This is a genomic window from Arcanobacterium haemolyticum DSM 20595 (assembly GCF_000092365.1).
Lineage (GTDB): Bacteria > Actinomycetota > Actinomycetes > Actinomycetales > Actinomycetaceae > Arcanobacterium > Arcanobacterium haemolyticum.
This window is the reverse complement of record NC_014218.1, coordinates 865,072-922,742: the sequence shown is the minus strand read 5'-3', so window position 1 is coordinate 922,742 and position 57,671 is coordinate 865,072. Positions and strand designations below refer to the sequence as shown.

The following is a 57,671-nucleotide window of genomic DNA, read 5'->3' as shown; positions in this document are numbered from 1 at the left end:
CTGCGCCCTGCTTGGTGATGTTACCGTCTGCGTCACGTTCTTCATCCATGTGCATCGGAGGATACATACCATCCGCATAGAAATCGAGATGTCCAGAGACCTCAAACAAGTTCCCCTTGGTGATGTGTGGAGTGTTTACAAAGGAGTAGTTACCTTCGATGTGCTTCTGGCGGGAGTAGTTTTCCATCTCCATGCGGATGATGCCGCCCTTTGGATGGAACACGGCCAGGCCAGAGCCGATTTCATCTGGGAAAGAGAACAGGTCAAGTTCAGAACCGAGCTTGCGATGATCACGGCGTTCAGCTTCCGCAATGCGCTCCTGGTAAGCACGCAATTCATCCTTACTTGGCCATGCAGTGCCGTAGATACGCTGGAGGGAATCGTTAGCCTGATCGCCGCGCCAGTAGGCTGCGGAAGACCGGGTAAGAGCAAAGCCGTTGCCGATCAGCTTGGTTGATGGGAGATGTGGGCCACGGCAAAGATCGGTCCAGACAACATCACCGTTGCGGCGCACGTTGTCATACATTGTCAGTTCACCGCCGCCAACTTCAATGGAAGCGCCATCTGCCGCCTGATCACGATCGGCGTCAGATCCTCCCTTGAGGGAAATAAGTTCAAGCTTGTAGGGCTGCGATGCGAGTTCTTCACGCGCGTCATCATCAGAAATTGGACGGCGCACGAAACGCTGACCTTCCTTGACGATGCGCATCATGTCTTTTTCAAGCTGCTTAAGTAGTTCTGGCGTTACCGATTCGATGTTGCCAAAATCGTAGTAGAAGCCGTCCGTAATAAAAGGACCAATGCCGAGGTTAACATCTGGGAAACGGTTCTGGACTGCTTGTGCAAGAACGTGCGTTGCAGAGTGACGGAGAATGTTCAGGCCGTCTGGTTCACTGATATCCACGCCTTCAACAGTTGCACCATCGGCCAAAGTTGCAAGATCAGTATCAAGATCTTTCAACACACCATCCACGCGTAGCGCAACGATTGTGCGCTGATCAGCATAGAATTCACTGCCGCTAAGCGGGGAATCACATTCGTGAACATTACCGTCAATTAAGAGCTTCACATGAGCCTCCTGGATCATCCGTTCGCCATACGAGGGCGCGCGGCATTGTTAAAACATTGTTAGTTTACGCTAATCGTTCGCCCGCTTCATGTAAGAGCAACGCCATACTCGTCACTTACCTCGCGCGTGGGTGCGTTCTCGATTACTCTAGTGGCATGGCTTTGAGTGTATTTGACCTGTTTTCTATCGGTATTGGCCCGTCGTCGTCTCACACGGTGGGGCCGATGCGCGCTGCGGCAGAGTTTTTGTCCGATCTGAGCGATCGCTTGCCAGACGTGGCTCAGGTCAAGTGCACATTACACGGTTCTTTGGGTGCTACTGGCGTTGGGCATGGTACTGATCGTGCAGTGATAGTCGGTTTGATGGGCGAAGTTCCTGAAACGGTTAATCCAAAGATTGTGGCGCCAGCAGTTGCGGACGTCCAGGTGACTGGCCGGATGAAGTTAGCGGGCACGCATGAGATCGCGTTTTCGCCTGGGGTGGATATCGTTCTTGATGGATTGAATGAGCTTCCAGGGCATCCGAACGGTATGCGTCTTGAAGCTTGGAATGCCGAAGGGGAATCGATCGCGAACCAGGTTTATTACTCGGTGGGTGGCGGTTTTATTGTTTCTGGCGACGTCTCCCCTACGGATCCTGTAGTAAGCGAAACCGCCGATGTTCCGTATCCATACGAAACCGCCGCTGATCTTATGGAGCACTGCCAACGCGAAGGCATGTCTATCGCCGAAGTCGCGTATGCGAATGAGCTATCGATGCATTCGGCAGAAGAAATTGATCGCGATTTGCGTACCGTGTGGGATGTGATGCAGGAGTGCGTTCAAAATGGTTCGACGTCGGAGGGTCGCCTTCCCGGGGAGCTGCAGGTTTTGCGGCGTGCACCTGCCCTCTACCGGAAACTAACGAACGAAGATTCTTCCGATCCGCTACGCGCATTGGATTGGGTAGGCTTCTACGCGATGGCAGTGAATGAGGAAAACGCAGCTGGTGGCCGTGTTGTGACTGCTCCGACGAATGGTGCCGCAGGCATTATTCCTGCCGTATTGCACTACTACCGTGATTTTATCGAAGGCGCTGATTGGGAAGGTGTGAAGACTTTCCTTCTCACCTCTGCCGCTATCGGCATGATTTTTAAGAATACGGCATCTATTTCTGGCGCTGAAGTCGGATGCCAAGGCGAAGTTGGTTCAGCATGTTCGATGGCTGCGGCTGGGTGTGCTGCGATTATGGGCGGTACTCCTGCTCAGGTTGAAAACGCTGCCGAAATCGCCATGGAGCACAACCTTGGCCTCACGTGCGATCCAATTGGCGGACTCGTACAGATTCCATGTATTGAACGCAATGCTATTGCTGCCGTGAAGGCGATCACGGCAGCACGAACGGCTATGAGCGGAGATGGATCCCACGTCGTCTCTCTTGATGACGTCATCGTAACCATGCGTGAAACCGGCCTTGATATGCAAGCGAAATATAAGGAAACTGCGCTAGGCGGCTTGGCTGTTCACGTGCGCGTTCCAGTTAACGTCGTTGAATGCTAGCGATGGCGCGGCGCTTCATCAGCGCCCGCCATCCCGCGGCTAACAACATTCCTACCACTGCAATGACAACGATTGATCCACCTGGGCGAATGTCGAAGGTGAACGATACGTAGAGTCCGCTCATGGTGTAAATAATGGACATAAAGATGGATAGCCACCATGTTTGGGCATAACTACGTGCCACGATCAAGGCGGTAGCAACAGGCAACACCATCAGAGACACCACTAAAAGGGCGCCGATCACTTTCACGGCCAATGCCACGGTGAGCGCCGCCAGCCCAGTGAACAGCGTATTAACCAGATCTACTCGCGTTCCAGAAAGTTTAGCAAGCACAGGATCTACCACCATATCCAACAGGGCTCCATAGAAGATCACCGATGTGACCACCACACCAAGGAACACGATGGCGGTTAACCAAACATCACGGGTCGTAACCGCAGAAATACTGCCGAAAAGATACGATTCAAACGATCGCCCAGACGGCGCCAGATCCGATAAGATCACGGCGCTTCCCAAGCCAGCGGAGAGCGTAACAGCAGTTGCCATATCTCCATAGTGCGGCATCTTCTTCCGGATCACTTCGATGATGAATGCGCCCAGAACCGCTACCACGATCGCGCCAATCACCGGATCGAATCCAGCGATGAGCCCCAATGCCACGCCTGCCAATGAGGTGTGCGATAGCGCATCCCCCATCATCGATGTTCGCCGGTTCACCATCACAATTCCAATCAGCGGAATAGCCACAGATAGCATCAGGCCAACGGCCATCGTCCGGCGAACAAACGCGAATTCAATAATGAGATCAAGCATGGCACATCTTTCCGTTGTCAATCGTGTGGGTGGCATCTACATGTAAATGCTGTTCAACAAGGTCGCGTTCATGAGTCACGATAAGAATAGTGAGGTTGCGTTCGATCCGAATATCGTCCAACAGCGTGAGCAACACAGAGATATGACGAGCATCGATGCCAACCGTAGGTTCGTCAAGCACCAGAAGATCAGGATTGTTAATCAGTGATCTGCAAATCAGCGCGCGTTGTTGTAGCCCGCCTGACAGTTCGTTAAATGGGGTATCGCCGTAGTCGTGTAGTCCGAGCCGATCAAGCATCGTATCGACGCGATCGTAGTGCCGCTTACGCGGGATTTTGACAAAGCCAAACGACGACGACAGGCCTTGAACAACCAGTTCGCGCACAGTAATAGGAAACGACACTCGGTTGACCACATGTGTTTGCGGCACATATCCAATCGATTCACCTGCTTTTGCCGATCCTGCCGGAGAATCAAACACAGAGATTGTGCCTGCATTGGGTTTCAACTGGCCAATAATCAGTTTTAACAAGGTCGATTTTCCACTGCCGTTATTCCCGGTCAAACACACCACATCACCAGCATCAATCCTTAATGAAACGCCGGTTAGAACATCATGATGACCATAAGAAAACGCCACATTATCAACAGTTATTGCACACGTCACGGTTACACTCTTCTCACGATTTTTGTAAAGATTCATAGATATTAGAAAGATTCATCCGCATGAGTTCCACATAGCCACGTGTCGCATCCGCAGCAGTGATGTGTTCCATCGATATCAACGGTCTGCTTGAGCCTTGCACTTCCTGGGCCACAACATCAGCAATCTTCGATTCAGTACCGTGCTCATAGAAAATCGTGTGAAGGCCCGTTTGGCGAACATAACGAATGATGTTAACAAGCGAACGCAAACTTGGCGCCTCGTTGGCAGTAAAACCTTGAATCGGGAACTGCGTGAGCCCAAAATCGCGAGCAATATACGCAAACGCCTGGTGTGCAACCACAAAATCCTTACGCGTAGTTTCACCAAACTTCTTCTGGTATTCCCCTTCTAATGCAGAAACATCAGTAACAAAATCACGTTTGCGATTCTTCAACCCAATCTCATCATCGGGTGCTAATTTAACAAGTTCTGTCACAATCGCATTCGCATACCGCTTCGCATTTGACGTAGACAACCACGAATGCGGATCAAACGTGACCTTATCGGTATGAGCCGAACCGCCGTCGATTACAGGAACGAGCGCCAATTCGTCGTCGCCATCAAAAATCGTATAACTCAAAATCTCTTGCGAAACGCGATCGGATACAAACGCCCACCGCCCCGAAAACGGAACCGAAAACGTTACCTCCCCAGATTCGTGCCCCATAGCAACCGAATAAGCCTGATTCGGCTTCACCACAACGTGAGCTTCCTGCTCAACGTCGGTGCCAAACTCAGCCAAGGCATCACGTCCGGCACGAACCAATTCAGCTTCGGATTGATCACCATGCACCGGAACCAATGCCATACGCATATTCGGTTCGTGAGTATGCCCAAACTCAATCGTATACGTCTTATCCGCATCCAAATCCGCCGTAGCCATAAACTGAAACTCGCCCAACGCGGCCGCACCACGATACGTAATCAAATCAACATAATCACCCAAATTAAGAATCGGAACCCGCGGAACAGCCTCCCGAACCTGATCCACCCACGGTTCCATATTTGCCCCGTTGATAATCAGCAAATCGGCCTGAGATAACTTCTTAATGTCATTCGCGGTAGGTTCCCACAAATGTGGATCCTGCCCAAGGGGCATAAACGATCGAACCTCCGCGCTCTCCCCCGCAATCTGCTGTGCTATCGACTCGATCGGGAAAAACGACGTATATACAAGGGGACGGCCCGAATCGATCCGCTCATCGTCTGGCATCACTGCGCAACCTGCAAACAACGCAACTAACGCCACAACAACGATACTCAAACGGCGAATCAACACGGGCCTCTCCCTTATGAAAATGTATGTAAACGCAGATCAGTGCTTCTTCTTGCGCGTGATTGCCTTCGCAACCTGATCCAAGGTCACCTTTTGCGGATCAACAAAGGTTGGGAACCAACGCTTGTTCTCAGGCTCAAGAATCGCCTTCATATCCTTGCCGTAACGCATGTGGTAGTGCGCCATAACTTCTTCGCCGTGAATCGGCATCAACGCAACGTAGGTGTAATCGCCAGCATCTTCCTTCGATTTGAAGATGAACCAGGTGTATTCCTTCTTGTCAGTCTTAACATCCAACGCCTTATCGAACGTGTATTCGATCGGCTTTTCCGTTGGCGCTGCGAGATTTGCAAGGTCCTTCACGAACGTGATGTTCTTATCTGTGATAACCATGCCGGAGAACGCCGTTGCACGAGCTTTGATGGCATCCTTGACCTGCTCAACCGTTTCACCTGATTCTGCAGCCTTCTGTTCGAAAGCTGGGGCAAGCTCTGGTTCATCAACGTAGGTTGAATAGCTGCGGTGGGTACCTGCCCAATCATCCAGGCTGGCTTTCTTTGTGGATTCCGTGACGCCTTCTGGGTACTTTTCATTACCGTGGGCGTGATCCGCATGTTCATCAGCCTTGTGCGAATGCGATGTAGCAGTTTCTGCCTTCTTTGGTGTAGAGCCTGCATCCGAGCACGCACCAAGTGCGAGTGTAGATGCTGCTAGCAGGGCGATCAGGGATGTGGTAACCTTCTTAGCCTTCACAATATCCTCCAGTGTGGTGGTCGGAAATTATCATAATTATTCAGGTGAGGCTAACCTTACTCCAAAGTGAGACTGAATCCCATTATCGAAATATCGCGGTGCCACAATTGCCGAAATGAGAAACTGAAGGAATTTTGACACTATCGGTTGCTAAGTTAAGGTTCTGCGATAACTCACGAGACTTTTACACGTTCCCAAAAGGAGATAAAAGGCACGTTTTTGCGATACGTCCACTACAGGTAAAAAATTCGATGAAACGTATTAGAAAGAGTCTTTTACCAAAGTCTAAACGCGCCTATCGAAAACTTACCCCTCCTTTCACCGCCATAACAGCAGAGAGAGATTTCTAGCTCCACTCCCCACCCTTACTAACCTTTCGAAAATTAATTCCCCTTAGGACTTATTTCCGCCAATTCACAACGAAAACACGCTACTTTTATACAGTCCTTTAGGTAAGGCTTACCTGCAAATTGAACGAACGGACTACACGTGATTCTCAAAGAATGCCCCCTGCTAGTGCCAATTCGACTCACTAACATCCCGTTCGCCAGGAGCCAACTACGTATCCGTGAAATGGGATTGCGCGTTGGCGCCGAAGGGGTTGTCTCACAGCACGCCGGATACGGTGGCCTCATTTTAACCATCGCAGGCGCACGCATCGCAATCGATCACCGCAGCGCACAACTCATCGAAGCAGAGGTATTGAACTAATGGCACGCACAGCCACATACCAACCAACCATTTTGCTCGTTGGCAATACAAACGTTGGAAAATCCACGCTCTTCAACGGCGTCACTGGAGCACACCAAGCCATGGTTAACGCGCCCGGCACCACGGTTGAAATGCTCGCTGGCACATGGAAAAAACTAGGCGCGCGCATCATCGATCTTCCCGGCACCTATTCACTTATCCCCCAAAGTCCAGACGAGGAGGTGGTGGCTCGCATCGTTGCCGCCACACACGGCGAACACATCGATCTGATCCTCGCAGTATTAGATGGTTCATCACTTACCCGTTCTCTCTATCTGTTGGGCCAGCTTGGGCAAACAGGGCATCCGGTGGCTGCGTTGATTTCGATGGCCGACGTTGCAAAGAACAACGGTGTAGACATCGACGCCGGTGCGCTGGCTTCCACACTTGGCATTCCGGTGATGACGTTCGATGCTCGTAAGTCAAAGCAATACGAAACGTTGGACACCTTCGTCGCCAATGCTTTGGAGAGCTCCCCTTACCTACGAGGAATTGAACCAGACCCGTCGGCTCCGGGCTTTTGCGAAGCAGCGGCCCGGCGTCGTGCAGAAAAACAACACTGCGCACCAGGAGACTCGCGGAACCTTCTGGAACAAACTACCTGCGGTTGCGAGCGTGACCTGGGGAAAGATAACTGCTGCCAAGTTGAACCTGAACTGGATTCTTCATGCAAATGCGGCGGCCAGCGCGCTTCATCACTCGATCTGGACTCACTCAACAGCACAACGGAGGACTACGATCCGCACTCGGAAGCCGAACTCAAGCGAGCTACGGCGCTCTTCTCATGGGTAGAATGCGTGGAAGCCGGCGTTTCCACGTCCACGGTAGAACCAGGAACCCTATCTCGCTCAGACAAAATCGATCGCATTCTCCTCAACCCATTCGCGGGGCCAATCGTATTCTTCGCAGTGATGTGGGTACTCTTCAAACTTGCTGCAGACTGGATCGGCCCTGCCCAAGACTTCTTTGATCAGTTAATGAGCTCTACCGACGACGGCGCGATCTCGTTGGCTCGTGGAATCGAATGGGCGCTGGGGCTCGTGGGACTTCACGAAACCTGGGTGAACTCTTTGCTGGTGAACGGGTTGGCTACAGGCTTGGGCGTTGTGGCATCGTTCGTTCCGCTCATGTTCGTCATCTTTGCCGCGATTTCCACGCTGGAAGACTGCGGATATTTGGCACGTGCAGCATTCTTGGCGGACCGGCTTATGCGAAAGATCGGCTTGGACGGGCGCGTTGTTTTGCCGCTGATCATGGGCTTCGGATGTAACTTGCCATCGCTGGCCGCGGCGCGCGCACTACCGTCTGCCGCTCAACGGTTGGTCACTGCAATCATTACGCCATACACGTCCTGCGCCGCGCGCCTCACGATCTACCTAATGATCGCCAAGATCTTCTTCCCTGGTTCTGCAGGCACCGTGGTATTCGGCTTGTACGTTGTGTCTATCGTCATGATTATTCTGGCTGCTTGGGTACTTAAATTCTTCTTCACAAAGAATGAAGCGGAAGCACCATTGATGCTCATCTTGCCGGCGTACCAGACTCCGCGCATTCTTGTTCTTCTGAAACTGGCAGCACAACGCTCCTGGACATTCGTTAAGGGAGCCGGGCGCATCATCGTAACGATGACCATGGTGGTGTGGCTATTGGGTGCTATCCCTGTTGGAGCCGGAACAGATGAAGGCTTTGCCAGCCCAGATCTGGCCATGGAAGATTCGGCCTATGGGCAAGTTGCCAAGGTACTTGAGCCAGTGTTCACTCCAGCGGGCTTCGGTGATTGGCACATGACCGGCGCATTGATGACTGGCTTTGTTGCCAAAGAAACAGTTGTTTCCTCCATCGTCGTGTCCTACAATATGGATCCCGAAGCTGCCGGTGACGCCGAAGAAAACGGCGACGATCTGGGTGTTCTTCCAGAACTCCTCTCCGAAACGTTTACCACTACTGCAGGAGCTCAATACGCTGGCTTGGCTGCACTCGCTTTCCTCGTTTTCGTACTCACGTACACTCCATGCCTGGCTACTGTTGGCGAACAGGTGCGGCTTATCGGAGGTAAGATCACCGCAATCGCTGTTGCCGCCCAATTAGTTATTGCCTGGATCTTGGCTGTGGGCGTTTTCCAAATTGGAAAGCTGTTCTTCTGATGGATCCCCGGTATTCAATCACCGACCACGTACTTCGAGGCCTGAAAGCTGGGCTTTCACCTGCCGCAGTGGCACAGAAATGTGGCACGTCAGAGACTTTCGTTTCGGTTATGCGCGAGCATTTTGAACGGCTCGGGCTCACAACTGTGGTTTCTTCTCTGTGCTCTTCCGGGCTCGGCCTGTGCCACAGCGAATCAGAGTCATCTGCGGAAGCCCGGATCGCCTGCTCTGGCTGTCCGTTGGGCAAAGCGTAGATTGCCGAATCTGGCAGATACGCCCCCGAGGGGGTGAACGCGGATTGCTCCGCGTTCACCCCTTCCTATACATCAACTAGGCCCATAGAGATGTTGCGAAGCCCCCGATCGCATCTTTAGTGTGGAGATGTGAGTAAACATCGATCAATTAATTTTGCACGCATCCTTACCATCGTAGTGATAGGGGGTTGCGCCGGTTTCTTATCTGGGCTCTTTGGCGTAGGCGGAGGTATGATTATCGTTCCTGCGTTGATGATCATTCTAGATATGCCCCAGCGCCAAGCTGCAGCCACTTCTCTTTGTGCCATTATCATTACGGCGGCCACGGGATCGATCATGTATGCGACCCAGGGGAACGTTTCTATTAACGCCATGCTTCTCGTATCACTGGGAGCACTTATAGGTGCTCAGATCGGAGTATGGCTTCTGCGCATTCTTCCTGAATGGCTCCTTCCCTGGATCTTCGTGACGTTTATTCTTAGCATCATTGTTATCCAACAGTTCCATGAACCACTTCGCGCATCGCGTATCCATGTCACTGCACTTTCTGCGTTCGGAATGATTGCTGTAGGAGTTGTGTCTGGGATCTTCGCTGGGCTTGTTGGCGTTGGAGGCGGCGGGATCATCGTTCCGGGCCTCGAACTTGTTGTTGGTGCAGGAGATCTGATTGCGCGTGGCACTTCGTTACTTGCTATGATTCCCACCGCCCTATCAGGCACATTCACAAGTTTCCGCTACGGTTTAGTAGATCTCCGGGTGGGATTATTCGTTGGCGCGATCGCATCCGCAATTACTCCAGTTGGAATGTGGGTAGCCCAATCGATCAGCCCCGAAACAGGCAACATCTTGTTTAGTGTGTTCCTTGTGTTTGTATGTGTAAGCACGGTGATGAAGGCTCGCCGGCGGATGCGCAAGCACTCTCAAGAAGCGAATTAATGCGTAGCCGAATTAACTACGGATACGGCCAAACTTCGGCTTAAAAACCTGAGGGCCGAACTTGCTACAACCACGCGTGCTACAGCCACGCTCGAAACGCACGCGAGCAATATCAAGGAGAGGAACCACAACCGGTTCCTCTCCTTATTATTGTGGGCGATACTGGGTTCGAACCAGTGACCTCTTCCGTGTCAAGGAAGCGCGCTACCACTGCGCCAATCGCCCTATTCAATTAAAATGGGCTCAGCTTCCTGAGCCCACCGATTTTCAAGAATAAACTTGACATATCTGAGCGGATGACGAGACTCGAACTCGCGACCCTCACCTTGGCAAGGTGATGCTCTACCAACTGAGCTACATCCGCATTAAGAAGATCTTCATCTTCTCCGTGGGCGATACTGGGTTCGAACCAGTGACCTCTTCCGTGTCAAGGAAGCGCGCTACCACTGCGCCAATCGCCCTAGTTTATGAGGTGGGTACGGGATTCGAACCCGTGTATACGGCTTTGCAGGCCGCTGCCTCGCCTCTCGGCCAACCCACCTTGTGGTAAGCAGTTACCTGCTAGGCCATCGAGCGGATGACGAGACTCGAACTCGCGACCCTCACCTTGGCAAGGTGATGCTCTACCAACTGAGCTACATCCGCTTGCGGCCGTTAACTCGTTGTTTCCAACTCGTCATTTCCGGCGCTCAATAAATATAGCCACCCCAGCCCCCCAAAGTCCAATTCACAGAACATGACCTGCGCCACGTCCCGTACGCTGGCTTTTTCTTCTCCCGCGTCGTATCCTCTTTAGGTGAGTCATTCACAACGGGCGGTTAGCTCAGTGGTAGAGCGCTTCGTTCACACCGAAGAGGTCGCTGGTTCGAACCCAGTACCGCCCACAGATAAAGAAGACGCCTTGGATTTCCAAGGCGTCTTCTTTTCATTATCTGCGCAAAAACTAGAACCAGTACCAATACAGAACTAGAATGAGACAAATAGAGTTCATACATGTTTGGAGGCGGTGCTTTATTCGTTCGTTTGTGCAGCGCCTTGGCGTTATCGTTTTGTTTTCTTTGCCTTTCGGCTTGGCTTCTCCTCTGGATTTGCCGTTGTCTCCCTTCTCAGCCGGTCCTGCAATTCACGCAGTAGATAGTGTCCAGTTTGATGGCGATAAGGATCGAGATACGTCGGTTATTGGCCCACGGATGCCGCGAATGTTGGAACGTGCAAACGAAATCTTCGACAATACGGGCGATGTTAATGGGGTGATTCAGGTTCCGTCGTCGAATCTGGAGCATCGTCCATCGTCAGAACAGTCGTTTTCTGTCCCGTCTGCTTTTGTTCTTATTGGCGTCACGCTTGGCATATTGCTTGTGTTGATGTTTGCGTCGATTATTAAGACTTTCCAAGCTCATCACGATGCTCCTCGCATCGTTACACCACCTGAGGATTCACTCTTGCGATAGAGTGAGCTCATTTTATTCCGTTAGGAGTCACCATGGAGATTTGGCCCGGAAAACCCTACCCGTTAGGCGCTACGTACGATGGTACGGGAACGAATTTTGCGCTTTTTTCGTCAGTTGCGTCTGGGGTTGAGTTGTGTTTGATCGACGACGATTTGGCGGAAACTCGGATCCCTCTTGAGGAAGTTGATGCGTACGTGTGGCATTGTTATGTGCCTGGCATCCGGCCCGGCCAACGGTATGGCTACCGGGTTCATGGGCCATACGATCCGGAAAATGGGCATCGTTGCGATCCGTCGAAGATCTTACTTGATCCGTATGCGAAGGCGATCGATGGCCAAGTGAATAACCATCAGGCTAATTTTTCATACGATTTTTCTGATCATTCGAAACGCGCGGAAGAAGATTCATTGGGCCACACGATGTTGTCTGTGGTTATCAATCCATATTTTGATTGGGGTCATGATCGCCCACCGAATCATGAGTACCACGATTCGGTGATTTACGAAGCCCATTTGAAGGGTATGACGAAGTCTCATCCTGATATTCCTGAGCATTTGCGTGGCACATATATGGGTATGGCTCATCCTGCGATGGTCTCTTATTTGAAGGATTTGGGCATTACTGCGGTGGAGCTGATGCCGATCCATCAGTTTGTGAATGATACGTCGCTGATCGATAAAGGCCTGTCGAATTATTGGGGTTACAACACGATCGGTTTCTTTGCGCCTCAAAATACGTATGCGGCTGCAGGTACACGTGGCGAACAGGTGGATGAATTTAAATCGTTGGTGAAGGCCTATCATGAGGCCGGTATCGAAGTTATCCTCGATGTGGTCTATAACCACACCGCGGAAGGCAATCATATGGGCCCAACGTTATCGTTCCGCGGTATCGATAACGCATCGTATTATCGCTTGGTTCCAGATGACAAGGCATCTTACTTCGACACCACGGGCACGGGAAATTCGCTGAATATGCGCTCTCCTCACTCCCTGCAACTGATTATGGATTCGCTACGGTATTGGATTGTGGATATGCATGTGGATGGGTTCCGATTTGATTTGGCATCCACGCTAGCCCGTGAACTCCACGAAGTCGATAAGCTTTCGTCGTTCTTCGATATTATTCAGCAGGATCCAATTATTTCACAGGTTAAATTGATTGCCGAACCGTGGGATATTGGCGAAAACGGCTACAACGTGGGCGAATTCCCTCCGTTGTGGACTGAATGGAATGGCAAGTATCGCGATACGATTCGTGATTTCTGGCGCGGGGAGCCCTCTACCCTATCTGAGTTTGCTTCGCGTATTTCCGGTTCTTCTGATCTATATGAGCATTCGGGCCGCCGCCCGTTCGCCTCGATTAATTTTGTGACAGCCCATGATGGTTTCACGATGCGCGATCTGGTGTCATATAACGAAAAACATAATGATGCCAACGGGGAAAACTCGATGGATGGCGAATCGCATAACCGTTCATGGAACAGCGGCGCGGAAGGCCCAACAGACGACGAATCGATCCGCGAACTCCGTATCCGTCAGATCAAGAACTTCTTCGCCACCCTCCTTGTATCACAGGGCGTTCCGATGATCAGCCACGGCGATGAAATCGGCCGCACTCAGAGCGGAAACAACAACACGTATGCTCAGGACAATGAGATTTCGTGGATGAATTGGGACTTGGATAACGAAAGTCTACGCATCCTGGAATTTGCCCGGTCCATGATTCATTTCCGAAAGTCGCATCCAACGTTACGCCGGCGTCGTTTCTTCCAAGGCTCGGCATTCCACGGCGGCACGTCGGACCGTGGCGATATTTTATGGTTGCGTAACGATGGCGAACGTATGCAGGACGGCGATTGGGATACGTGGTTCGCGCGTTCGGTAATGATGTGGTTGAACGGTTCAGGCATTCAGGAACCAGGCGTGCGTGGGGAAAAGGTTATCGACGACGATCTGCTGATCGCCTTCAACGCTTCAGATGAAGACCTGACGTTTACAATCCCGCAGACCCCAATAGATGAACCGTGGTATTTGATGCGTTCCACGTTCGAAGATCCGGTTTCTACAGATGGGTTTGTTCCTGGCGATACGTTTACGGTTCAAAGCCGCAGCGTACAGATCTTTGTTCGGGCAGCTCGCACGGATGAACATGCGGAAGCAGCATCGGTTGCAGCGAAAACGTCTACCCTACCATCAGCCGCGGTAACGCAACCGGATGCGGGCCCATCAACAGGCGTGAGTGACGCTCAAGCGGTTCGCATCGCCACGCAAACCGCGCTCGCGGACTAAATCTAAAAAGGATAGGGAAATCAGGGAGAGAAGAAGATGTTAGGCACAACGAATCAACGGTCCCATTCACACGTCCCAGCAGAAGGAAAACATCAACCGGTATCTACATACCGAATCCAGCTTGGACCAGATGTTACCTTCGATTCGGTGATCGATCAGATCCCGTACCTGAGCGATCTTGGTGTCACGGACATCTTCCTCTCTCCCATCCTCCAGGCAGCGCCAGGTTCTACGCATGGATATGACGTGGTAGATCACGAATCAATTTCCGAAGAACTTGGTGGTTTGGCTGGGTTCGAACGGGCATCTCGCGCGATCCACGATGCTGGAATGCACGTGGTGGTAGATATTGTTCCGAACCACATGGCGGTTCCTACCCCCTTGTATCACAACCGCGCGTTGTGGTCTGTGTTGCGTGATGGTGAGGATTCGCCGTATGCGCACTGGTTTGATGTTGATGTAGCGGACGGCGGCGATGGCCTGTTACTCCCTGTCCTGGGTAAGCGAATTGGCGATGTGCTCGCAGCTGGTGAGCTTGTGCTGGACTCGATGGTGGTTCCCGGGTTTGTGGCGGATGGCCCTGTTCCTGTGTTGCGCTATTACGATCACGTGTTTCCGGTGCGCGCGGGTACGGAGTCACTTCCGTTGGTAGATTTGTTGGATCGGCAGTTCTACCGGATTGCGTATTGGCGGGTTGCGAATGAAGAGTTGAATTACCGCCGTTTCTTCGATGTTGATACGTTGGCTGCGATTCGTGTTGAGCAGCCGGACGTTTTTAATCATTCGCATGCGTTATTAATCGATTTAATGAAACGTGGTTTGATTGATTCGTTCCGCGTGGATCATCCAGATGGGTTGGCAGATCCACGTGAGTATTTCCGCCACTTGCACGCAGCTACCGGTGGAGCATGGCTAGTTGCAGAGAAGATTTTGGAGGCGGATGAGGAGCTTCCAAACGATTGGCAGTGTGCCGGGACAACGGGTTACGATGCGTTGCGCCGGATCCAGGGTGTGTTGACTGAACCGGCCGGAGTGCCTTCCGTGAGCCAGTTGTACAGCGAAATTTCGGGCTCCACGGCAAGCGTTGATACTACCGAAATTGAGGCGAAGCGCCAGATTGTTTCTACGTCGCTTTACGCAGAAGTTCATCGCCTGGCCACGTTGCTTGCGGACGTGTGCCATAGTGATGTACGGTTGCGTGATCACACGTTCCGCCGGATTTTGGACGTGGTAAGCGAGCTTGTGGTTCACATGTCGCGTTATCGCGCCTACATTGTTCCGGGCGAACGCGCAGGTGGTAGCGAAGAAAAGTTGGTTCGCGATGCCGCATTGAAAGCTGCAGAGTTTCTCGACGACGATTCCCGCGAAACGTTAGAGATCGTCGTCGATCTTCTTCTTGGGAACGAAAGTGGTTCTGCCGGGCGTACGCAAGAAGATCGCCGGCGCGAAGCCATTGTGCGGTTCCAGCAAGTCTGTGGCGCGGTGATGGCGAAGGGGGTGGAAGACACCACGTTCTACCGTTACACGGCGCTGCTCTCAGCGAATGAAGTTGGCGGCGGGCCTCATTCTGTGGTCACCAGTTTGGATGAGTTTCATAATTGGCAAACGTACATGCACCAAGCGTGGCCGGTCAGTGGTGTTGTCACCTCCACTCACGATACGAAACGGTGTGAAGATGTTCGGGCACGGATCAGTGTGCTCACCCAATTCTCTGCTGAATGGGTTGCACTCGTTCAGCATCTGCGCAGAGTCTTGGCGGAACAGCGCCCGGTAGCACTCGACGGTCAGTTTGAGAATCTGATCTGGCAAACGATCATTGGCACATGGACTCCCGATGGCCCTATTTCTACAGAACGCTTAGACGCGTACTTGCTCAAGGCAGCACGTGAACAGAAACTATGGACAACGTGGACTGAACAAGATTCAGTAGCCGAAGAAGGAATGCTGGAGTACGCTCACGCAATTATCTCTACACCAGAAAGCGCTGACGCCCTCAGTGCTTTCGCGGCGACGATCTACGATGCCGTACGTGCGAACGTTCTGGCTACATGCGCGCTCCACTACACAATGGTAGGCGTTCCAGATCTGTACCAAGGCGAAGAAATCACTCAAACCTCGCTTGTTGATCCCGATAACCGCAGGCCAGTGGACTATCAACAGCTACATTCGATGTTGACTAGCATGGATGAACAGGGCCTTCCTGCTCACGCCAGCTTGGATGAAGAAAAACTGTGGGTCACGTTGAAGCTTCTTCGCTTTAGGCGTTCGCATCCACAGATCGCTTCTGCCGCGGCAGGATATTCGGCTCTTCCGGTGTCTACCGGGCACGCGATCGCTTTTGCTCGCACAGTAGAAGATTCCCCTTTCCTCGTGACAATCGCCCAACGTTCAGTTGGGCTCCTCCAGCAGGCCTCACACACTGTTGTTCTTCCAGATGGACATTGGGAGGATCTGCTCACAGGTACCCAAATTTCAGGTGGTTCCCAGCTGTTAAGCACCCTCACCGAACGGTTCCCGGTGGCTATCTTGGTAAGGAACGACTCATGAAAATATCAGTGTGGGCTCCAAATGCAGAACGCGTCACCGGGGTAATTGATGACGAATCATTCTCACTCGTTCAAGAAGAACCCGGCTACTGGAATGCCGAACTCGAACCAGGCACACGCTACCAGTTACGCCTCGATTCGAACGATCTCCTGCTCCCTGATCCACGCTCCATGTGCCAGCCAGAAGGTGCGCACGGCCCCAGCATGGTGATTGACCCGGCCCAGTTCGAGTTCCAGGCAACCAACTGGGAATGCCCGGATTTGCGTGGAAAAGTCCTGTACGAACTTCACATTGGAACTTTCACCAGCGAAGGGACTTTCCGCGCAGCGATTGCCAAACTCGATCACTTGGTTGATTTAGGCGTGGATGCGATCGAACTCCTCCCGATCAACCCGATTCCTGGTACCAGAGGATGGGGCTACGATTCGGTGTCGATTTTTGCGCTCAATCACCATTATGGAACGCCAGAAGATCTGGTGGCATTCATCGATGCTGCTCACCAGCGCGGCATCGCAGTCTGCTTGGATATCGTCTATAACCATTTCGGACCTGATGGAAACTATTTGGCACAGTTTGGCCCGTATTTCACCGGACGCCACCATACGCCGTGGGGCGAAGCCGTAAATTTCGATGGTCCTGTTTCTGGACCAGTTCGCCAGTATGTTATTGATAACGCACTGATGTGGGTTCGTGACTATCTTTTCGATGCGTTGCGCTTGGACGCCACCGATTTCTTCATCGATGATTCTCCGCGCCACATCCTTGCCGATCTTTCTGACGCCGTCCACGATTTCGCACGGGGCGCAGGCAGGAACATCACACTCATCGCTGAAAGCAACGCCAATTCGCCGCTCACGATTACTCCAGTTTCACAGGGCGGTTGGGGTATGGATATGCAGTGGGCCGACGACGTTCACCATGCTCTTCACGTATGGTTAACTGGCGAAACCAATGCGTTTTATGTTGATCATGCGGCGGACGATACACTTCCGCGTGCACTCACTGAAGGGTTCACGCGCATTGGTCAATATTCCGTGTTTGAAGGTCATGCTTTCGGGCATCCGTTACCTGAGAGCGTCCCTGGGCACGCACTAGTGGTGTCCGACGAAAATCACGATCAGGTTGGCAATAGACTGGTGGGCGATCGGCCGTCACATTCTCTACCGATTCCAGACGTGGCTATTTCGCGCGCGCTCACACTGCTATCTCCATACACTCCTATGCTTTTTATGGGAGAAGAATGGGCCGCTTCTACTCCGTTCATGTTCTTCACTGATCACGGGCCAGATATCGGACAACATATTAAGGCAGGCCGTGAAAAAGAGTTCGAATCCTGGGATCTGGCCTCCGTCTACACCCATGGCGAAACAATGATTGATCCGCAAGATATCCGAGCGTTTACGCGTTCTAAGCTTCGGTGGGATGAAAAAGATTCTGGATATCATCAGCGCCTCAATAAATTTGTGGCTGAGTTGATTCGGCTTCGTAAAGCTATCGCGGATCTTGGATCTTCCGATCGCAGCGCAACATCGGTTGCTCTCAGCCCAGATAGGAATTCAGGTTGGATGCGCCGAGGTGATACCACAGTGGTCTTTGCTCGCCATGCAGATACCGATGTTTTTGCTCCGGTATGCGCATCAGAGCCCTATCTTTCATGGGATAAGGTAGAAGTATCGGATTCGAGTGTCCATTTTGTTCGACCTGGTGTGATAGTAGTACGTGCAAACTAGACAGAACGGCGTGCCCACCCCAGAAACCTGAGAACGGCTACTAAAGTCAGTCATGTGGATAATCTAGAACCGACCCCGCAGTTCCTTACTGCCCTTGATTCATTAAAAGGGCAGTGTTTCAGGAACGATTTTCATGTAGTTCAGATTCCTCCTCTATCACAGATTGCTCCATGGTCAGTGGCACTCCAAGCGGAAATCAACGATTCTCCCACGCTGGACCCGGATTACCACCGGGGCTTTGCCAAATTTGTTGTGCTCCACGATCCTGCAGGCCAGACCACGTGGAACGGCACATTCCGGATTGTCATGCATGCTCAGGCACCAATCGATCCACAAATGGCGGACGATCCGCTACTTGGTGAAGTCGCGTGGTCATGGTTGCCTGAATCGTTGGTTGATTCTGGGGCCAGCTATCATTCACTTAATGGCACGGTTACTCGCGTATATAATGAAACATTTGGTGGGTTGTATATCGATAGGTCTCGTATCGAACTGGAAGTCCGTGCCTCTTGGAGCCCCTCTACCGAATATCTGACTGAACACCTGCGAGCCTGGGAAAAGTTCTGCGTTTCCATGGCTGGACTTCCGCCTGAACCTTCCGTTGCTACTCTCCCCCGCCGAATTGAAAGAGTCTAATGATTCTCGATACTGATACTCGTACTCCACTTAACGAACCCCGGGATGGCCTGCCAGAGATCACCCATGATGATTACGAATCGGCGGTGGAACGCTTGCGTAACGGGCATGGTCCCTTCGCAGTAGATACCGAACGTGCCATGGGAATCCGGTATTCGAACCGGGCCTACCTTGTTCAGATTAAACGCGCAGGGTCAGGTATCGTCTTGCTCGATCCAATCGGTATCGAAGATCGCCTCGGGGACCTTGCCACGATCATGCATGACGAATGGATCCTCCATGCTGCAGATCAAGATCTCCCCTGCCTGCGCGAACTTGGCTTAGAACCAAGCAACGTGTTCGATACCGAACTAGCTGGCTTAATCCTTGGATACGATCGCGTTTCCTTGCAGAGTATGATCGCGGAAGAACTCGGTTTTGTATTAGCAAAAGAACATTCCGACGCCGATTGGTCGGCACGCCCACTCGGCCCAGAGCTTAGAGCATACGCAGCACTCGACGTCGATCTCCTCATCGAACTGCGTGAATCGTTGACGGGCAAACTAAAAGAAGCCGGCCGCTACGAATGGTTCCTGAGCGAATGCGAGGAAGTCCGTCGTCGCCCCCTTCCCCCGGCTCATCCACAACCGTGGCGCAAGGCAGTAAAGCACGCCAAATTCCCGGATCAACGTTCACTCGCGATGCTCAAAGCGCTCTGGGAAGCACGCGAAAAACTCGCTGAAGATCGCGATCTCGCCCCAGGAAAAGTGTTGCCAAACAACGTTCTTGCAAACCTCGCAGCGCGCAAGCCACGATCGCGATCGGATGTGGCACAATCGTCATTACTTCGTTCACGCGAACGCAAACGTGACGCACTCACCTGGTGGAACGCTATCCACACCGCATGGAATCTACCGCAAAGCGAACTTCCTGAACGGCGCTTCTTCTATAATAAAGATCCGTTCCCGCCCGTGCAACGCTGGGACAAGCTGCGCCCAGAAGCCGCGGAACGGTGGAATATCGTACGCACTACTGTGCTAGAAACTGCAGAAAAACTCGGCATCCGCCAAGAAGTTCTGCTCAAACCGCGGGTACAAAAACAACTTGCGTGGGACGGCTGGGAATCGCCCCAAGACATCCCGCGCGTGCTCGAAACCCACGGAGCGCGCCCCTGGCAAATCGCTCACGTGGTAGAAGCGCTACAGCCGAACCTTTAATCAGATGCGGGCACGAACCGCTGACACCACGTCCGATGCCTGCATTCCCTGATAACCCAACACTGCCTGACGCGACGCGTGATGCAAGAACTCCTTGCCAATACCAAGCGACTTAACTGGAACATCAATCAACTGATCGTTCAACGCCTTCTGCAACGCAACCCCAACGCCACCATCAACCAGGCCATCTTCTAACGTGACAACGCAACGCGCGTCCCGGCACAAATCGATCAACGATTCAGACGTAGGAATCGCCCACCGAGGATCCACCACGATCACAGGAAGATCAGACAGTTCACGGGCTGCGGCAACCATCGTATAAGCTAACGGGCCGTAACCCACCAAAACAACTGGCGATTCACCTGGGGTTTCGTACACAACGTCCAACCCGCCAATCTGACGAACCGTTGGTAGATCATCCGGTACTGATCCCTTCGGATAACGCACGATCGTTGGTGACTCCTTAGCAGTAGCCTCCCGAAGCAATTCCCGAAGACGCGTTTCATCGCGTGGCACGGCAACACTGATCCCCGGAACCATTCCGGCAATCACCATGTCCCACATGCCGTTATGGGAGGCGCCATCATCACCTGTAACGCCTGAACGATCAAGGCAAATCGTCACGGCTTCCCCATGCAACGCCACGTCCATTAACAACTGATCATAGGCGCGGTTCATGAACGTAGCGTAGAGGGCAATCACGGGATGCTTACCTGCACGGGATAGGCCTGCGGCCATAGTCATCGCCTGTTGTTCTGCGATGCCAACATCAATCACGCGCTCTGGGAATTCGTTCTTGAACAGGCCCAGGCCCACAGGCAACAACATCGCGGCTGTGATGCCAACGATATCCGTATTTTCGCGGGCAATATCAACGATTTCTTCTGCAAAAACGGAGGTCCAGCCAAAACGAGACGGTTCAACGGGTAGGCCAGTTTCTGGATGGATCACGCCCACAGCATGGAAACGATCGGCTTCGTGTTCTTCTGCTGGCTTGTAGCCGCGGCCTTTTTCAGTGATGCAGTGAACCACGGCTGGACCGCCATAGTTGCGGGCCATTGTGAAGGCTTCTTCAAGTTGGCTGATATCGTGACCATCAACTGGGCCAAGATACTTGATGCTCAACGAATCAAAAATACCCGCATCCACGAACACGTCTTTCATCCCACGCTTGAGGCCGTGGAGAGCATCGTACGTTAGTTGTCCCGCGATTCCAGAGTTCTGGAGCGTGCGTTTGCCCCAATCGAGAGCACGTTCATACGAACGATTCACACGTACAGCATCCATCTTGCGTACAGCATCGATTCGCCGTACGATGCCGCCCACGGTTGGTGCGTAGGATCGCCCATTATCATTCAGTACGATCACAACAGGCCGATCTGGATCCTCTGCAATGTTATTCAGCGCTTCCCAGGCCATACCGCCGGTCATAGCACCATCCCCAATAATGGCAACTGCGTGGTTATTCCGGCCAGACAGTTGGAAGCCACGCGCGATACCATCTGCCCAGGATAGCGCGGTGGAAGCGTGCGAGTTTTCTACCACATCATGATCCGATTCGGCGCGCGAAGGGTAGCCGGATAGGCCGCCTTCGTGACGCAGGTTATCAAAGCCATGGCGCCCGGTGAGGAGCTTATGAACGTAGGATTGGTGGCCGGTATCGAACACCAAGGCATCATTCGGAGAGTCGAATACGCGGTGAAGCGCGATAGTCAATTCTACAACGCCAAGGTTTGGACCTAAGTGGCCGCCTGTGCGTGACACGTTATCCACCAAAAATGAACGAACTTCCGCGGCAAGTGCGGGCAATTGGGTAGGCGTTAAGCCCTTGACATCATCTGGTCCATTAATAGAACTCAAAATACCCATTCGCTGGCAGCCTCCTTAGCTTGTACTGTTCTAGATTACCAGCGTTACGGGCTTAGCACCTACCCGCTTGATTCAGCCTTTCACTAAAGAACGCAACACGTACTGCAAAATACCTCCATTGCGGAAATAGTCCGCTTCACCAGGTGTATCAATTCGAGCCACAGCATCAAATTCGATCACGGTTCCGCTCGTATGCGCGGCGCGAACCCGGATATGCTCTGGAGTTTCTCCGTCATTAAGCGAAGCAATACCTGACAGATCGAACGTTTCGGTACCATCCAGGCCAAGGCTATCAGCGCTCTCCCCTTCTGGGAACTGCAACGGAATGACTCCCATACCGATCAGGTTCGATCGGTGAATACGTTCGAAGGATTCAGCAATAACCGCCTTCACTCCAAGCAACGCAGTTCCCTTGGCTGCCCAATCACGTGACGAACCAGATCCGTATTCTTTCCCGCCTAACACGATCAACGGGGTTCGTGCTTCGTGATATGCCATCGCAGCATCGAAGATCGCCTCCTGTTCGCCGGTGAGGAAGTTTCGCGTGTATCCACCTTCCACGTTATCGAGCAGCTGGTTCCGCAACCGAATATTTGCAAACGTTCCGCGGATCATCACTTCATGGTTTCCACGGCGCGAACCGTAAGAATTGAAATCGCGAACTGCCACGCCATGATCGGTAAGATATCGCCCTGCCGGCGAATCAGCCTTGATCGCGCCCGCTGGAGAAATGTGATCGGTGGTCACGGAATCGCCCAGTTTCGCAAGCACTCGCGCCCCGGCAATATCTTCTACCGGAGTAAGATCCATGCTCATTCCTTCGAAATACGGCGCTTTACGCACGTATGTGGAATCGCCGTCCCATGTGAACGTGGATCCAGTTGGAGTATCGAGGCTCTGCCAACGTTCGTCTCCAGCAAACACGTCTGAATACGATTCCTCAAACATGTCCCTCGTAACACTGCGATCGATGGTGTCTTGGACGTCTTCTGGAGACGGCCAGATATCAGCCAAGAAAACGTCACGGCCTTCCGCATCGCACCCCAGTGGTTCCGTTGCGAAATCGATGTCCATCGTTCCTGCCAGCGCGTATGCAATGACGAGTGGTGGGGAGGCCAGGTAGTTCATTTTAATATCCGGGTTGATTCGCCCTTCGAAGTTACGGTTCCCAGATAGAACGGAGACGACGGCGAGGTCCGCATCGTTAATTGCCGCAGATACTTCTTCTGGGAGCGGCCCAGAGTTGCCAATACACGTGGCGCATCCGTATCCCACCAGATGGAAGCCGAGTTTTTCGAGTGCTGGCCAGAGTCCGGCTTTCTCGTAGTAATCAGTGACTACTTGGGACCCTGGAGCCATCGACGTTTTCACCCATGGTTTGGATGTAAGCCCACGTTCTACAGCGTTCTTGGCAAGAATTCCTGCAGCCATCATCACGGATGGGTTTGAAGTATTCGTACATGAGGTGATCGACGCGATCGCTACCGATCCGTGATCCAATTCCGTATCGATCCCGCGCATATGAAGTGATGTTGGCTTGTGCGGGCGATCTTCGCCTGGATCGTTAGTGTATGCACGCACGGCTGATCTGAACGCTTCTTTTGCATTCGTGAGTTCGATGCGATCTTGTGGGCGCTTTGGTCCGGCGATGGACGGAACCACGGTGGAAAGGTCGAGTTCGAGGTATTCCGAATAACGCGCTTCGTTGAGTGGATCATGCCAGAGGCCTTGAGCACGTGCGTATGCTTCCACCAGGGCGATCTGCTGTTCGCTTCGCCCTGTGAGCCGCAAGTAATCGAGTGTGACAGAATCGATTGGGAAGATTGCGGCAGTGGAACCGAATTCAGGGGACATATTTCCGATTGTGGCGCGGTTTGCCAACGGTACTGCCCCAACCCCGTCGCCATAAAATTCCACAAATTTACCAACTACGCCGTGCTTGCGGAGCATATCGGTGATGGTAAGAACGACGTCGGTTGCCGTAGCTCCAGCTGGGATTTCTCCCGTCAGTTTAAATCCGACGACGCGCGGGATGAGCATCGATACCGGCTGACCGAGCATCGCCGCTTCAGCCTCAATTCCTCCCACACCCCAGCCGAGTACACCAAGCCCGTTGACCATTGTGGTGTGGGAATCGGTGCCAACGCAGGTGTCCGGGTATGCCACTTGTTCACCGTTACCACTCACCATAGTCACACGCGCAAGGTGTTCGATATTGACCTGGTGAACAATCCCGGTTCCGGGTGGAACTACAGTGAAGTTATCGAAGGCGCCTTGCCCCCACCGCAAGAATTGGTAGCGTTCTTGGTTTCTGCCGTATTCGATATCCATATTGCGGGCGATGGCACCACGCTGACCAAAAACATCGATTTGAACCGAATGATCGATCACCATTTCTGCTGGGTTGAGCGGATTGATCACGTCTGGATTTCCACCCAGATCACTGACTGCTTCGCGCATCGTGGCAAGATCGACGATGCAAGGCACGCCAGTGAAATCTTGCATGACTACACGCGCAGGGGTGAATTGGATTTCGTCCTTCGGCTTTCCGGCGGGATCCCAACTGGCTAGTGCTGAAATATGATCCGCGGTCACGTTCCGCCCATCTTCAGTGCGCAGCAGGTTTTCTGCCAAAACTTTGAGCGAATACGGAAGCTTAGTGAGACCAGGTAGCGCATCGAGGCGATAGATGGTGTACGTTTCTTCCCCAACTTTCAGGGATGACTTTGCGTGAAAAGTATCGATACTCATGAGCACTCCTTCGAACTATCTCTATATCAAGATACCAAGAATGTTTGCTCATGTCTGGAAAATGACGAACTATTTTTTACGCCATCAGAACAACCCACTAATCGTTCCATCCGCATCCGCGTCCACCCGTTCGGCAGCTGGACGAGCTGGCAACCCCGGCATCGTCATGAGCGGTCCGGTGTAGACCACAATAAATCCTGCTCCGGCATTAATTTTTACGTCCGCCACATGAATCGTGAAATCACGCGGACTTCCGAGTAGCCGTGGCTCATCGCTCAGACTGTACTGAGTTTTTGCCATACACTTTGCGGACAACCGCCACAATCTTATCTTCGAGCGATTCAGCCGAATCGTATGCAAAACGCATCTCATGCGGCTGTTCACACAAATCTTTCACCGCGCGTGCTAATTCGAGGGCACCAGCAGATCCATCCGCCCATACCGTGGACCGAATGCATTCCGCTCCCACCTTGGCACATTCAGCCATCACACACTCGATTTCGGCATCTGTATCTGTTGGGAATATATTGAGCGCAAACCACCCCCGGCAACCCAAATACGTCACGCATATTCGCCACGTGCGTGAGTAAGTTCGGCAGGCCAGCCCGCACCGCTTCACAGTTCTCTGCATCCAGATCACTCTTGGCCACGCCACCATGCATCTTCAAGGCGCGTACGGTTCCAACCACTACGGCACAATCTGGCCGAGTATCCGTGAGCCGGCACATGATGTCGATGAACTAGCACCAAGATCAGCGCCGAATCCAGCTTCAGTAACCGTATAGTCGCTATGTGACCGCACCATCTGCGTGGCCACAATCGAATTGCACCCGTGTGCGATGTTAGCGAACGGGCCACCGTGTACAATCGCCGGGGTGTTTTCCAAGGTCTGCACCAAGTTCGGTTTGAACGCATCTTTCAGCAAGGCAGCCATGGCGCCAACAGCATTCAGATCGCGGGCATGCACAGGAGTTTCGGCAACCGTGTACGCCACAATAATGTTACCCAGCTTCTCCTTCAGTTCGTTGATTGCCATCTTCACATTGATATCGCCAACGCCGGCAATCGATAGGCCTACGGCGTTTTCGCCTGGATCGAAAACGCCGTCCTTACCCGTGACGTTGTCCTTGAACTTAAGCTCATAGTTGCCGTTGTCCAGTGCGAAAACGTCCTTTGTCTTGCCCGAGTATATAAGCTTCTATTCCATGGTGGATTCTCCTTGAGTGATTAGTTAGTGGTGGAAAATTTTTTGGAAATAGCAGTATCCTTTGCCAGGACGGCGGTAGAAAGAAGTGCATCCTTCCCATCAAGGTTTGATGATCTACATGGAATGCCGATCACTGGGAGCGTTGTGTGTACTGCCAGAACGTTGTGTGTGCTGCCAGAATGTTGTGGAGCGGGCTGAAATCTAGGACCGGGCGGCTTGAGGGCCTCCCTGGGTTAGGTGCCATTGTTTGGCGTACTGCGCTGGCGGGACAAAGCCCAAGCTTGAGTGCGGATGACACGTATTGTAGCGCTTTGACCACAACCTGAGGCAGTGGCTGGCGTGGGCCGGGTCGTCGAACATCTCGTCTTCGAGTAGCTCATCGCGGAGGCGGTTGTGAAACGACTCCACGAATCCGTTGTGCCATGGCCTTCCTGGTGGTATGAACGCCTCAACAGTGCCCTCCTTGGCTGCCCACTTGTTCAGCTCGTGGCTGATGAACTCAGGGCCGTTATCCATGCGCAACACTCGCGGACGGCCACCTCTGGAGGCAGCAAGATTGCTCAACAGTTCAATGACTGACACGGCGGTAATAGACCGCCCGACCTCGAATCCCACGTGCTCACGTGTGAACTCATCGATGACGTTGCAGATCTTAAACGTCTTACCGTGGTAGTCAGTGTCGAACTGGAAGTCCAATGCCCACACATCACCGGGACACGCAGCTGGCTCAACCCGAGGGGTGGATAGGGGCAGACACCGCCGCTTGGGAGCCTTGCGTGGAAACACCCGCAGACCCTCCTGGCGCCATATGCGGCGCACGACATCGCGGCCGCAGTCAAACCCGGCCTCACGAGCCTTAACCCACGCGCGGCGGTAGCCCCAGCGACGATGGGATGCAGCGAAGGTCACCAACCAGCTACGCAACGAGGCGTGCTTGTCGGTGGCAGAAGGCCCGGTTGTGTGGCGTCGGGCGTTGTAGTACGCCCCGCGGGAAACCCCGACAACGCGGCATGCCAAGCGCACTGAGTACCCCAACGATAGGGCATGGTCAATCGCTTCGTACTTGCGTGCCAGGGTCAGAATTTTCCCTCTGCTAACTCCCTAAGCAGCGACTTTTCGAGTTCAGCCTCCCCAAGCAACCGCTTGAGCTTCTCGTTTTCTTCCTGCAGCTCCTTGAACCGCCGTGCTTCACTGCGAGTCATGTCGCCGTACTGTCTCTGCCACCGGTGATACGTTGCCTCACTGATGCCAAGCTCACGGCAAACCTCTGCCACGGTGCTGCCAGATTCCTTCAAGGACCTGGCCTTGTCGAGCTTCACCACGATTTGTTCGGGTGTGTGCTTCGAGAACTTCTTCATGCTCTCCAATCTTCCTGCCCCAACCGGGGCTGTCACGGAAGACACTCTCAAACCAGATGGTCTAGTTTTTTCAGCCCGGGCCAGTTGTGTGTGCTGCCAGAACTCCGGCGAGGTGAGCGGACATACCAGCCGCTGCGATGATTACTTCGTATCCGTTATCCCGTACGGAACGGGCAAATTCGAGAGTGTGATCTGGGGCGCGGTGTGCCGAATAAACATTTACCGTAAATTGGGCGTTCACACGTTGTAGGTAATCGATACGTTGTAGGTAATCGATGGCCTTTTCAATAATTGGTAGATCGCTGTCACTTCCCGTGACGATGCCAATCTTTTTCACCTGTCCTCCACAGATGAAAAAGGGCACACTCTTTCGCAAAAGAGTGTGCCCAGACGGATGATGTTTTCTCACTTTGGCTTCATGTTGTTAATTCAACTCAAACCGTCAGTCACCAAAGCGTTACCTCAACCCTAACAGCCTCCTTCGGGTGAGTCCATCAACGGAAACCAATCCATCAACGGAAGCCAGTTTCTCACAGTAAAGCACCCAAAATTTTAATTATTGTCAATTAATAATTCTTTTGGATTCTTTCTTAATATAGAGAATGAAGAAATAAACAATGACACAAGAAGTACTAAACTCATAAATATAACTACATAAATTATGAATTTAGGTAATACATTAATATCTAAACTTGATAATGTCTTGTTAAATCCTTCAGCTTCTGCCCCACCACCTAATTGGCTAGATGCAGCTTTTCTAGCTATTTGTTCAGCTATATCGCCAGTAACCTTATTCAATATATTATTCCCAAGCTTATCAGCTGTATATTGAGCTAAGAAATAAGAACCAACGAATGCAGGGATTGATATAAATACCATCTCAATTAGGAATTGACCAAAAATTTCTAACTTTGATATACCTAATGACAGTAATACTGCTATTTCTTTCTTTCTAGCATTCATCCACAAGAATAGTAATAATGAAACTACAACACCTGCAAATATTAATGAGCCAACAAATAATTTATTTGAAATTGAGTAGATACCTGATATAGATTGTTGTAATGCAGGGTAATTTGATGAGCTTTTAATTAAATTATATTCTTTCCAATTTATATCTAATTTCCCAAGATCTTTTATTACACTATCAAGATCCTTATCACCTTTTACAAAGAATGTTGCATCTTGATATGCAGCTGTATCTTCTGTATTACCATAGACTTTAGCAGCTGTATGGACATCAGTGATTAATGTATTTTCGTACAGTTCTTGTGCTGCACTTACTCCACCGCTATTATGCCCATCGAATAGACCTTTAATTTCTACTTCTACTGTTTCATCTGCACCTTTCTCATTATCAGCATCAAATAAATTAGATTTTATTTTTATCTTATCGCCAACTTTAAGATTATTTTTTTCAGCTAAATCTTTATGCATTAAGATTTTATTTTTATCTTCGTTTTCTAAATGCTTTCCTGCTACTAATTTATATGCTTCTGATACAAATTTTGTTTCTTTTGGCGAGTTGTTAACTCCAGTTAACATAACTGTTCTTTTAAAATTCTTCGCTCTTTCAGGTGACTGATTCGCAAGAGTCTGTTGAGTTTCGATAATATCATAATCAACTAAATCCGCAACACTGTTTATTCTTTTTACATAGGAGTCTATGCTATCGGTTTGAGATATCTTTTTAATATCTTCACCTTTTACATTTCCCCCACCTCTAGGTGTTCCTGGATTTACTTGTCTATTTATCTCCATAGAAAAACTATTTGTTATATTAGCAAATGTTTCTTTTGAAGCTCTGTCCGTAGCATCTTTAATAGATAAACTAATGAGACTCAAAGTTGACATAGATAAAATAACTAATATGATAACTAATGACTTTAAGATTTTTCTAGTTACATAAGCAAATGCATTTTTTATCATTATTCAACCTCCAGATTCATTTTATTTACTTTTTTCAGCTTTTTACCACTTAGTTCTAAAATGATATCCGCAGAATCTGCTACTTCCTTACTATGTGTTACAACCACAATACATTTATTTCTATCTTTAGCTAATGTCTTTAATATATTAATTATTTCCCCAGCAGTAACACTGTCTAGATTACCAGTAGGCTCATCAGCTAGTATTATTGGAGCATCTGATACCAATGCTCTGGCGATAGCTACTCTTTGTTGCTGCCCACCAGATAATTTCATAACATTTCTTTTTATTTGTTTTTTATCTAAACCTAGTTCAAACAAGATACTTTCATCTGCTGATTTATTTACTAATCTAATATTTTCAATTGGTGATAAATAATCTATTAAATTATAGTTTTGAAATACTAAAGATATATTATTTTTTCTATGGTTACTATATCCTTTCTTTTGTATATCTTCATTCTTAAACAATATTTTTCCTATTTGAGGTTTATCAAGTCCAGCAAGTAAGGAAAGAAGTGTAGATTTTCCTGTTCCCGACTTTCCTACAATCGCATAAAACTTCCCAAGTTCAAATTTTTGATTTACTGCTGACAAAACTTTTTCTTTAGAATTTGCATAACTATATGCTACGTTCTTTATTTCTAATATATCCATTATTTTCTCCTAACTTATCTTTGATAATATTTCTTTAGGCTTCTTGATTAATATTAATGAAGAAGCAAATACAACTGATAAAACAATAATACTTATTAATATTAAATAACTTTGTCCAAGTGTTGGTATATTTAACATAAAACTAGTATTATTTGTTAAACTTCCACCGGAAATCATTGAGTCCTCTGAGCTAATGAATCCATCTACAATTACTTTTAGTAATACATTTCCTAAAAATAAGGAAAATATTATACTTGGTATCGATATGAATATTAACTCGAATATAAATTGCATTATAATCTGCATCTTAGATGTTCCAATAGATAAAAATATACCTATTTCATAAATTCTTTCTCTTAACCATAGAATCAAGATTAATGAAAGAACAATCATCCCACCTAACATAATGGAATAAGTCATTATTTTTATAATATGTTTTATTCCACTTACTGACTCTAAAGACTCTTCAAACGCATTAGAATCTTTTTCAACAGAATACTGTGACTCATCAATTTTAAGCTCTTTCAATTTACTTAAGGCTAAGTCTGCAGATTCTGCACTGCCAGAATACATTAAAATTTTATTTGCGATTTTATTATTTTCTGATTTATTTAATATCTCTTGGCTTGTTGAATAATCTACAAACACCATATTTTCACTAAAATCAGAAGACAATCCTGTATATGTTTCCTGTTTTTTACCAGAAAAGATCCCTATAATTTTAAACTTATGACTTTTTATTTCTCCACTTTTTTCACTATCTAGTAATTCAAGATTAACTTCATCACCTAATTTTAGATTGTTTTGTTTAACAAATTCTTCATGAACAATAATTGAATTCTTATCATTTTCTCCTATATTTTTACCTTCTTTAAGTGTAAATGCTCCACTACTAAATAAAATATTTCTTTTAGTATTATTTGTAGCTTCGAGTGAAACAACATTCTTAAATTCGTCAGATAAATCGTCTCTATTTACTCTTTGTTCTCCGCTAACTACTTTAGCGTCTTTTAGTTTTGCTAATCCATCATATTGAATTATTTTTTCTTCAATTTCTTTTAATTTTTCAATATCTTTAAATTGATTAACATTAAAATATTTACCATCTTTTTTTGTTATTGATATTGAAGAATTAGAACTCTCATATAAAGCCTTTTCTATTTCATTGCTTGATTTCATTATTGTTAAACAAGAATACAAGCAAGAAAGAACTATAGTTAATACGATAAAAATTATTAAAGTTCTATTTCTCTTTCTTGTAATATATGCTATAGCATTTTTTATCACTTTTCTAACTACTCCTCTCTGTTTCCTTACTTCATAACTAATTGCATGCACTGGACAAGCATTTTTACAGTTTTATCATTTCCTTTTGGTATGTTTTCTCTCCTAACGCTTTGTGGCTTATACCAATTAAGTTTACATTGTGCTAATGAAACTATCTTTTCACTTGAAAGCTTCTTTAGATTTTCAATCGCATAAAGTTTATCTTGTGTTTCTTAAAAAATGCATAAAGTTTACCTTGTATTTCTTGAAAGCCATCTCGAACCTATGATGTTTGTGGAGCGGGCTGAAATCTAGGACCGGGCGGCTTGAGGGCCTCCCTGGGTTAGGTGCCATTGTTTGGCGTACTGCGCTGGCGGGACAAAGCCCAAGCTTGAGTGCGGATGACACGTATTGTAGCGCTTTGACCACAACCTGAGGCAGTGGCTGGCGTGGGCCGGGTCGTCGAACATCTCGTCTTCGAGTAGCTCATCGCGGAGGCGGTTGTGAAACGACTCCACGAATCCGTTGTGCCATGGCCTTCCTGGTGGTATGAACGCCTCAACAGTGCCCTCCTTGGCTGCCCACTTGTTCAGCTCGTGGCTGATGAACTCAGGGCCGTTATCCATGCGCAACACTCGCGGACGGCCACCTCTGGAGGCAGCAAGATTGCTCAACAGTTCAATGACTGACACGGCGGTAATAGACCGCCCGACCTCGAATCCCACGTGCTCACGTGTGAACTCATCGATGACGTTGCAGATCTTAAACGTCTTACCGTGGTAGTCAGTGTCGAACTGGAAGTCCAATGCCCACACATCACCGGGACACGCAGCTGGCTCAACCCGAGGGGTGGATAGGGGCAGACACCGCCGCTTGGGAGCCTTGCGTGGAAACACCCGCAGACCCTCCTGGCGCCATATGCGGCGCACGACATCGCGGCCGCAGTCAAACCCGGCCTCACGAGCCTTAACCCACGCGCGGCGGTAGCCCCAGCGACGATGGGATGCAGCGAAGGTCACCAACCAGCTACGCAACGAGGCGTGCTTGTCGGTGGCAGAAGGCCCGGTTGTGTGGCGTCGGGCGTTGTAGTACGCCCCGCGGGAAACCCCGACAACGCGGCATGCCAAGCGCACTGAGTACCCCAACGATAGGGCATGGTCAATCGCTTCGTACTTGCGTGCCAGGGTCAGAATTTTCCCTCTGCTAACTCCCTAAGCAGCGACTTTTCGAGTTCAGCCTCCCCAAGCAACCGCTTGAGCTTCTCGTTTTCTTCCTGCAGCTCCTTGAACCGCCGTGCTTCACTGCGAGTCATGTCGCCGTACTGTCTCTGCCACCGGTGATACGTTGCCTCACTGATGCCAAGCTCACGGCAAACCTCTGCCACGGTGCTGCCAGATTCCTTCAAGGACCTGGCCTTGTCGAGCTTCACCACGATTTGTTCGGGTGTGTGCTTCGAGAACTTCTTCATGCTCTCCAATCTTCCTGCCCCAACCGGGGCTGTCACGGAAGACACTCTCAAACCAGATGGTCTAGTTTTTTCAGCCCGGGCCATTTGTTTGATATGTTTCCTCTCTTTCTGAAGTGTCCCAGGTTTTCTTCCGTTTGAGTGGATGGGAAAATCTGGAGAGCCGCATGAAATTTGATCAGGAAGCGAAGGATCGGGTTGTCCGGTTGGTGGAGGATCGGATCCTTGCTGAGGGGCTCTCGATTCAGCAAGCTTGTCAGGTAGTCGCGCCCAAGCTTGGGGTTTCGTGGCACACTGCCCGGCAATGGTTACAGCAAGCACGCAAAACCGGTCAGGTCACAAGGGCTGAGGAAGACCTGGTTGCTGAGAATGCTCGGCTACGCCGGGAGAATCAAGAACTGCGTGACACGAACGAGTTGTTGAAGGCCGCGTCGGCTTTTTTCGCGTCAGAACCAGGCCCCCAACGTCCGTATTTGATCGCGTTTATTGACGAGTATCGTGATCGTTTCTCGGTTGAGTTCATCTGTAAGACGTTAAATGAGCAACGTCAGGGAGGCTTCATCACTTCCCGCGGCTATCGTAACGCTAAGTATGGTACGCCGAGCGCTAGGAGCATCCGGGACCGTGAGCTGGTTGCCAAGGTTCTCCAGATACATGGGGAGAACTATGGTGTCTACGGTGTGCGGAAAATGTGGCACGCGCTCTGCCGTTGCGGCCTCGCGGTTGGCCGCGAGCAGACCGCGAGGCTCATGCGTCTGGCAGGAGTATCCGGGAAAGGCAAGGGACGTTCCCCGATCACGACACGCAAAGCCCGGAGGGAAGATACCAGGCCAGATTTGGTTCATCGCGAGTTTCACGCCGCGGGTCCGAACCGGCTGTGGGTCGCGGACATTACTTATGTTCGAACCGCTCAAGGGTTCGTTTACTCGGCGTTTGTGACGGACGTGTTCTCTCGTAAGATTGTGGGCTGGGCACTATCAGATTCGATGCGGACCGAAGCGTTACCGTTGCAGGCGTTGAATCAGGCGATCACGAGCGCGAAGGAAACGGCCGGGGTGATTCATCACTCAGACCACGGATCGCAGTATGTGTCGATTGCGTATAACGATCGGCTCACCGCTGCGGGTATCACTCCATCAACCGGGACGGTTGGGGATTCCTACGACAACGCACTAGCCGAGAACGTCAACGGCTCATATAAGAACGAGCTGATCAATAACCATCGATGGAAAGACGTTCTTGAGGTCGAGATCGCTACCTTCGAATGGGTGACCTGGTGGAACCAGACCCGGCTCCACCAAGCCCTTGACTACCGCACCCCGGTCGAGGTTGAGAACGACTACTGGCGCATCGCGAGCACATCAGAGAAAATGAAAACCAGGGCAAACGCCTAGGAAGTAAACCCGGGGCACTTCATTCTTTTATTTCAATCTGTTCTTTAACTACAGTCCGTCCCTCCACCGCTTACTTTTTACGGCTTCTAAGTAAAATTATCGCTGGCTGTACACGGTAACATGACTGCTGTTTCATTCCTGATTAAGAAAAGTTATATAATCCTCTTGAACAAAGGGGAATTATATAACTTTTCAACGCTTTCATTGCCCACAATAGCTCAACGTTCAGGAACTTTCCGCGTCCCAATATTCCTATCTATTATTTTCTACCCTTAGGTTTCCCTTTAAGCCTGTATGCTTGGTGGCGCCTGTAACATCACAAGGTATTTCATCTCCACCAATTTGCTTTACCTCACATACCCCATTTTCATGGTTGTAGCCTTTTCGACTACATCGAATTTAGACTTTTTCTTTCGGTATTTTGTCAGTATTTCTGCATTCTCACCATAGGTAGTTAAGAACCCCGGCCTAATAGTACCTTGTAGCCTTGCTTCCTCTGTTTTGAGATACCTTGTTCCACACCTGATCCTGAATAACAAGCATACCTATTTTCTTTAACTGACTTCCAAGCGCCTTAATATCAAAACAAAGTAGCTTTTTATTTAAGTCCAATATCGTATAGGTCTTGAAGTATTGGCATATTGTCATAAGCCGGGCATCGTGAACCGCGGTGGGTACGGCCAGGAGTGGAGCGCCAAAAGGCATGGCAAGCGTCAAATAGTGTCTCTCTACGCATTCCTCGTCTCCGAGAATCGAGGTGTTGAGTCCCGACTGTATATGCACGTGTCATAGCTATGTGAGACACAGGCATGTTCACTTGACTTCCCAGTTGATGTTGAAGAGTACCTGGTGGGACTGCTTTGCTTGGAGAGCATCTTGTGCGTTGTCGAGTAGTTGATCGGACTCGTCACGGAGACGGTTCCGCTCACTGCGGTATTTATCCTCAGCATCGTCAGCCTTGCGTCGCCACTGACGCGCCTCCTGCTTCAGCTCTTGGGTAGCGTTCGAGGCTTTGCGGGCTTCCTTGTTTGCGGTGGCTTCCTTGGCTTGGTACTCGCGAATCTTCGCGTCGTACTTCGCCTTGAGGTCGAGCCGTGTCGCGTCGAGGAGTGCTTCTTGTTCGAGGAAGAAGCGCGCGTTGCGCTCTTCAACGTCACCTCTGAGTTCCTCCAGCTGCTGAGCGATGACCACGTCGAAACCTCTGGTCTCGACGTGGTCAGCAGTGCTGCCGGTGCAGTGCAGGTCGAGAAGGTCACGGATTTGCTCATGGTCCATGGGGGTGCCGTCGTTAAAGAACCCAGCGGTCAGCAGGTAGGACTCGCGCAGCTGCTGGCTTCCTGCCTTCATCGTGAAGCTGACTTCTTCAACACGTAACCGGCCTCGCTTGTTGCGTAAGCGTTTTGCAATGATGGTTGCACGCGGTGAGCTACTGATCGTGAAAGAAAGTCGTGCTGGTGGGGTTGCACGGCTTTTCGCGTGGCGGATGACCCAGGCACATAAGTCGCTGGTGTACCGGTATTGGTACGCGCCCTTCCGGGGTTCTGATTTGAAGTAGTAGTCGCCAACTGGGATGCCCACGTGTGGTGGTTCGTGGAGTGTGAACTGGGTACCCGAACCGTTGAAGACCGCCAGGTCTTCGAGCTCGTGACGGGTGACCCGGATCAGGAGGCGTTCAAAGACGTTGAGAACGATGCCGGTCTGTGCGTCGTAGGACTTGAGTTTGTCGCGTACTTTCGGGTCGAGGTTATCGAAGACTTTCGCTCGTGTCTTCTTCATCTCACGATCGATTTGTTTCGAGTACCGTTCCTCGAGTTCGGTGAACGCTGCATCGATCTCGGCAGCAGTCTTGCAATTATCGAGGATGCGCCCGATGTTCTTCTCAAAGTCCAGACCGTCTTCGATCTGCCCCAGCACCTCATCGGATGCGCCAAACACGGACGTGAAGAGCTGGAACTTTTCGGTCAGTAGTTCGAGGATGCGTTCTTCGGCAAGGTTGCCCTTGTTGGAAAAGTTGACCACGATAACGTTGTGTTTTTGCCCGAACCGGTGCACGCGGCCAATACGCTGCTCGATACGCTGCGGGTTCCACGGCAGGTCGTAGTTGACGAGCATGGAGCAAAACTGCAGGTTGATACCTTCAGCGGCAGCCTCGGTGGCGATCATCAATCGGCCACGGTCACGGAACTCATCAACGAGAGCTTTACGCCGGTCAGCAGCAGCGATACCAGTGATAAGATCCCCGCCGTGATTGTCCGTTAGCCACTTGTCGTAGATCCGTTTAGCTTCCGGGCTGTCGTTACTGCCGTTAAACAGAATCAGCCCTTCACCCCACCCAGCCTCGGTCAGTGACCGGGCGAGGTAGTCCTGGGTGACGGTCGAGTCAGTGAAGATGATCGCTTTTTCAGGTGCACCAATCTCCCGGAGCTTCTCAAAGCCTTGCTCAAGCGCGTCAACAAGCCTGACGGCTTTCTGATTGACCGTGATCGATCGCGCCAGGCCGGCAAAGCCACGCAGCTCGTTCACCTCATCGAGCATCTCGGCACGCTGACCGGAGTCGATCTGCTCAACGCTCGTGTCGATGCTAGCTTCGCTAGCTTCCCGCACCTCACTGGTCAGGTCGGGGTCATCGACAAGACCGCCCGCGTCATTACGTCGACGTCCAGCCTTCACTTCTGACTCGAGACGATCCGCGATCCTCTCCAGCGTCGTAGCCACCGCGAAAGACGAAGAGCCGAGCCGTTTACGCATAATCAGTGCCGACAAGTGCCGTTGGGACTTAGCGAACGCCCACAAAAACGAGCGCTGCAAATACTCATTAATCTTGTCATACAGCTGGACCTCTTCAGGGCTAGGCGTGAAGGCGACCGTTAGAGGCATCCGCTGGGTGAACCGAATGTACTTATCCGCGTCCTTACGCAGCGTGCGCTTAGCTATCTGTGCGACGCGCGCAGCTAAATCATCGTTACCAACCCCGTTGGGATTGTCAAGGTAGCGTTCCCTGAATGCGTCCAGAGAATGAAAATAGTCTGGGGCGAACACGCTGACCAGGCCGTAGAGCTCCTCGAGCCGGTTCTGCAACGGCGTAGCCGTGAGCATCACGGTTTTGGTTGCTGCGTGGCAAATACGGGCAACATTGCCCGCGATCTTCGCCTGCCCCGTCCAATAAGAGCGCAACCGGTGTGCCTCATCGCACACCACCAGATCCCAGGGGCAGATCATTTTCGTAGTCTGCGAGTTTGCGAACTCGTACGAACAGACCAAGATCTCATCACGGCCACCCGGGGCAATAAGCGTGTCGATGTTTGACCGATCGAGCAACGTGGCGGGAAGAGCGAACTTCTCGCTCAGTTCTTGCTTCCACTGCTGACGTAGCGAGGACGGGGCGATGATGAGGATGCGGCGTTGGCGTTGTGCCCAGTATTGGCTGATGACGATCCCGGCTTCGATCGTCTTACCCAAGCCGACCTCGTCAGCCAGGATCACCCCGTTCGTGAACGGGGTCTGCAGGGCGAACAAGGCTGCATCGATCTGGTGGGGTTTGGGCTCGACCTGGGCATCAAACAGCAGACCTGCTAACCGCCCAACATGATCGGACGCATACGAGCGGTCCAGTTCGTGAGCATAGAACTTGGCTTGGTAGTCACTTAAACGCCGCAACACGCATTCGTCTCCTTAGATTGTCCAGCGTTCCGGAGAACTCACCGCATAGTTCACCCCGATAGCTTCGAAGTGCTTGATCGCTGCCGTGATCTTCGCATTCTCAGATGGGCGACGCTTCTTTGGGTCCTGGCTCGACTTCGTCTCACGAACCAAATAAAGCCGATCGACCCCATCTTCGATCTTGATGATCGCCCAGTCCGGGTTATAGTCACCAACAGGTGTTGGGATACGGAACTTGTCGGGCAGTTTCATGAACAACTTAATGTCCTCACGCCCATCCACATACTGCGCGAACTGGCGTTCTACGGCTGAATCAAGCACAAGGTAGTCAAAGTCGGTCTTGTCCTTGTTGGTCACCTTGTACATCTGGTCGATGAACCGGTCCTTCTCTTCAAGTCCATCGGCCTGGAGCTCACGCAACTCATAGATGCTCCCACCGATCGGCTCATACTGGATCCCTTCAATGAGGGTGTGAGCAAGCTCGGTCTCGATGCGCTCGGTGACCATCTTGATGAAATCATTCGGGTTGGTCAGGAATTCACCGATACGCCCCGAACCCAGCAGAATGTCGATGATCGTTTTACGGGTCAGCGATGTGGATTCCTGGAGCTGCAAGATAATGTCCGGCAACGGGTACGAATCCGTGAGCACCGCCGAACGAGACCCCAGTTCACAACCTTTCGGCCCACCCCGGGTAATCTCAAGCCCCGTACGAGTCACCTGGATACGGATCGGATCGATTGGTGGGGCTTGCTTGATGCTGGCCACACACCGCTCGACCAGATCGGCACGGTCCAAACTCACCCGGTAGGTCGTGCGCGCCGTGATCTTCTCCCAGAACTGTTCAAACTCTGGGGTGGCATAGACCTGCTTGTTCAAAGTCCGGGTCACACGCTTACGCTTAGGCTTGACCAGGGATTCGATCTTGCATCCGTCAACGATGCGAATCACCTCATCTTCATAACCCTCGAACTCTTCAGGCAGTCCGACAGTGAAACCGAGCTGATCGGGAACCCACGTGCCCATGACTTCACCTGCCGCGTTGATGTAACCGCGCTCATGCAAGGACTCCCAGATTTCAGCGGAGCGGCGCGTGCCAAGGCGGGATTCCTTACCGTCCTCAACGATCGGCAGCTCAGCAAACTCAGTCCTACGCACGTAACCAACGGCAACACCGGCACGCTTGTACTCGTCCTGCAACGCAGCAGCGAACGCCGTGTACGACTCATTGGCAACCACCGTCAACTGTGCGATTCCTGAGTCCTTGACGCGCTCACCATCCTGATCAACTGGCAAGCGCAAACCGCGCCCGATCGTCTGACGGCGCTCCGTTTCTGAGGTCATGTCACGCAGCGTGCAAATCTGGAACACGTTCGGGTTATCCCACCCCTCACGAAGCGCTGAATGGGAGAAGATGAACCGAACCGGCTCACCCATGCTCAGCAGGCGGGCCTTATCCTTCATAATCAACTCATAAGCATCATCATCAGCCTTCGTCTTGCCCGATGAATCCTTGAACGTCATCTGAGCAGCCTTGCCCTTGCCCCGCTTCATCTGAGCAAAATAGCCCGACCTTGCCTCAACCGGATCGGCAGGTAAGAACGCATGGGAGGCTTCGTTCTTGGCTCGTTCTTCTTCATAGATCGCGTCGAAAGCCTGCGCGAACTCACCGTCCGCGTCAAGGTTATTGATACCCTCACCCAGATAAGAGGCGACCTTGTCAATGAAGAACAACGACAACACTTTAATGCCGCGCTCGTGAACCTGGATTTCCTTGCGGATGTGCTCACGGATGGTCTCGCGGATCATCTCGCGGAATACCGCATCCTGGTTACCGCCAATCTCTTCCCCTACGCGCAGATACCCGAAGTTACTCAGCTCAATCTGCTCAGGCAACACGCTGATCTCGTTGATCCGCCAATTCCCCTCATACGCCAGGTTACCGCCAGAGAGCCGCTCCAGGTCCGCCCCTTGAGTCGCGGTCACTTTACGTTTCGCGTACGAGCCGTCCTTCTTACGACACATCAACTCAAGGACCGCTTTGAAGGTCGGGTCACGTTTAACCTCGAGCAGCTTCACATACGGTTTAGCCGCACTCCCAAGCTCAAGAGCATCCGAGACGACAATCTTTTTCACCAGCTCCAGCCGATGCGCATCGAGTGGATCGAGCCGGTACACGACGTTGCGGGTCATACGGTGAGTTGCCGAATACCGCAACGTACACAACGGGTTCAGATCAGCCACAGCAGACTGCGCAAGCAAAGACTCCATGTTCTGCGGCTCATCCATCATCACAATCGGACGAGTCGCCTGCACATAATCCAACGGACGCAAACCAGACAACTTATCGCGCTGCTGGTGAATAATACGAGTATTCTTATCACCACGGATCGAATCAATCGTCATCACCATGAACTGCAAAGACGTACCCGTCGCAAAATCACGCACATCCTCAGCCCGGTCACCCGAATACACGGTATAGTCCATGTTAATCTGCGGATACAAGTGACGGAAGTGCTCCCGCATCAACTGAATACTGGTCCTCACACCCTCACGAATCGCCACCGACGGCACCAAAATAATAAACTTAGTGAACTTATACTTCGCCGCCAACTCGAACGCCGTGCGCAAATAAACATACGTCTTACCCGTACCAGTCTCCATCTCAATATCGAACTGCAACCCATCAACCAGACCATCGTTGATCTCCAGACCATTCCGATCCTGAATCCGACGAAGATTCTCAAGGATCGTACCCTCGTCCAGAACAAGATTGTTGCCATACGCACCAATCTCTAAGAAAACGTCGAAGGCTTCCTGACCACCGACATCTGGTAAATCGCGCGTCTGCTGGGGCGGAAGATACTGCAGGCTGGTCAGAAGCTGTTCCGCGTCAGCTGGTTGCCCATCGAACAGGTCAGTGACGGCCTCGATCGCACTGGTTTGGTACGGCTGGCGCGGGTCAAACTGGAATTTCATGGAACTCGAACCCTCCTACGCCGTCCACAGATCAACATTATGGCTGCGGCACTCCTGCACCAGATTCGTCTTCAACTCATCATTGCCCTGGAACGCATCCTCCAAAACCACCAGACGCTCCGGCTCCTCACCGACAAGAGCGCGCAGCTGATCCAACGTAGGCTGGTTGTGTTCATCCAAATAAGCCAACACCAGGCCATCAGCCACACTAAACACGCTTAAGCCCACGACCTCAACAGTTTCGATTTTCTCCGTCAACGAAAACCCAAGCTTCAACAACACCTCAATCAACAGCGCCTCGGGTCGGGCATGATCGTCAGCCGAGTCAGCCAACTCAGCAAACAAACCAACCAGCTCATCCTCAGACAGACCAGAATCCGCCCTCCACTTGGTAAAGTTCGTATCCACCAACTTATAAGCACGGAAACCCACATCCAACGAATCCGCACGCCCGTCCAACTTGGCAGACTCCTCCTCCAGAATCTTCGCCCCAGCACGGCGGATGCGCTCACGCGAAATATCCGCAATCGTCGTAATACCAAGGACGGAATTCAGAGCGTTGCCTGCAAGTGGTTCAGGAAGCTGGACTGAGATACACCGGCGGTTCCCTCCGTCCTCGATGTTCTGAGCCATAACAGCGTGCGCGGTAGTACCTGACCCAGCAAAGAAGTCAAGGACAACATCTTCCGTTTCACTTGAAGTGCATACTTGTAGCAGTCGACGCAAAAGTCGAGTTGGTTTTGGTGTGTCGAAGACAGCCGTGGTGTCAAAGAGTGCACGAATCTCCTTACGTGCCTCATCATTATGGCCAGCAAACTCGTGTGACCACCAAGTCGTTGGAACAGTACCTTGCTGAACTTCAGAGAGATAACGTTTGAGCTGAGGTGCGCCTAGCCCATCAGAGCCCCAATAAATTCGATTCTCTTCAAGCAACTGAGCCATCGATTCACTGTTAACGCTCCACGAACGGCCAGCAGGCGGGTTATGAAGCTCACCAGTAGTCGGATTCTGAATTGGATAATCATTAGCCGCACTGTATGTGCGAACGGACAAGTCACCAGTACGGTAGGCGCCCCGTCCATCGCCATCGTCATACCGATACGGTTTGTTATTCTCCTCAGTTCGCGGAAATAAACCACGCTTGAATTTATCGGAGCGCTGATAAACGAGGATAAAGTCATGCATGTCGGAGAAGCGTTTCGCATCGTTCGCGGGCGAGTACTTTTTCTGCCAGCAGATACACGCATAAAAGTTACTTGCACCGAAAATCTCGTCGAGCATCATTCGCAGACGAGGTAACTCATCATCATCAATGCTGACTGCGATTGCCCCATCTTCAGCCAGAAGACTCCTCGCTAGTTTGAGGCGTGGATACATCATGTTGAGCCAGTTGGAGTGAAAACGGCCAGCTGACTCAGAATTAGTGGAGAGTCTCCCCCCCCCGTCGGCCTGTCCTGTAATTTCAAGATAGTTACCTATAGAGTCTGTGAAATTATCGGCGTAAACGAAGTCGTTACCGGTGTTATATGGCGGATCGATGTAGATCATCTTGATCTGCCCGTAGTAGTGCTTCTGCAGGACTTTGAGGACTTCGAGGTTGTCACCCTCAATGAACACGTTTTGGGTGGCGTCCCAATCTACAGAGTTCTCTTTGTCGGGCATCAGTGTTGCCGTCGTCGGTGTTTGCGCTGCTCGGATGGCTTGTGCCTTGCCGGGCCAGGTCAGACCGAACCTCTCACGGGCGTCATCAACATCGACCCCGAGGATGATTTTGAGCTTATCGATGTCAACTTTCCCGTCGGCCACGACTTCTGGGAACAGTTGAGCGAGCTTGTTCGCCACCTCTGTCGTGAAATCGGGTGTTGTGCTTGGGACTTGATTGATCGTGTCTGACATTGATTGCTCCGTTACTTAGAAGATTAACTGGGTGTGACTATGCGCGCTCATGGTTTTCGCCACTTGGGTCGCTCGGCGATGTTGCTAGAGCGATTTGTTCTAGGTTGCAGTCGAGTGCTTGACAGATACGGGCGAGAACGTCGGTGGTGATGTTGTCTCCGTTGTTGAGTCTAGCCATGGTGGTGTGAAGTGGTCTGGGTTTTCTTCCTAGGCTTTTGCCTTGTTTTCCATTATTACTGATGCCTTGTGTTGTTGCCAGTACTGGCTCTCGATTTCTTCTGGTGCTTGATAGTTGAGCTTCTCGTGGAACCGGCCAGGTAACCCATTCAAAAGTCGCGATCTCAACTTCGAACACATTATTCCAACGCTGATTATGTATCAGCTCGTTGTTATACGAACCGTTCGTTTCCTGCTAGCGCGTTATCGTAACAATCCCCAACACTGCCTGTAGATTCAGTAATTCCGGCAGCTGCGACATCACGTTATACTACATCCACACGAGTACCAGAAGTCTTTGCTTTACCAGTGTCACCGGCAATTTCTACCCTTGCCACACACCAGCCACACAGCACAATCCTTAAAACCTTGATCAAACACTCTTGCCATAACCCAGATCCTCCCACCCTCCCAAACAGAACAAAACCTGGACCACTTCATCAACATCGATCCGGTATAGGACTTCCGTGACTGTGAGCGAGATCGTAACGATGTACTCCACGTAAAAAGCTCAGCACTCTACCAAAGCATCCATAGTCGCAATACGATCGGATAAACATCATGGCTTGTCTAGTAGAAGCTTTCAAAAGCCACGGCTTTCCTCCGTGAACAGCACATTCTGCTAAATCACGCTACGAAAGTTTCGTGAACGATATTCCATACAGCTGAACATGCCTGGCTGTACAACGGGCTTACAGCCGCTTGTGCATTTCCTTGAAGTGAAGGAGACAACGAACCAGATCAGCCACCGCGCCGATAGTTCTCTTCATAGCTATCATCTACATTCCAACCGCTCACATCGATACGGTACGGAACCTCCGTCACCATCACACCGGGTTCAAGTTTAAGTTCGCTCAGGATCTTCGGCGTTGAATGCCGGACATAGAAACGATCCCACCACCCGGTAGAAATCACGCGTGGAACAAACACCTCAATCACATCATCTGGGTGGAACTTCCGCAAAGCGCGCACATGTTCAATAAACGGCCCACGCACCGCGCCACGAGGGGTACCCAAAATCGTGAGGGAAACAGGAATCCGTGCCGCACTCCACTGAGTTCGAACACGGCGAGTGACCGCCGGGTCCATATCCAACAACACAGCAGACAACGACGATAAGCGCATCGCCCGCGCCCACGCCACAGCCTTCAGCGCGGGCTGATCGCATCCTTCAATCAGAACCAACCCGTGAACGCGAGTGGGAAGGCGACGTGCCGAAATGTCGTCGTCCGCCTCCAACGCATCCGAAACTTTCGTCTGCCCGCGGCGATAGCCCCACAAAAACGCGCCTGGAACAATCAACAGAACCACGGACGCAATGCTCCATTCGGGGTGAACCCAGGAAATGAGGGCCAAAACGGCGATGTCGAAGAAGCCGTAAAGCAAAAATACCCACTGCAAAATGTATGCCTGAGAACGTTCTTCGGCGTTCGTGGAATCGTTCAAAATCGACCGGGAACGATACACCATCGCAACCGAGGTCACAAGCATCATCACGCACGTAATAAACACACACACGCTCCCAAGCGAACGCGTGGAATCCAAAAACGCGGTAGCCGTAGTTGCCAACAAGGCAATCACCAAAACGATCATCTTGCGCGGGCGAATCGCATCACGTGCCGCCAACCGGCGAGGCAACAACGTGTCCACCGCCAAATCGCGAATCAAACGCGGAAGCTGACGATACGAGGCATACGCGGTAGCCAACCCAACAAACCCAAGCATCACAGCCATCACAACAGTACCCGGATAACCGAACAACGCCGTAGCAATCGGAATTGCCGGAACAGACAACCGGCGCCCAGGCAAAAACAGTACCACCGCAAAATACAACGTGAGTGCAATCAAGAAAAACGCTGGAACAAACACACGCAACTGGGTACGCGCCCCAACACGCCGATCATCGGGCGCAACCATCACACGTTCAGACATCAACACGGCCAAACCAGCCGGGAACAGCGCACCCAACGCACTATCAATACGCGGGAAATAACGGCTAATCAACGGCGCCGATTCAAACGCTTCCTTACGCGCCTCGTTTATCACTGAATAATCAATATGACCAAACGCCTCACGCGATAGCCCCGCAGCCAGCACGATAACAAGGCCACCAATACCAATAAACGTGAGCCAACGAGTCCACGTAATCGGTGCCTGAAGCCGTGCAAATAAACTCGGAATCGCCAACAACGCAATCACCACCGGCGGCAACCACACAGACCACTCGTTCTGGCCCACGATCGCAACCACGCCAATCGTCAACAGATCAACGCCCAGCATAATCAAAATCGCAAACGCCAAAATCTTCGCAGCCGCCAGCAAAACACCAGCCCAACCACCAATATACGTGTGAGCAATCTGATGGAACGAACGGCGCGGCACCGCCCTAGCCAACAAATTCAACACATACAACGTAATTCCAAAACCGCCCAAACCCAGCGAAAACGCTAAAGAAATCTCAGAACCCGTGATCGCCAGCGATGCAGACCGTAGAATAAGCATAGGTGTTGACAGGACCACCAAGCCGATCAACGTGATCGAGGCGGTCCGGGCAATGGCTAAAGGACTTTCGTCAGTTTTTTTCATCACAGCAATAGGTTACGCGTAATCGACTAAAGAGGTAGCGAACTCATCGTGCATTTCGTCATTATGGGGTGCGGCCGGGTTGGATCAACCCTGGCCGTCAGTTTAGAAAAACGGGGTCATTCCGTGGCCATCATCGATTCCAACGCGGATTCGTTCCGGCGGTTGCCGCCCGATTTTAATGGGCAGCAAGTGACCGGGCTCGGGTTCGATCGGGATTCTCTGCGGCAGGCGGGGATTGAGGATGCTCATGGTTTTGCGGCCACGTCGTCTGGAGATAATTCTAATATCATTGCCGCGCGCGTAGTGCGTGATACGTTCGGCGTGAAAAACGTTGTGGCCCGTATCTACGATCCCGAACGCGCCGGCGTATTCAACCGGCTGGGCATCGATACGGTCACGCCTGTGACGTGGAGCGCCGATCAAATGATGCGGGAACTAATTGCCCACGGCCCGCACGTGGAATACGCCGATTCACAATACGGCGTTACGCTGATTTGGGTGGATATCGATGAATCCTGGTACGGCATGGAAGTGGCTGATATTCAGCGGATCACCGATTCTCGCGTAGCTTATATTGGACGCAACGGCGATGCCCTATTCCCACAACCCCACACCGTATTGCAAGACGGCGATGACCTCTGGCTACTCGTGGCCCAGCAACGCGCCCACGCCGTACAGCGCATCATGAACCATCACGTGCAGGAGGAACACCGATGAAAGTTCTTATTGGAGGGGCCGGCTCGGTTGGGCGTTCGATCGCGCGCGAACTTGCGGCACGTGGCCACGACATTTTTATCGTGGATCGTTCACCGCAGGCTATGCGCGTAGCGTCTGTGCCTGCCGCCGATTGGATTCTGGGCGATGCGTGCGAACTCGATACGTTGGACCACGTCGGCATGGACACCACTGACATCGTGGTAGCCGCCACCGGCGACGACAAGGCAAACCTGGTGTTGTCACTTCTTGCCAAAACCGAATTCGGCATCCCTCGCGTAATCGCCCGCGTGAACAATCCTGCCAACGAATGGCTATTTGACGAATCGTGGGGCGTAGACGTTGCCGTATCCACTCCGCGTATCATGACCAACCTAATTGAAGATGCCGTTGGCGATGGCACCTTCGCTCGCAAGCTCGATTTCATCGAAACACAGGCATCCATGTTCCAGGGGCAGGTTGCAAAGGGCGCACCTATCGTGGGCACGCTACTTGGCGATCTAGTTTTACCGCCAGATTTTCTGGTGGCGTCCGTTCTTCGCGACGGCACCGCCTTGGTTGCCGACGCCGATCTGACGATCGACGCCGGCGATCAGCTCGTTGTTATCGGCAACTTGAACAATGACGTGGCCCCGGCCGATCTGAACGCACTTATTGCTGCGGCTCCAGCGCCTGCTCAAGTTGCGCAGACTCCTCAGAATCCTTCTCCTGCTCAACCTGTGGAAGGTTCCGAATCATAAGCCAGGATAGCCAAGCTACCAGGGCAAACAGCGGAACACCCATCACGAGTTTCGCGATTCCTAGCGTGTTTGTAGCTCCCGCAAAGTACAGCGGGAGCTGCACCATCGCACGGAGCGCGAACAGGCCGAACCATAGCCACGTGACCGAATAGTATCGGCGGAACGTAGTGCGGTTTTTACGCCATGCGGTACCCTCGCCACGGACTGCCCCAATGAGCACGCCCAGCAACGGCCATCGCACCGCGAGCGACACCAGCAAGGCCGCCAGGTAGGCCACATTAACGAGCAACCCCCACACGAAGAAATCAGAGGCTTGGCCGCTACGCCAAGCCATAAAGGCAGAGATCAAGACAGCCGCCACGCCTCCGATAGCTGGCGATGGATCTACTCGGGATAAGAGCCGTCCAACGATAGCGATCGCTGCTGCCCCCAGGGAAATTCCTGCAGCCAACGTGATGTTTTGGGTAACCGTAAAGATCACGAGGAACACGATGGTGGGAACGATCGATTCGATAATTCCGCGCACGCCACCAACGGCTTGCATGGCATCGAAGTTAGTTGCGGTTATGGCTGAGATGGATGATTGGCGTTTAGTCATCATCACCTTTCACGATTGTGTAGAAGGGGTTGTAGATACACGGGACACCGCGGCGATTGACCACGGCTCCCTTGACTCGAATTGTTTGCCCGATATCAACACACACAAGCGTTCGGCGTGATTGGAATACGAGTTGGAGCGCGGTTCCTTCCACGTCCATAGTCACGATAACTTCCGGGCGAAGTCCTTCACCCGGGTAGGTGACTGCAGTGACGTTTCCGGTAACGCTTAACAGACGCGGCACTTATACCTCGCGTGGCTTGTCTACGTGTGGCACGTTGAGTTCGAGTAGTTCGCGTGGTGGGTGCGGAGTGTTTCCACGAACGACGACGACCTTGCGCACGATCTCGAGCAGATCGTTCGCTGCGGCATCGTCCGATCCTGCCCGGCCGTATAGGGTGACGCGAAGGAGCCAGCGTGGGCCGTCAATTCCAAGGAAGCGATGTGGCATGAGGTGATTCGATTGTGGTACTGGAACTTGCGCACGCAGTTCTGGGCCGAATACGCCGGCAACTTCGGTAGATGAGCCGCCTTGAGCAGCGATGGACGTAATCATGTCTCGGCGGACATCATCCCATAGCCCTGTAGAACGTGGCGCTGCGAAAACCTGGAGTTGGAGAGCAGCATCACCCTTGAGGTAGACGATTCCATACACGGTTTGTTGCGAATGATCCACAGAGAATTGGATCGTGGCATCGGGGACGATCGGGATCCACAACGCTCCGGCATCAAGCAGATCGCCTTGCTCTGGATGATCGCTGTGATCGAATGGTCCTACCACTGGTGACTGGTGTTCTTCAAACTCATGAGTTTCGTTAGTCTTAGTCACTGTCTTGCGAGAGAACCAACCCATTTTGCACTCCTTGAACGCGTTACATACTTATAAAGAAAAAACTCGCCGATCTTTTCGGCGAGTTCATTCTAGCAGGGCTCAGGAATCACATTCGGAACAGACCGGAAGTCCATCTTCTTCGTAAGCTAATTGTGATCTGTGGTGAACCAGGAAACACATCGAACAGGTGAACTCATCATCCTGTGGCGGAACCACAGCAACGGAGAGTTCAACGTTCGAAAGATCAGCACCAGGAAGCTCAAAACCCTCTGCTGCTTCAGTTTCATCCTCATCTACGGAGTTGGACTGGTGATCTGAACGGCGAGCACCTAGCTGCTCAAGGGAATCTTCCTTGAGTTCCTCGTCTTGCTTCCGAGGAGCGTCGTAATCAGTTGCCATGAATCGTTGTCCTAACGTGAAATAACGCGTGTTGTCCCCCATGTTGTACCACGTTCAGAAACGTTTGACAAGAGGAAATCTCCGGCATTTTATAAACACACCAATACTGTTCCGCCACGAAACTGTGAAACAATGGCAATGTAGAGGTGTACAAGGAGGACATATGATCGAGCTTGAACTGTTGGGTCTGCATCCAGACGGCAACCAACTGTCCCTAAATGATGCGCAGGGAAACCGCTACCTGCTTCCGATCACGGATTCGTTGCGTGCGGCGTTACGCAAAGATACGCAGCAGGTGGAAACTCCTGCCGAAGAACTCAAGCCGATGTCTCCTCGTGAAATTCAGGCACATATTCGTTCCGGTATGAGTGTTGCAGACGTCTGCGAATTGTCGTCATTACCTGCATCACAGGTTTCCGCATTCGCGCATCCGATCTTCGCTGAACGTGAGTACACCACCAACCGGGCACAGAATTTCCGGCTCAACCGTGAAACTGGAAGCATGACGTTGGAAGAGCTTGTAATCTCACGCCTGGTTCCTCGTGGAATTACAGCAACGGATATCACGTGGGATTCCACACGTAATCCGGGCGACCCGTGGGTTCTTACCGCCTGCTATACAGAAAAGGGTGAAGAACACCGCGCTACGTGGGTGATTAACCTTCGTGGTCAATCTGTTGAAGCAACAAATGATGAAGCAACATGGCTAACCGAAACCCATATTCCTACCCCTACATCTCCGTGGCGTCCGCTCGAAACTTCTTCTAAGCCTGCGCTCGTTCCAGCGGCTGATGCGGTTAATGAGGAATATGAACCGCAACCTGCAATGCCAAAGATTACGGCGTTAGATGCTCAGCCGGCATCGGCTGGTACGCCGTCGATCGATGATGTTCTGGCATCTCTCGATTTCCAACGCGGCAAGGTACGCCAAATGCCAGGCGAGGCTTTCTTCGATGGCGCGCATCCGGCCGCCTCCGATACGTATTCGGTTCGTGACGCAACGGTGGTAGATATTTCCACACGTAAGGCATCGACGCCTGATAAGGCTCGCTCTGCCGAATCGGCACCAACCAGTTCCACGGCACCTACTGCAGATTCTGCCGATAGCCCTGCTCATTCATTGGGGAAGAAGGCGCTCAACCGTAAAGATTCGAAGCGCCGCCGAAACCGCCCGTCGATGCCATCCTGGGATGAAATCGTGTTCGGCACGCCTAAGGAGTAATTCAGTGTGATCCGAGCGTCAGCGGAGTCGGAGAGATTTCGCTGGCGTGTTCCGATGCGGCAGTCATGCCGTGCATGTGATGGTAGCGGCAGAGCACTTCGTATCCCACTACGTCTCCGCGTTTGGTATCGCCTACCATCACCTGTTCTCCTTCAGTCACCATCATTCCGTTGATGGTACGAGCGTTGTGTGTTGCTCGTTTTCCACACCAGCACAGGGCTTCTACTTGGAGCCGTTCCACACGATCTGCAAGTTCGAGCATGCGTGCCGAACCCGGGAAAAGCCGTGTAAGGAAGTCAGTAGTGATGCCAAAACCCCACACGCTGATGTGGATTTCGTCCACGATTCGCGCGAGTTGATCCACCTGTTCACGGCTATAGAACTGCACTTCGTCACAGATAATAAAGTCCACGCGTTCGCCGTTTTGGCGCGCTTTTCCAACGGCTTCCCAGAAGTTCGTTTCGGGGGTCACTTCGATGGCGTCAGTTTCCAGCCCAAGCCGGGAGGAGAGTTTTCCGTGCCCGGCACGATCTTTCATCGCGAAGATGATGCCTCCTAAACCACGTTGTTCGTAGTTGTAGGCGGTCTGCAAAGCAAGCGTTGATTTGCCACAATCCATCGTGCCTGAGAAGAACACGAGCTCAGCCATCAGATAACCTCCGTGATTAATGGGATGTCCATTTCGGTGCGGGTAAGCGAACCATGAACCCCGATGAGTCCAATCGCAGTACTCGACTGTACCCGGGAATCAACAAAAACGTGCGCATCACGCGCGAAGACCATCACATCGCCCATCGTTTGCCGCGTAAAATCGCTCACCGGCCCCAACACACCTGCGGCGATCACGGAGTCACGCGTTCCGATCCATGCCAGATCCCCCACAGCATCCTGCCAGCGCTTCGCAACAGCGTCTGGTTTCGTTGTGTAGAGATGGACGGCGCGAGGTTCTCCAGCAACGACGTCGATTCCCTCACGTAACGCTGGAATATCGGCAATATCGATGCGGTTCGTCACGTCTATCATGCCGTGATCGGCCGTGATAATAAGAAGTGTTCCTTTGGGAAGTGAACGGCGAAGAAGGCCGATTCCGGCATCGAGTTTTTCTAATTCGCCAATCCATGAATCGGAGCACCAGCCAGATTTATGGCCGGCAGCATCGAGATCTCCCCAATACAGATACGCCACTGTGGCATCGCGTTTGAGGGCGCGTGCGGCCAGCTCTACACGATCGTCGAGGCTTTCCCCGTACAGCCCACGAGCACCACGCAAAGCCGCTACAGAGAGCCCTGACTGGGCAAACTTCTGAGGCTGAATGACCACTGCCCGCTCAGGTTCTGCCAATCCTTCAAACAAGGTGGGATAGGTTTGCCATTCGCATACGTTCACAGCCGGATCTGGCCATTTGATCAACGAAAACGTGCGGCTTGTTCCTGGAATGCGAAGCGAATACCCGGTCATAGATGTGGCACCGGGCCGAGCCCCCGTGCCAAAGGCAGTGATCCCGGCGGCGGTTGTGGATGGCACAACCGTAGAAATTGACTGTTCAATTCCCATCTTCCGCATATTCGGCGCATGCCCGCGCCGTTGCGCAAGATTGTGAAACCCAAGTCCATCAACCATCACCACGCACGCGCGCGGCACCTGCGGAAAACCGAGTAGTTCCCGAGATCGTGCATCATCCCCCATTCCAACAGAATTCAACACGCCGGGCAGCACCCGATCGAGCCGAGCATCGCCAGGAACACACGCTCCGTCAAACAAGGTCATCGCCGGTTCCCGAGCATGTATACGAGTGAATCAATAAATTCGACCCCTGGAGCAAAATATCCCCCATCGTGCTGAGCGTCAAGGAAAATTTGGAAATCTTCATTCGTCACGATCCCCACATATCCATGATCGTTGGTGCATGCAGGATCGTCACATGCTCCGGGCTGTAAATCTTGGGAGAACGCCGATCCCCACCGTAACCGCAACAGGACCGAGTTGAGTTCGCCTGCGCGCAGCCCTTCAAGCTGCCGGCGCCGCACAACATGATGTTCTTTCACGGATTCCAAACCGACCGATTGCATGGTGGTCACGAATTCGCCCTTCGGATCCATCTCGTAGTTCGTATCGGTGTACACGAGGATCAACCGGTGTTCCGTGGCAATGAAGGCAACCACGCGATCGTACACAGAATCGGCATCGAACATGGTTTCGGGGCGAACGTAAAATGCGCGAACGTCGTCATCCCCCACGGCATCGAAAACATCGTTGATAACAAACGAACTTTGTGGAAGTAACGAAGAAAGTGCGGCGGTTAGCTCAGGCGTACGGTCAGTGTTCATCGCTTCTATTGTCCCACTCTCGAAACGTCTTGGCGAACTAGGTTGTGTTTCTCACCTGTGCTCTACCCACCAAACTGGGGTTTTTCACGGAATAATAGAGGAATGGCACAAACGCACACTGAACATATTATGGATATTGACGTCTCCGAGGAAATGCGCAATTCTTTCCTCGAATATTCGTATTCTGTTATCTATTCTCGCGCCTTGCCTGACGCGCGTGACGGCCTGAAGCCTGTTCAGCGCCGTATTTTGTTCCAGATGGATAGCATGGGGTTGAAGCCGGATCGCGGGCATGTGAAATCGTCGCGTGTGGTGGGTGACGTCATGGGCCGCCTCCATCCGCACGGTGACGCCGCGATTTACGATGCAATGGTGCGTTTGGCGCAAGATTTTTCGCTACGGTTGCCGTTCGTGGATGGTCACGGTAATTTCGGTTCTCCCGACGACGGTCCGGCAGCTCCTCGTTACACCGAAGTCCGTATGGCGCCAGCCGCGTTAGCGATGACTGCTTCGCTTGGCGAAGACGTGGTGGACATGGTGCCAAACTATGACAACACGTACCAGGAACCGGAAGTGTTGCCGGCGGCGATTCCTAGCTTGTTGGTGAATGGTTCGTCTGGTATCGCGGTGGGTATGGCTACAAACATGGCACCACATAATCTGAATGAAGTGATTGCTGGTGCTCGTTTCTTGCTGGAAAATCCGGATGCGTGCCTGGAAGAATTGATGCGCTACATTCCGGGGCCGGATTTGCCAGATGGCGGCAAGATTGTGGGCATTGATGGTATTCGCCAGGCGTATAAGACGGGGCGTGGCATTTTCCGTACCCGCGCAACGGCACATATCGAAAACGTGAGCCCGCGCAAGAAGGGCATTATTTTCACCGAACTCCCCTACTTAACTGGTCCGGAAAAAATTATTGAGAAGATCAAAGATGGTGTTTCGTCTAAGAAACTCCAGGGCATTTCGGGTGTGCAGAATCTGACCGATCGGCATCATGGCACACGGCTCGTGGTCGAAGTCAAAAACGCATTCAACCCAGAAGCCGTACTCGCTGCGCTCTATCAGCACACTCCGCTGGAAGAATCGTTCGGTATCAATAACGTGGCGTTGGTGGAAGGCCAGCCGCGCACGATGGGCCTGAAGGAAATTCTGCAGGTGTTCTTAGATCACCGCCGCTCCGTCACGAAGCGCCGGTGCGAATTCCGCTTACGCAAGGCGCAAGATCGTCTTCACCTGGTGGAAGGTTTGCTGATCGCGATTGTGGATATTGACGACGTGATCGCCATTATCCGTTCCTCGGAAGATTCGGCAACTGCGGCAAATCGCCTTATCTCTGTGTTTGATCTTTCGCAGCCCCAAGCCGATTACATTCTGGAGCTGCGCTTGCGCCGCCTCACCAAATTCTCTCAAATTGAACTTGAAACGGAACGCAATTCGCTCCAAGAAACGATCGATGAGCTCCTAGCTATCCTGGGATCAGAAGACCGTATGCGTCAACTGATCTCCACCGAGCTTGCGGACGTTGCCCGCCAATACGGCACGCCACGCCGCACAGTATTGCTTGAAGCGGACGCGGTACAAAAGTCTAAAGCCAACGCGCCGAAACTGAAAATCACTGACGATCCGTGCCGAGTTCTCCTTTCTGCCACGGGCAAGATTGCTCGTATCGTTGGTGGCGAACCGCCACGCCGTGAAGGGCCACGCGCCCAGCACGATGCTTTGGCTTCTGTTGTTTCTACAACGAATTTGAGCGATATCGGCGTTGTCACCACCGCCGGAAACATTCACCGGTTGAACGTTCTTGATATTCCGGCCATGCCAGATACCGAAAGCGCACCGAGCCTAGCTGCCGGCGCTCAACTCACCGATCTTCTGTTGATGGAACCAAACGAAGAACCCTTGGCCATCATCAGTCTTGAAGAAAGCGATACCGTGCTGACTCTTGCCACTGCTCAAGGCAAGATCAAGCGTGTGGCACTTGACCCGCCGAACAAGAGTCAGTTCGATGCAATCACGTTGTTGGACGGCGATCGAGTAATTGGCGCAGGAGTTTCCGGCGATACGGACGTGATCGTGCTCGTGACCTCCGATGCCCAACTCTTGCGTTTCGATGCCAATGCCGTACGCCCACAAGGCCGATCCGGCCAAGGAATTGCCGGTATTCGAGTGGCAGATGGAGCCCAAGTTATTGCGCTTGGTATCGTGCCGAACGATGATTTGGCCGGGCATGGCGTAGTCACAATCGCTAGCTCGTCCGATGCCCTGCCAGGCACCACAGCCGGCAGCGCTAAGGTGACGCCACTTGATCGCTATCCGGCCAAGGGCCGTGGCACAGGCGGCGTGCGCGCTCAACGCTACTTGCGCGATGAAGATACTCTTACCCAGGCATGGGTTGGGCAACTCCCACCGCGCGCCGTTGGCAAGAACGGCAAGCCAGTGACGCTTCCAGATATAGACGAACGCCGTGACGGTTCCGGCACGGCGCTCGCTGAGATCGTCAACGCTATTGGTTAAGTTGAAGTGACATGACGTGGGTTCGTCCGATTTCGGCGAACCCCGTCTCATCAAAAACATCCATGAATGCCGAACCATCTGGATCGGCGATTGCCACATCTGCCACCACAGAATCGTAGCCGGCTTCTTGGAACCGCTGTAGCACAGCAGTCACCATGGCAGAACCAACACCAGAATTACGCCATTGTGGAATAACCACAACTTCATCGATATACGCTTCAGACGCTTCCATCCCATCCACGATACTCACAAACACAGATGCCAAAAGATAGCCCACAATGCGCGGCCGATCACCGAAACGATCAACGGCCACAAAGCACCATTCGCGATCCACATCTTCCAACACGGCCGCCCACGATTCCGCCGTCTGAATATCAAACAACGCAGATTCGCTCACAACCACGTTGTGGATACCTCGAATATCGTCGATTACACCATCACCCATCGGTTCGATCGCAATATAGTCAGAGAGAGCCGGAGCGGAGAGCCGCGTCGTCGTCTTTCCCCTAATCTGAACAAACGATGCCAAGCGCGAAAAACCGAAACCTTCCGCCAACGCAACCAGATTCTTGTGATCCGCTTCAACATACAGCAACGCACGCGCAGCCCTAGCCCCTGCCAGTGCGTGCGCAACCTCAACCTGGCGCTCCAACAAATCCGTGCCCACGCCCTGCGCACGCCACTGCGGATGAACGCTCCCAGACAACGTGATGGTGGTTTCCCATTGCGTGTTCGATATGATGCGCGCCAAACCAAATGCCACCAACGTATCCCCTGCCCACGCGCCCTGGGCCTTCCACGGACACTCCGTGCCAAAATACGATGCCACCTCGGAAAACGGGGTCCGAATCGGAGCATCATCAAACGCCTCAGTAGCCGCAATAAAATCAGCCACAAGGGACACATCATCGCTGGTCAGATCAGACCATTCCCACGCCTTCGAATGCTTCATCAGATATCAATCGAATACACGATCTCACGAAGCTCCGGAGCAAACCCGTGATCCACCAACGATTCTGGAACCTTACCCTGACGGCTCACAACCGGCGCCGCCACAGTAGAAATCTGGGCGTCATAAGCTGGGCCCAGCACACTCAACATCAAATCAGTGCCGATGCCCTGCCGGCGCAACGCCCGCTCAATCCCGTAATAGTAAATCCGCAACGCAGAAATCTCCGGAATCTGCTCCGCCAACGTATAGCCAACAAGTTGCTGATCCTTAATCAACAAGAATGAAAAGTCATGATCCGCCCGCGATAACTTCGCCTGCCAGGCTGCCGACGATAACGGTTGATAGCGCTCCAACGCCAAAATCAACCGATTATGCAAGCGCCGCAACTCCATATCCACATCCGCCGTGTACGGCTGAATCGTAAACCCTTGCGCAGCCAACCGTTCGCGTGCCTGCTTTGACACCTCATGGTGTTCGCATGACGTCCGGGTGGTCACGTCAGTGATGTAGCTGATAGGCGTGAAGCCGCCTGCTGCGAGCAGCCGGCGGCGGCTCCCGTTCCGTTCGGGAACAAGTGCGCGAATCGAGACTGGTAAGTCCGATGGATGCATGGCCAGCAGCTGGCGGGCGCGATCATCTTGCCATTCCAGCAGGGCGCGCCCGATCCCACGGCCCACCCAATCAGGGCGCACCACGGCAGTGACCTCTGCCTGAAGTTCGGAAAGCGGCTTATCATTGACGCGCACGCAGGCCATCGCTTGGAGTTTCCCCTGCCCATCCCAACCGCTCAAAATATCTGAGCAGTGTGGCTGTGCTGTGAGTTCGTCATACCAGTACGTGATCGTACGCTCGATGGCGGGCACAAATCCGAGCGGTGAATCTGCCGTAGACGCCATGAGATCGATGAATGCTGGCAGATCTTCGCGGGTGAGAGCACGCCATGTAAGGCCCAAGTGAGAACCGGGTAGGCGGACGTGAGCCGGGGCGTCTAGCCGTTCTGCGAAGGAACGGCTACGCAACTGGGACGACGTAGGATCAGGCATGGTGGACGGTTTCACTCCTTAGACGTCGATTTGATCGCGGGAAATATGGGCAGCGCCATCGATAATAAATTCTTTTCGTGGCGCCACATCCGATCCCATGAGAAGTTCGAATGTTTCCTCAGCATATCGGAGGGCGGCTTCGTCTGCCATAGAAATACGCCGGAGGGATCGGTGTGCCGGATCCATGGTGGTTTCGGCTAGCTGATCGGCGTCCATTTCACCGAGGCCCTTGTAGCGTTGGATTGGTTCCTTGTAGCTCTTTTTGGCACGTTCGAGTTTGGTTAGTTCTTTGTGGAGTTGCGTATCGGAATATGTGTAGATGTATTCGCCTTTGCGGCGGCCTTGACCAGCCACTTCGATACGGTGGAGTGGCGGTACGGCCGCGTACACTCGGCCTGCTTCAACGAGTGGCCGCATGTAGCGGAAGAAGAGCGTGAGGAGCAAGGTTCGGATGTGGGCGCCATCCACATCGGCATCAGTCATGAAGATGACTTTTCCGTACCGGGCTGCGTCCAGATCGAACGTTCGCCCTGATCCAGCACCGATGACCTGGATAATTGAGGAGACCTCCTGGTTTTTGAGGATGTCTGCTGGGGAAGCTTTTTGGACGTTGAGAATTTTTCCACGGATCGGCAAGAGCGCTTGAAATTCTGAGTTGCGGGCGAGTTTTGCGGTGCCCAGTGCCGAATCGCCTTCGACTATGAAGAGTTCCGAACGTTCCACATCTTCCGCGCGGCAGTCTGCCAGTTTTGCAGGGAGTGAGGACGTTTCGAGTGCGTTCTTGCGGCGCGAGATTTCCTTTTGGGTACGGGCTGCTACGCGGGCGCGCATTTCTGCCACGATTTTTTCAAGCAACCGGGAGTTTTCTGTTTTTTGGTCCCGCTTTGTGGAGGCGAGGATCGCAGAGAGTTCGGTTTCCACCACTTTGGCAACAATGGCGCGGATTGGCGCTGTTCCCAAGATTTCCTTGGTTTGCCCTTCGAATTGTGGTTCCGGAAATCGGA

General features: G+C 52.0%; 45 protein-coding genes, 6 tRNA genes, 2 pseudogenes and 1 riboswitch (2 of these 54 only partly in view). Of the genes and pseudogenes, 16 read left to right on the top strand and 37 right to left on the bottom strand.

The window, feature by feature from the left end; genetic code table 11:
- On the bottom strand, positions 1-1,087 hold the 5' portion of the coding sequence (gene thrS / locus ARCH_RS04140) for a threonine--tRNA ligase (protein WP_041640360.1). Its footprint begins 944 nt before the window's first position; only the first 1,087 of its 2,031 coding nucleotides appear in the window; its start codon is at positions 1,085-1,087; its stop codon lies beyond the left edge, outside the window.
- A 137-nt stretch (positions 1,088-1,224) separates the two neighbouring features.
- Here thrS and ARCH_RS04135 point away from each other — a divergent pair, with 137 nt between their 5' ends.
- Positions 1,225-2,607: an L-serine ammonia-lyase gene (locus tag ARCH_RS04135; RefSeq protein WP_013170034.1), complete on the top strand. Its 1,383-nt coding sequence runs from the start codon at positions 1,225-1,227 to the stop codon at positions 2,605-2,607.
- On the opposite strand, the gene ARCH_RS04130 is transcribed toward ARCH_RS04135, so the two are convergent.
- Genes ARCH_RS04130 through ARCH_RS04115 form a run of 4 tightly spaced genes read right to left on the bottom strand, consistent with a single transcriptional unit; the run spans position 2,588 to position 6,156 of the window.
- Entirely contained in the window at positions 2,588-3,421 is an 834-nt protein-coding gene (locus tag ARCH_RS04130; RefSeq protein ID WP_013170033.1) for a metal ABC transporter permease, read from the bottom strand. The two genes, ARCH_RS04135 and ARCH_RS04130, sit on opposite strands and share 20 nt — an antisense overlap.
- Entirely contained in the window at positions 3,414-4,124 is a 711-nt protein-coding gene (locus ARCH_RS04125) for a metal ABC transporter ATP-binding protein (RefSeq protein ID WP_049765820.1), read from the bottom strand. The genes ARCH_RS04130 and ARCH_RS04125 overlap by 8 nt, the downstream gene beginning before the upstream one ends.
- On the bottom strand, positions 4,102-5,406 hold the full coding sequence (locus tag ARCH_RS04120) for a metal ABC transporter solute-binding protein, Zn/Mn family (protein WP_013170031.1): 1,305 nt from the start codon (positions 5,404-5,406) through the stop codon (positions 4,102-4,104). Before ARCH_RS04120 ends, ARCH_RS04125 begins: the two co-directional genes overlap by 23 nt.
- Before the next feature lie 36 nt (positions 5,407-5,442).
- Positions 5,443-6,156: a ZinT/AdcA family metal-binding protein gene (locus ARCH_RS04115; protein ID WP_013170030.1), complete on the bottom strand. Its 714-nt coding sequence runs from the start codon at positions 6,154-6,156 to the stop codon at positions 5,443-5,445.
- A 516-nt stretch (positions 6,157-6,672) separates the two neighbouring features.
- Here ARCH_RS04115 and ARCH_RS09655 point away from each other — a divergent pair.
- The 3 genes from ARCH_RS09655 to ARCH_RS04095 all read left to right on the top strand — a co-directional run bounded on the left by ARCH_RS09655 (position 6,673) and on the right by ARCH_RS04095 (position 10,240).
- Positions 6,673-6,867 carry a ferrous iron transport protein A gene (locus tag ARCH_RS09655; protein ID WP_041640359.1) on the top strand — a complete coding sequence of 65 codons (195 nt, stop codon included), beginning with the start codon at positions 6,673-6,675 and terminating at the stop codon, positions 6,865-6,867.
- The gene (gene feoB / locus ARCH_RS04105; RefSeq protein WP_013170029.1) at positions 6,867-9,050 is read left to right on the top strand and encodes a ferrous iron transport protein B; all 2,184 of its coding nucleotides are present in this window, start codon (positions 6,867-6,869) and stop codon (positions 9,048-9,050) included. Before ARCH_RS09655 ends, feoB begins: the two co-directional genes overlap by 1 nt.
- A 383-nt stretch (positions 9,051-9,433) precedes the next feature.
- Complete coding sequence (locus ARCH_RS04095) at positions 9,434-10,240, top strand: sulfite exporter TauE/SafE family protein (protein WP_013170027.1); 807 nt, start codon at positions 9,434-9,436, stop codon at positions 10,238-10,240.
- 153 nt (positions 10,241-10,393) lie between these two features.
- On the opposite strand, the gene ARCH_RS04090 is transcribed toward ARCH_RS04095, so the two are convergent.
- The 5 genes from ARCH_RS04090 to ARCH_RS04070 form a co-directional block, all read right to left on the bottom strand.
- A tRNA-Val gene (locus ARCH_RS04090) sits at positions 10,394-10,465 on the bottom strand.
- A gap of 66 nt (positions 10,466-10,531) precedes the next feature.
- Positions 10,532-10,604: transfer RNA gene (locus tag ARCH_RS04085), tRNA-Gly, on the bottom strand.
- Positions 10,605-10,629: 25 nt separating this feature from the next.
- Positions 10,630-10,701, bottom strand: a tRNA-Val gene (locus tag ARCH_RS04080).
- 9 nt (positions 10,702-10,710) lie between these two features.
- Positions 10,711-10,781 (bottom strand) — tRNA-Cys (locus ARCH_RS04075).
- 31 nt (positions 10,782-10,812) lie between these two features.
- Positions 10,813-10,885, bottom strand: a tRNA-Gly gene (locus ARCH_RS04070).
- A gap of 167 nt (positions 10,886-11,052) precedes the next feature.
- Here ARCH_RS04070 and ARCH_RS04065 point away from each other — a divergent pair.
- The 7 genes from ARCH_RS04065 (at position 11,053) to ARCH_RS04035 (ending at position 20,091) form a co-directional block, all read left to right on the top strand.
- Positions 11,053-11,124: transfer RNA gene (locus ARCH_RS04065), tRNA-Val, on the top strand.
- A gap of 87 nt (positions 11,125-11,211) precedes the next feature.
- Entirely contained in the window at positions 11,212-11,691 is a 480-nt protein-coding gene (locus ARCH_RS04060; RefSeq protein ID WP_013170026.1) for a hypothetical protein, read from the top strand.
- Positions 11,692-11,723: 32 nt separating this feature from the next.
- Entirely contained in the window at positions 11,724-13,982 is a 2,259-nt protein-coding gene (glgX, locus tag ARCH_RS04055; RefSeq protein WP_013170025.1) for a glycogen debranching protein GlgX, read from the top strand.
- Positions 13,983-14,018: 36 nt separating this feature from the next.
- Positions 14,019-16,529 (top strand): malto-oligosyltrehalose synthase, encoded by a 2,511-nt coding sequence (gene treY / locus ARCH_RS04050; protein WP_013170024.1) that lies wholly within the window; start codon positions 14,019-14,021, stop codon positions 16,527-16,529.
- The gene (treZ, locus tag ARCH_RS04045) at positions 16,526-18,259 is read left to right on the top strand and encodes a malto-oligosyltrehalose trehalohydrolase (RefSeq protein WP_013170023.1); all 1,734 of its coding nucleotides are present in this window, start codon (positions 16,526-16,528) and stop codon (positions 18,257-18,259) included. Before treY ends, treZ begins: the two co-directional genes overlap by 4 nt.
- A 54-nt stretch (positions 18,260-18,313) precedes the next feature.
- A complete protein-coding gene (locus tag ARCH_RS04040) occupies positions 18,314-18,895 on the top strand; it encodes a DUF3000 domain-containing protein (protein WP_013170022.1) in 582 nt (193 codons plus the stop codon).
- Entirely contained in the window at positions 18,895-20,091 is a 1,197-nt protein-coding gene (locus ARCH_RS04035; RefSeq protein ID WP_013170021.1) for an HRDC domain-containing protein, read from the top strand. The genes ARCH_RS04040 and ARCH_RS04035 overlap by 1 nt, the downstream gene beginning before the upstream one ends.
- On the opposite strand, the gene dxs is transcribed toward ARCH_RS04035, so the two are convergent.
- From dxs to ARCH_RS03985, 11 genes and pseudogenes are all read right to left on the bottom strand, one after another.
- Positions 20,092-21,960: a 1-deoxy-D-xylulose-5-phosphate synthase gene (gene dxs, locus ARCH_RS04030; RefSeq protein ID WP_013170020.1), complete on the bottom strand. Its 1,869-nt coding sequence runs from the start codon at positions 21,958-21,960 to the stop codon at positions 20,092-20,094.
- 72 nt (positions 21,961-22,032) lie between these two features.
- Positions 22,033-24,711, bottom strand: coding sequence for an aconitate hydratase AcnA (acnA, locus tag ARCH_RS04025; RefSeq protein WP_013170019.1), 2,679 nt, complete (start codon positions 24,709-24,711; stop codon positions 22,033-22,035).
- Between the two features lie 84 nt (positions 24,712-24,795).
- Positions 24,796-25,198, bottom strand: a pseudogene (locus ARCH_RS10315) (formate--tetrahydrofolate ligase).
- A pseudogene (locus ARCH_RS10475) lies at positions 25,191-25,747 on the bottom strand (formate--tetrahydrofolate ligase). The pseudogenes ARCH_RS10315 and ARCH_RS10475 overlap by 8 nt, the downstream one beginning before the upstream one ends.
- Before the next feature lie 191 nt (positions 25,748-25,938).
- Positions 25,939-26,076 carry an AIR carboxylase family protein gene (locus ARCH_RS10470; protein ID WP_389401083.1) on the bottom strand — a complete coding sequence of 46 codons (138 nt, stop codon included), beginning with the start codon at positions 26,074-26,076 and terminating at the stop codon, positions 25,939-25,941.
- A gap of 43 nt (positions 26,077-26,119) precedes the next feature.
- A protein-coding gene (locus tag ARCH_RS04015) for an IS3 family transposase (RefSeq protein WP_389400668.1) occupies positions 26,120-27,276 on the bottom strand; the annotation gives its coding sequence in 2 pieces (ribosomal slippage) (positions 26,120-27,000 and positions 27,000-27,276; 1,158 coding nt in all).
- 70 nt (positions 27,277-27,346) lie between these two features.
- Positions 27,347-27,613, bottom strand: a complete 267-nt coding sequence (locus tag ARCH_RS04005; protein ID WP_013170018.1) for an AIR carboxylase family protein — start codon at positions 27,611-27,613, stop codon at positions 27,347-27,349.
- Between the two features lie 40 nt (positions 27,614-27,653).
- Positions 27,654-27,736, bottom strand: a riboswitch (ZMP/ZTP riboswitch).
- Positions 27,737-27,828: 92 nt separating this feature from the next.
- Positions 27,829-29,205, bottom strand: coding sequence for an ABC transporter permease (locus tag ARCH_RS04000; RefSeq protein ID WP_013170017.1), 1,377 nt, complete (start codon positions 29,203-29,205; stop codon positions 27,829-27,831).
- Positions 29,205-29,861, bottom strand: a complete 657-nt coding sequence (locus ARCH_RS03995) for an ABC transporter ATP-binding protein (protein WP_013170016.1) — start codon at positions 29,859-29,861, stop codon at positions 29,205-29,207. The genes ARCH_RS04000 and ARCH_RS03995 overlap by 1 nt, the downstream gene beginning before the upstream one ends.
- A 9-nt stretch (positions 29,862-29,870) precedes the next feature.
- Entirely contained in the window at positions 29,871-31,148 is a 1,278-nt protein-coding gene (locus tag ARCH_RS03990) for an ABC transporter permease (protein ID WP_013170015.1), read from the bottom strand.
- Positions 31,149-31,438: 290 nt separating this feature from the next.
- Positions 31,439-32,595 (bottom strand): IS3 family transposase gene (locus tag ARCH_RS03985; protein WP_389400668.1). Its coding sequence is split into 2 segments (ribosomal slippage): positions 31,439-32,319 and positions 32,319-32,595, totalling 1,158 coding nucleotides; the frame shifts between segments, so codons are not numbered across the junction.
- Between the two features lie 164 nt (positions 32,596-32,759).
- Between ARCH_RS03985 and ARCH_RS03975 the strand changes: the two genes are divergently transcribed.
- A complete protein-coding gene (locus ARCH_RS03975) occupies positions 32,760-33,986 on the top strand; it encodes an IS3 family transposase (protein WP_013170012.1) in 1,227 nt (408 codons plus the stop codon).
- Between the two features lie 468 nt (positions 33,987-34,454).
- Here the strand turns inward: ARCH_RS03975 and ARCH_RS03970 are convergent, their stop codons facing one another.
- The 6 genes from ARCH_RS03970 to ARCH_RS03945 form a co-directional block, all read right to left on the bottom strand.
- A complete protein-coding gene (locus ARCH_RS03970; RefSeq protein WP_138975123.1) occupies positions 34,455-34,769 on the bottom strand; it encodes a hypothetical protein in 315 nt (104 codons plus the stop codon).
- 30 nt (positions 34,770-34,799) lie between these two features.
- Positions 34,800-37,646, bottom strand: coding sequence for an SNF2-related protein (locus ARCH_RS03965; RefSeq protein WP_013170011.1), 2,847 nt, complete (start codon positions 37,644-37,646; stop codon positions 34,800-34,802).
- A gap of 12 nt (positions 37,647-37,658) precedes the next feature.
- Positions 37,659-40,625: a restriction endonuclease gene (locus ARCH_RS03960; protein ID WP_013170010.1), complete on the bottom strand. Its 2,967-nt coding sequence runs from the start codon at positions 40,623-40,625 to the stop codon at positions 37,659-37,661.
- A 15-nt stretch (positions 40,626-40,640) separates the two neighbouring features.
- Positions 40,641-42,521, bottom strand: a complete 1,881-nt coding sequence (locus tag ARCH_RS03955; RefSeq protein ID WP_013170009.1) for a site-specific DNA-methyltransferase — start codon at positions 42,519-42,521, stop codon at positions 40,641-40,643.
- A 37-nt stretch (positions 42,522-42,558) separates the two neighbouring features.
- The gene (locus ARCH_RS10465) at positions 42,559-42,699 is read right to left on the bottom strand and encodes a helix-turn-helix domain-containing protein (RefSeq protein WP_081440759.1); all 141 of its coding nucleotides are present in this window, start codon (positions 42,697-42,699) and stop codon (positions 42,559-42,561) included.
- Positions 42,700-43,478: 779 nt separating this feature from the next.
- On the bottom strand, positions 43,479-45,239 hold the full coding sequence (locus ARCH_RS03945) for an APC family permease (RefSeq protein WP_041640355.1): 1,761 nt from the start codon (positions 45,237-45,239) through the stop codon (positions 43,479-43,481).
- 147 nt (positions 45,240-45,386) lie between these two features.
- Here ARCH_RS03945 and ARCH_RS03940 point away from each other — a divergent pair, with 147 nt between their 5' ends.
- Entirely contained in the window at positions 45,387-46,040 is a 654-nt protein-coding gene (locus ARCH_RS03940; protein ID WP_013170006.1) for a potassium channel family protein, read from the top strand.
- The gene (locus ARCH_RS03935) at positions 46,037-46,777 is read left to right on the top strand and encodes a potassium channel family protein (RefSeq protein ID WP_013170005.1); all 741 of its coding nucleotides are present in this window, start codon (positions 46,037-46,039) and stop codon (positions 46,775-46,777) included. The genes ARCH_RS03940 and ARCH_RS03935 overlap by 4 nt, the downstream gene beginning before the upstream one ends.
- On the opposite strand, the gene ARCH_RS03930 is transcribed toward ARCH_RS03935, so the two are convergent.
- The 4 genes from ARCH_RS03930 to ARCH_RS03915 form a co-directional block, all read right to left on the bottom strand.
- Entirely contained in the window at positions 46,689-47,378 is a 690-nt protein-coding gene (locus ARCH_RS03930) for a DUF3159 domain-containing protein (protein WP_111724906.1), read from the bottom strand. The two genes, ARCH_RS03935 and ARCH_RS03930, sit on opposite strands and share 89 nt — an antisense overlap.
- On the bottom strand, positions 47,368-47,619 hold the full coding sequence (locus tag ARCH_RS03925; RefSeq protein WP_013170003.1) for a hypothetical protein: 252 nt from the start codon (positions 47,617-47,619) through the stop codon (positions 47,368-47,370). Before ARCH_RS03925 ends, ARCH_RS03930 begins: the two co-directional genes overlap by 11 nt.
- Positions 47,620-48,228 (bottom strand): DUF3710 domain-containing protein, encoded by a 609-nt coding sequence (locus tag ARCH_RS03920; RefSeq protein ID WP_013170002.1) that lies wholly within the window; start codon positions 48,226-48,228, stop codon positions 47,620-47,622.
- A gap of 78 nt (positions 48,229-48,306) precedes the next feature.
- The gene (locus tag ARCH_RS03915) at positions 48,307-48,606 is read right to left on the bottom strand and encodes a DUF4193 domain-containing protein (RefSeq protein ID WP_013170001.1); all 300 of its coding nucleotides are present in this window, start codon (positions 48,604-48,606) and stop codon (positions 48,307-48,309) included.
- Positions 48,607-48,769: 163 nt separating this feature from the next.
- On the opposite strand from ARCH_RS03915, the gene sepH reads away from it, so the two are divergent.
- Positions 48,770-49,828: a septation protein SepH gene (gene sepH, locus ARCH_RS03910; protein ID WP_013170000.1), complete on the top strand. Its 1,059-nt coding sequence runs from the start codon at positions 48,770-48,772 to the stop codon at positions 49,826-49,828.
- A gap of 1 nt (position 49,829) precedes the next feature.
- Here sepH and ARCH_RS03905 read toward each other — a convergent pair whose 3' ends face one another.
- The 3 genes from ARCH_RS03905 to ARCH_RS03895 are packed head-to-tail and all read right to left on the bottom strand — an operon-like array spanning position 49,830 to position 52,155.
- On the bottom strand, positions 49,830-50,477 hold the full coding sequence (locus ARCH_RS03905; protein WP_013169999.1) for a thymidine kinase: 648 nt from the start codon (positions 50,475-50,477) through the stop codon (positions 49,830-49,832).
- Positions 50,477-51,595 carry an alkaline phosphatase family protein gene (locus ARCH_RS03900; RefSeq protein WP_013169998.1) on the bottom strand — a complete coding sequence of 373 codons (1,119 nt, stop codon included), beginning with the start codon at positions 51,593-51,595 and terminating at the stop codon, positions 50,477-50,479. The genes ARCH_RS03905 and ARCH_RS03900 overlap by 1 nt, the downstream gene beginning before the upstream one ends.
- On the bottom strand, positions 51,592-52,155 hold the full coding sequence (locus ARCH_RS03895) for a DUF5998 family protein (RefSeq protein ID WP_013169997.1): 564 nt from the start codon (positions 52,153-52,155) through the stop codon (positions 51,592-51,594). Before ARCH_RS03895 ends, ARCH_RS03900 begins: the two co-directional genes overlap by 4 nt.
- A gap of 102 nt (positions 52,156-52,257) precedes the next feature.
- Here ARCH_RS03895 and ARCH_RS03890 point away from each other — a divergent pair, with 102 nt between their 5' ends.
- Positions 52,258-54,672 (top strand): DNA gyrase/topoisomerase IV subunit A, encoded by a 2,415-nt coding sequence (locus ARCH_RS03890; RefSeq protein ID WP_013169996.1) that lies wholly within the window; start codon positions 52,258-52,260, stop codon positions 54,670-54,672.
- On the opposite strand, the gene ARCH_RS03885 is transcribed toward ARCH_RS03890, so the two are convergent.
- The 3 genes in view from ARCH_RS03885 to ARCH_RS03875 are tightly spaced (at most 18 nt apart) and all read right to left on the bottom strand, a layout consistent with a single transcriptional unit that may run on beyond the window.
- Positions 54,662-55,624, bottom strand: coding sequence for a GNAT family N-acetyltransferase (locus ARCH_RS03885; protein WP_013169995.1), 963 nt, complete (start codon positions 55,622-55,624; stop codon positions 54,662-54,664). The genes ARCH_RS03890 and ARCH_RS03885 overlap by 11 nt on opposite strands.
- A complete protein-coding gene (locus ARCH_RS09330; protein ID WP_013169994.1) occupies positions 55,624-56,667 on the bottom strand; it encodes a GNAT family N-acetyltransferase in 1,044 nt (347 codons plus the stop codon). Before ARCH_RS09330 ends, ARCH_RS03885 begins: the two co-directional genes overlap by 1 nt.
- Before the next feature lie 18 nt (positions 56,668-56,685).
- Positions 56,686-57,671, bottom strand: the 3' portion of a protein-coding gene (locus tag ARCH_RS03875; protein ID WP_013169993.1) for a DNA gyrase/topoisomerase IV subunit B. The gene runs 1,120 nt beyond the window's last position; 986 of the gene's 2,106 nt are visible here — the last part of the coding sequence; its start codon lies beyond the right edge, outside the window; it ends in the stop codon at positions 56,686-56,688.

Bases quoted from the DNA above. Each gene is read 5' to 3' on its own strand.
- ARCH_RS03905 (WP_013169999.1), bottom strand. From the start codon at position 50,477: ATGGCTGAGCTCGTGTTCTTCTCAGGCACGATGGATTGTGGCAAATCA.
- ARCH_RS03900 (WP_013169998.1), bottom strand. From the start codon at position 51,595: ATGACCTTGTTTGACGGAGCGTGTGTTCCTGGCGATGCTCGGCTCGAT.
- sepH (WP_013170000.1), top strand. From the start codon at position 48,770: ATGATCGAGCTTGAACTGTTGGGTCTGCATCCAGACGGCAACCAACTG.
- ARCH_RS09330 (WP_013169994.1), bottom strand. From the start codon at position 56,667: ATGCCTGATCCTACGTCGTCCCAGTTGCGTAGCCGTTCCTTCGCAGAA.
- ARCH_RS04125 (WP_049765820.1), bottom strand. From the start codon at position 4,124: ATGAATCTTTACAAAAATCGTGAGAAGAGTGTAACCGTGACGTGTGCA.
- ARCH_RS03945 (WP_041640355.1), bottom strand. From the start codon at position 45,239: ATGCTTATTCTACGGTCTGCATCGCTGGCGATCACGGGTTCTGAGATT.
- feoB (WP_013170029.1), top strand. From the start codon at position 6,867: ATGGCACGCACAGCCACATACCAACCAACCATTTTGCTCGTTGGCAAT.
- ARCH_RS03885 (WP_013169995.1), bottom strand. From the start codon at position 55,624: ATGAAGCATTCGAAGGCGTGGGAATGGTCTGATCTGACCAGCGATGAT.
- ARCH_RS03895 (WP_013169997.1), bottom strand. From the start codon at position 52,155: ATGAACACTGACCGTACGCCTGAGCTAACCGCCGCACTTTCTTCGTTA.
- ARCH_RS03995 (WP_013170016.1), bottom strand. From the start codon at position 29,861: ATGGATATATTAGAAATAAAGAACGTAGCATATAGTTATGCAAATTCT.
- ARCH_RS03920 (WP_013170002.1), bottom strand. From the start codon at position 48,228: ATGGGTTGGTTCTCTCGCAAGACAGTGACTAAGACTAACGAAACTCAT.
- ARCH_RS03960 (WP_013170010.1), bottom strand. From the start codon at position 40,625: ATGAAATTCCAGTTTGACCCGCGCCAGCCGTACCAAACCAGTGCGATC.
- ARCH_RS04130 (WP_013170033.1), bottom strand. From the start codon at position 3,421: ATGCTTGATCTCATTATTGAATTCGCGTTTGTTCGCCGGACGATGGCC.
- ARCH_RS04000 (WP_013170017.1), bottom strand. From the start codon at position 29,205: ATGATAAAAAATGCATTTGCTTATGTAACTAGAAAAATCTTAAAGTCA.
- ARCH_RS03930 (WP_111724906.1), bottom strand. From the start codon at position 47,378: ATGATGACTAAACGCCAATCATCCATCTCAGCCATAACCGCAACTAAC.
- ARCH_RS10465 (WP_081440759.1), bottom strand. From the start codon at position 42,699: ATGGCTAGACTCAACAACGGAGACAACATCACCACCGACGTTCTCGCC.
- dxs (WP_013170020.1), bottom strand. From the start codon at position 21,960: ATGGGTATTTTGAGTTCTATTAATGGACCAGATGATGTCAAGGGCTTA.
- glgX (WP_013170025.1), top strand. From the start codon at position 11,724: ATGGAGATTTGGCCCGGAAAACCCTACCCGTTAGGCGCTACGTACGAT.
- treY (WP_013170024.1), top strand. From the start codon at position 14,019: ATGTTAGGCACAACGAATCAACGGTCCCATTCACACGTCCCAGCAGAA.
- ARCH_RS04060 (WP_013170026.1), top strand. From the start codon at position 11,212: ATGAGACAAATAGAGTTCATACATGTTTGGAGGCGGTGCTTTATTCGT.
- ARCH_RS03915 (WP_013170001.1), bottom strand. From the start codon at position 48,606: ATGGCAACTGATTACGACGCTCCTCGGAAGCAAGACGAGGAACTCAAG.
- ARCH_RS03975 (WP_013170012.1), top strand. From the start codon at position 32,760: ATGAAATTTGATCAGGAAGCGAAGGATCGGGTTGTCCGGTTGGTGGAG.
- ARCH_RS03935 (WP_013170005.1), top strand. From the start codon at position 46,037: ATGAAAGTTCTTATTGGAGGGGCCGGCTCGGTTGGGCGTTCGATCGCG.
- ARCH_RS03940 (WP_013170006.1), top strand. From the start codon at position 45,387: ATGGGGTGCGGCCGGGTTGGATCAACCCTGGCCGTCAGTTTAGAAAAA.
- ARCH_RS03955 (WP_013170009.1), bottom strand. From the start codon at position 42,521: ATGTCAGACACGATCAATCAAGTCCCAAGCACAACACCCGATTTCACG.
- treZ (WP_013170023.1), top strand. From the start codon at position 16,526: ATGAAAATATCAGTGTGGGCTCCAAATGCAGAACGCGTCACCGGGGTA.
- acnA (WP_013170019.1), bottom strand. From the start codon at position 24,711: ATGAGTATCGATACTTTTCACGCAAAGTCATCCCTGAAAGTTGGGGAA.
- ARCH_RS04135 (WP_013170034.1), top strand. From the start codon at position 1,225: ATGGCTTTGAGTGTATTTGACCTGTTTTCTATCGGTATTGGCCCGTCG.
- ARCH_RS04035 (WP_013170021.1), top strand. From the start codon at position 18,895: ATGATTCTCGATACTGATACTCGTACTCCACTTAACGAACCCCGGGAT.
- ARCH_RS03890 (WP_013169996.1), top strand. From the start codon at position 52,258: ATGGCACAAACGCACACTGAACATATTATGGATATTGACGTCTCCGAG.